This is a genomic window from Roseofilum halophilum BLCC-M91, from assembly GCF_030068445.1.
In the GTDB taxonomy this organism is placed as follows: domain Bacteria; phylum Cyanobacteriota; class Cyanobacteriia; order Cyanobacteriales; family Desertifilaceae; genus Roseofilum; species Roseofilum halophilum.
On sequence record NZ_JAQPOK010000164.1, the window covers coordinates 1 to 56,636 of the forward strand.

Genomic DNA, 56,636 nt, shown 5'->3' on the forward strand with positions numbered 1-56,636 from the left:
TCTACCCTCTTAGGTGAGGATGAAGTCCAGACGCTCCCACCGCTTGGGAACAATCTCTTAGTTGTCAAGGGCTTGTGACCCTTGCCAGCCTTACGCTTCAGGTGTTATTCCTATGCTTTTAGGCTGAACGAATCGCACCCATGCTACTATTATGCATGTTAGCCAATGGTGAAAGGAAACGACCAGATAAAGACCGACATCTGGAACAAAACTTAAGCCAAAAATTTATGCCGTCCTCCCGTCAAACCGTCAAAAGACAGGATAAGCTAAAAAACTAGAGCTACGGTGATGGGTGAAGAGTCAGACCCTTGACCGGAGTGAGATGATTGTAGATGTAGCGAATCAGATTAGGTGACCCTCAATGATGGATGAGTCCAAGCCAGTAGAAAATCCTCAGAGTCCTACCCCCGAAGACCCCTTGCATCAGGCAGAACAGGAAGCCAATGTTTCTGTCTCCGATCAAGAAACTCCCAGCGATCTAATGGGGAAGGAAGAAGACCCGGTTGAAGTAATGGAAGAGGGAGCTGCCCAAGCCACCCAAGAGGCAACATCGGCCCCCTCACCAACTCCCGATCCGGTGGCCCATGAAGCTGACGTTGCCCAAGCTGCTTTACTAGCAGAAGTGTTAGCCAGTAAAGAAGCTGAATTGGCGACCTTGAAACAGGGTTACGATGAAGTAAAAGCTCAATACCAACGTTTAGGTGCAGATTTTGATAACTTCCGCAAACGGACGCAAAAAGAAAAAGGGGACTTAGAAGATCAGACCAAGTGTAAGACCCTACAAGAATTACTGCCAGTCGTGGATAACTTTGAACGAGCGCGATCGCACATCAAACCCCAAAACGAAGGGGAAATGACCATCCACAAAAGTTATCAAAGTGTCTACAAACAATTAGTAGACTGTCTCAAACGCATCGGCGTTGCCCCCATGCGAGCAGAAGGGAAAGAATTCGATCCCAATCTCCATGAAGCCGTCATGAGAGAGGCAACCTCAGAATACCCAGAAGGGACAGTAGCAGAAGAACTCATGCGAGGCTATATGCTCAACGATCGCGTCCTACGCCATGCCATGGTAAAAGTCGCATCGGCTCCAGAAGAAGAGGCCGAACCAGAACCCCCTGTGGAGGAAGAAGCCAGCGAACCCAGCAGTGAACCGGAAGCGGAAAACACTGAGAGCTAAAACCGCGATCTAAACTCAACGGTCATCGGTAAAGTAAAGGGTAATTCTACCAACTTCAGGTCAATATCCAACTTGAACCCTTACCCCTTACTGCTCACCCATCACCCGTTATTAACCTCAACATCTGGCAGCTTAACATGGGAAAAGTTATTGGGATTGATTTAGGCACAACCAATAGTTGTGTATCGGTATTAGAGGGAGGTCAACCCGTCGTCATCTCCAATGCAGAAGGCGGCAGAACTACCCCCAGTATGGTCGGCTTTGGCAAAGCAGGCGATCGCCTCATCGGCCAACTCGCCAAACGGCAAGCCGTCACCAACGCCGAAAACACCATCTATAGCATCAAACGGTTCATCGGTAGACGCTGGGAAGACACCGAAATGGAACGCTCCCGCGTCCCCTACAAATGTATCCAGGGTCGCGATAACACCGTCGATGTGCAAGTGCGGGGGCGCAACTACACCCCCCAAGAAATTTCCGCCATGATCCTACAAAAACTCAAGCAAGACGCGGAAAACTACCTGGGAGAACCCGTCACCGAAGCCGTAATCACCGTTCCCGCCTACTTTACCGACGCTCAACGGCAAGCCACCAAAGATGCAGGCAACATCGCCGGTTTAGAAGTCAAACGCATTATCAACGAACCCACGGCTGCCGCCCTCTCCTACGGTCTCGACAAACAAGACCAAGAACAACTGATCCTCGTTTTCGACCTCGGTGGCGGAACCTTCGATGTCTCCATCCTCCAACTCGGCGATGGCATCTTTGAAGTCGTTGCCACCTCCGGCAACAACCATCTCGGCGGTGATGACTTCGATAACTGCATCGTTACCTGGATGATCGAAGAATTCAAAGACCAAGAAGGTATCGATCTATCTGTAGACAAAATGGCCCTGCAACGGCTGCGAGAAGCGGCGGAAAAAGCCAAAATCGAACTCTCAAACATGACGGCTACCTCCATCAACCTCCCCTTTATCACCGCCGATGAAACCGGGCCCAAACATCTAGAAATGGAGTTAAGTCGCTCTCAATTTGAAGAATTAGCCCAAGATATGGTTCGAGGAACCTTAGAACCGGTTCAGCAAGCCCTCAAAGATGGGGATAAAACCAAAGAAGATATCGATCGCATCATCTTAGTCGGCGGTTCCACTCGCATCCCCGCCGTTCAAGAAGCCCTGTACCAATACTTTGACGGCAAAAAACCCGATCGCTCCGTCAACCCAGACGAAGCCGTAGCCCTCGGTGCTGCCATCCAAGGCGGGGTAATGGGCGGCGAAATTAAAGACCTACTTCTGCTCGATGTCACCCCCCTATCCCTGGGTATCGAAACCCTGGGTGAAGTGTTCACCAAAATCATTGAACGCAATACCACCATTCCCACCAGCAAAACCCAAATCTTTTCCACCGCCACCGACGGCCAAACCTCCGTAGAAATCCATGTCCTACAAGGGGAGCGGGCTATGGTCGCTGACAATAAAAGCCTGGGAAAATTCCAACTCACCGGCATTCCCCCCGCCCCCAGAGGTGTACCTCAAATTGAAGTCTCCTTTGAAATTGATGCCAATGGTATCCTCAAGGTATCGGCACGGGACAAAGGTACGGGACGCGAACAAAGCATCGAAATTACCAATACTGGCGGCTTAAGTCAGTCAGAAGTCGAAAAAATGCGGCAGGAAGCAGAAGTTTATTCTGAATCTGACCGAGCGCGTCGTCAATTAGCGGAACTGAAAAACCAATCTGAAGGGCTATTCCAAAGCTACTATTCCACGTTAGAGCAAAATCAAGAGGTCATCCCAGAAGACCTGAAAGTGGAAGCCCAAAGCCGCATTGAGCAACTTCGGGCCAGTTTAGGCGCTTCAGACACCACGGTGGAAGCGGTCAAAGAACAAATGCATGGGCTGCAACAAATCCTATTTACCATTGGCTCATCGGTATATGCCGATTCAGGTTCGACTGATGACTTTAGCCAAGGGGAAACAGTGATTGATTCCGGAGCAGCCACCGTTCAAAGTCCGGTAGAATCAGCTCAAGAGGAAGAGGATTTTAGCTTTGATGAGGAGGACGAAACTGTTTCGGCTGACTATGAAGAAATTGAGTAAATCCTTCAACGTTTTACCCCCCTAATCAAACTTCTAGTCAAACTAAGCTGTCTCCCCCCCCAAGAGACCGCTATAATAATGTGCAGTTCTATATGCCCACTTGTTGAGAGATCCCTGAAAGACAGAGCGCCCTATGGCCGACTACTATGAAATTCTCGGTGTTTCCCGCGAAGCAGACAAAGAAGAAATCAAGCGCGCCTACCGCAGGTTGGCGCGAAAATATCACCCGGATGTTAATAAAGAACCGGGAGCAGAAGACAAGTTCAAAGAAATTAACCGAGCTTATGAAGTCCTATCAGAGCCAGAGATGAAAGCTCGATATGACCGCTTCGGTGAAGCGGGAGTCAGTGGCGGAGCTGGAGGCCCTGGTTTTGGGGACTTTGGCGATATGGGTGGTTTTGCAGATATTTTTGAGAGCTTCTTCAGTGGCTTTGCTGGCGGCGGAATGGGAACCCAAGGTGCAAGACGACGGGGCCCAGTCCGAGGTGATGATTTACGATTGGATTTGAAGTTGGACTTCAAAGAAGCCATTTTTGGTGGTGAAAAAGAGATTCGGATTAATCATCTAGAAACTTGTAAAACCTGTAATGGTTCGGGAGCTAAACCCGGAACGAAACCGGTAACTTGTCAAACCTGTGGCGGTTCTGGGCAAATCCGCCGCGCCACCCGCACGCCTTTTGGTAGTTTCACTCAGGTGTCCGTTTGTCCAGCTTGTAATGGTCAAGGACAGGTGATTCAGGATAAGTGTAATGATTGTGGAGGCAGTGGGAATAAGCAGGTTACTAAGAAATTGAAGATTAATATCCCAGCAGGGGTGGATAATGGTACTCGGCTGCGGGTCTCTAATGAGGGAGATTCGGGACAGCAGGGTGGCCCTCCGGGGGATTTGTATGTGTATTTGTTTGTGAATGAGGATGCGGATTTCCGGCGGGATGGTATTAATGTGCTGTCGGAAATTAAGGTGAGTTATTTACAGGCAATTCTTGGATCTCGCGTGCAGGTGAAAACGGTGGATGGTACGGAAGAGTTGACGATTCCGGCAGGAACGCAACCGAATACGGTGTTAACTCTGGAAAATCGAGGGGTTCCTCGGTTGGGAAATCCGGTTAGCCGGGGCGATCATTTGATTACGGTGGGGGTGGAAATTCCTAATCCGAAACAGTTGAGCGCGGATGAGAAGGAGCATTTGAAGGAGTTGGAGCGCTTACGTGGCGATCGCCAAGATAAGGGAGGTGGACTTTTTGGAGGCATTTTTAATAAATGAGTCCCCAGACGAATTTAGGTACTCCTGATACTCAACTGGATTTACGGGGTACACCTTGCCCCCTCAATTTTGTTCGCACCAAGCTACAACTGGAAAAAATGGCTCCGGGTTCCTTATTGGAAGTCTGGTTAGATGCGGGCGAACCCATTGAGCAGGTTCCGGATAGTCTGAAAATGGCAGGCTATCCTATTGAGGGACTAGAAGAGTCGAGCAAGGGCGAGGATGAGCCGTTTTTTCGGCTGCAAGTTCGGCGACCTAAAACTGAGAATTTGCCTTCACCATGAATGAGGTTTGGGTGGGTACGGTGTTGGCGGTGCAAGCGAATTTTTATCAAGTGCAACTTGATGAACAAGAAGACACTCCTTTGCTCTGTACCCGACGATCTCGCCTGAAGAAGATTGGTCAACGGGTGATGGTGGGCGATCGCGTGCGGGTGGAAGATCCAGATTGGGCCGGTTTGCGAGGGGCGATCGCCGAAGTCTATCCCCGCACCACAGAGTTATCTCGGCCTCCTGTGGCTAATGCGGATCAAATATTACTGGTATTTTCCGTCGAGCAACCGACCCTTGACCCCTACCAACTGAGCCGATTTCTGGTCAAAGGGGAATCGACTCAACTTGGTTTATGTCTCTGTTTGAACAAAAGCGACCTGGTTTCTACTCAGTGGCAAGAGCAATGGCATCACCGGTTAGGACAATGGGGTTATGTGCCTGTGTTTATTAGTGTGGTCACTGGGCAAGGATTAACTGAACTAGCAGAGCAGTTGGCCCAACGAGTTACCGTCGTTGCCGGGCCCTCTGGGGTGGGAAAATCGAGTTTAATTAATGCTCTGATTCCCGATGCCCATCTGCGAGTGGGCAAAGTGTCCGGGAAGCTGCAAAAGGGACGACATACCACCCGTCATGTGGAGTTATTTAAGTTACCGGGTGGCGGGCTGTTGGCGGATACACCAGGATTTAATCAGCCGGATGTAGACTATCCCCCGGAACAGTTAGCTGATTATTTTCCTGAAGTGCGGAGTCTGATGAACGTGGAGACTTGTCAGTTTAGTGACTGTTTGCATCGGGAAGAACCGGATTGTGGGATTCGGGGAGTGTGGGAACGCTACGACCATTATCTGATGTTTTTGGAAGAGGCGATCGCCCGTCAGGAACAGCGCGATCGCCTTGGCGATCCGGAATCTACCCTGAAGCGCAAAGGTGATAATACTTATGAACCGAAACTGAATAGCAAAAAATATCGCCGTCCCTCTCGTCGCACCCAACAACAACAACTGGAAGAATGGTACAAAGATGCCGAATTTGAAGGCTTATAGGTTGATTCTTCTCTAATGGCGATGCTGTAAGGATTTTTGTAGCTCACGCAAACCCAACCAGCCAAGATAACAGCCGATCGCATAATGAGGAAAGTCCCACCACACAAATGTCGTCCCTAGAATCAGTTGACCTAAAAGGGTCGATCGCATGGCTTGCAGTAGGGGAGGATGCCACAGTTGTAGCACTTCCAGAAAGGAGGTGAAGAGAAAAACAGCGATCGCTACTTTCCAAAGCCGTAATCTTGGCCAAGCTAAGGTGACCAAAATCATCCACAGAATCTCATAGAGAATACCGCCAGCATAATCAATGATCCACCCTTCTGCCCAACCGCGATAAAACTTGGTCGCCATTCCCAAAGGAATAATCGCTATCAAACTTACCAAGAGCCAACGCCGATAGGCTTTGAGCTGGAATTGCATCCTTGAATTCAACGCAAGAACCACACACTTGAGAAAAAAGATCTGTAGCCGGTCAATCAAGATGATAAACTATTATATGGGAAATTTGCGCCTTGTACTTCAGTCATCCTAAAGACAAGACTCGCAACATCACAATCCTGAGCAAGACCTCATCTTGAAAGGTCAGTCGAGGTATGGGTGGTAACAACTCAGACCGAGAACTGTATGGTTGTTTGTACTTGCCATCAGTCTCAGGTCAATGATGCCCACCTAACACTTGTGAACCATTTATCTTCAGTAGATCTTATGACTGCAATAGCCGAAAAGCTCAATTACGACATCAAAGACATTTCCTTAGCCCCCCTAGGCAAACAGCGCATTGAATGGGCAGGACGGGAAATGCCAGTTCTCAAACAAATTCGGGAACGCTTTGCTAAAGAAAAACCCTTAGACGGAATTCGGCTAGTTGCCTGCTGTCACGTGACCACAGAAACGGCTAATTTGGCGATCGCCCTTCAAGCAGCCGGCGCTGACGCGATTTTAATTGCAAGTAACCCCCTCTCTACCCAAGATGATGTTGCCGCTTGCTTAGTTAAAGACTATGGCATTCGCGTTTATGCCCTCAAAGGGGAAGATACCCCAACCTACAAACGTCACGTACAAGTCGCCCTAGACCACCATCCCCAAATTATCATCGATGATGGTAGTGACGTAGTTGCTGAACTGGTCAAGGAACGTCAAGAACAAGTTCCCGAAATCATCGGCACAACCGAAGAAACCACCACCGGTATCGTGCGCTTAAAAGCCATGTTCAAAGATGGGGTTCTCACCTTCCCCGCAATGAATGTCAATGATGCGGACACCAAGCACTTCTTCGATAACCGCTACGGAACCGGTCAATCTACCCTCGATGGTATCATTCGCGCCACCAACGTCCTGTTAGCCGGTAAAAACGTAGTGGTCGTTGGTTATGGCTGGTGCGGTAAAGGTGCAGCGCTGCGGGCACGGGGTCTCGGTGCAAATGTAATTGTTACTGAAGTAGACTCTGTACGTGGTATCGAAGCTATCATGGATGGGTTCCGGGTAATGCCCATGGCAGAAGCGGCTCCCCAAGCCGACCTGTTTATTACCGTAACCGGGAATAAGCATGTGATCCGCAAAGAGCATTTTGAAGTGATGAAAGACGGAGCCATGGTTTGTAACTCCGGTCACTTCGATATCGAAATTGACCTGGACAGCTTGGGTAAAATGGCCACCGAAGTTAAGGATGTACGCCCCTTTACCCAACAATATGTTCTGCCTAGCGGTAAGTCCGTTGTCGTTCTGGGCGAAGGTCGTTTAATTAACTTGGCTGCGGCGGAAGGACACCCCAGCGCCGTAATGGATATGAGTTTTGCGAACCAGGCTATGGCTTGTGAATATCTGGTGAAAAACCACGGTAAACTTGAACCGGGTATGCATTCGATTCCCCAAGAAGTTGACCATGAAATTGCTCGCCTGAAGTTGGCAGCCATGGGCATCAAGATTGATACCCTCACCGCAGAGCAAGTGGAATACATGAATAGCTGGACGGTCGGAACTTAAGATCGTTAGGGGGACAGGGAGAGGGAGGATTTTATTAAACCCCCCATTACCCCATTCCCCCATTCCCCTACTCTTTTTGCCATTTATGCCTAAACTTTCGGTAGAATTCAAACGTTATTTTTGGCAAGAAAACCGCTCTTCTGAGGTGACTTTAGCAGAAATGCTGGAACTGGCAGGAGAGCGGGTTTTTGGTTTTTTGTTTGTGCTGTTGTCCTTGCCGTCTGCCCTGCCTATCCCTGCTCCTGGGTATTCGGTTCCGTTTGGGATTGTGATGTTGTTACTGGCAGTGCAGCTTATTTGGGGCGCGAAACAGCCTTGGGTTCCGAAACGGATTTTAAATGGAAAAATGCCTCTGGATAAGGTTCAGGGTCTACTGGATGCGGGGATTCCCTGGCTTCAGAGGATTGAGGGGTTGACAAAACCTCGTATGAGTGGGGTATGTACGAGTTTACCGGGTCGGGTGGTGTTGGGGGTGGCGATCGCCCTGATGTCGATGTCGATGATGATTCCGATTCCGGGAACGAATACTTTGCCGGCGATCGCCATTTTCGTCATTGGCTTTGGCTTATCGGAAGATGACGGCTTCATTAGTTTAGCCGGACTCGGACTGTCTCTAGTGGGAGCAACGGTTTCCCTGGGGATTATTTTCTTTGGTGTGAGTATTTTAACTTGGCTGAAAGATCTGATTTTGTAGGAAAGTGGCGATCGCCATCTGTACAGATTTCCAACAGTTACCAACACTGCGATCGCGCTAGCGATACCCAGCATTATCGCACCGCATCCTCAAATTCTCGCATCGCCACACTCGACCCCATCTCCCAGCCTCGCTCAATATACCGGGGAATGAGATCGTTTAAATCGCACTCAGGAAACCAGCGACTGTTTGCGACTTCTTGATAACCTTCAGGACTAAAATGATAAATATGCAACTTATTTTCTCTATAAATCCACAGTTCTGAGGGGGCGATCGCCTGATAATTCTCCGGTTCAGTCATGGATGTTAAATCCACTTCAATCACTAAATCGGGAGCCGGATCGGTTTCTAAATCAATCCGCTCTTTGCCTAAAACCGCTAACCGATTATCAATATAAAAACAGTGGTCTGGTTCAATACCCTGTTGATTAATCCGTTTTAAGGTGATGGGTTGAAATGAATCCCAGTCTTTACCTTGCTGTCTTAATAAAATTTTCACAAAATCTGCAAGTAAATCAACATCTTTACCATGTCTGGGCAAGGGTGACATAATTCTAATTTCTTGAGTATTACTGTTATAGCGGATTCTTAATCCAGCCTTATCTTGCCGACGAGTGAGTAACTCCTCATAATCTTGCCAAGTCCGAAAGCGCAGAATTAATTCATCTCCCGGTTCAAGAGCAATGATATCTTCAGTAATCGTGGGTAATGGCATAGGTTTTGGGTTGATGAAGAGGTAGAACGAACGAGCAAGTACCCCGATTTTAGCAGGCGATCGCTAGGGCAATGTATAGGTTACGCCTCAGTGTAGCATAGGCTGGGGCGATCGCGACACTACTATTATATCGTCATTCTGAGCGATCGGCGAACGTGCTATAAATATAGAAAATTGATGACTTCCCAGAGCTGGAAGAGAAAGATATCAGAAGTTCTGCCTAGAGTTTACTGGCGATCGCTCCTTGTGTTGAGTTGCTTTGGCAATCGAGGCTCTCGAAGAGGTTTAGAAATCATTTTTCGACCACTGGTTGCTTGCCGTTTTCTCAAGTCATCACACATCGCTTTCAAATCATAATTGAATGCCTTAGCATGTTCCTCACGAATCTTATAGATTTCTTCTAAAATTTCATCTCTCCACATTTTTAAATTCCCATTAACTCGTAGGGTGTACAAATGGTAGGTAGCTCGTACCCAGCATCACCTTTCATTCTCTCCACTTTCGGTTTCATTAGAGTCTTGAACAGAACCTTCGATAGAGTCAGGTAGCTGAGGTAAGGGAACATCACCTTCGACTGGAGTCAGAGTTACCGTTTGCTGAGATGCAGCTTTATTTGCCTCAATAATTTCGCCGATCGCTTCCCTAAAATGACTCTGATTTACCCGCTTTTCCTCCTTGGGTTTGTCTTCTCTAGCGGCAGCGACGACAGCTTGAAACACAGCATTTTTAATATCCCGACCTGAAATTTCTTCAAATTCCTTTGCTAATGCTGAAAAATCAACGGAATCATCTAAAGGCAGTTTCTCAGGAATTTGAGCTTGCCAAATTTGTTCTCTTGCTTCTTCTGTAGGTAAATCGAACTGGACTTTCCAACGAATTCTACTCATAAACGCTGGATCGTAGTTGCGAATTAAATTAGTCGCAAAAATAACTATGCCTTCATAAGCTGACAATTGCTTAATCATAACACTGCGAGTTAAATTCACGGCGGTGTCTGTTGCTTGAGTTACATTTTCTAGGCGTTTACCTAAAAATGAGTCAGCTTCATCAAAAAACAAAACCGCATTGTTTTCTGTCGCAAACTCAAAAGTACCGCGAATATTCTTGGGGGTTTCACCCACATATTTAGATTCTATTTGTTCGTAGGGAACATCGAGGAGCTTGAGATTTAAAGCATGGGCAACTGCTTCAGCCGTCAAAGTTTTTCCAGTCCCTGGCGGCCCAGAAAAGTTAACAGAAAGCGCTTTATCTAACTTGTGCTTTTCTGCCATTCCCCATTCTTGAAAAATTAAATCTTGATATTCCAGTTCAGCCAAGATTAAATCTACTTGCTTCTTAGTTCTTTCTGGTAAAATGACATCAGATAACGTATATTTAGCCTCTCTTAAATAGAGACTAAAATCTATCTTTGATTGTCCATAATCATCTTTTTCTTCCTGCTCTTCTGACTGGGTAGTAGTGGGTCGAGAATTAGGCTTTCTGCGATCAACATCCACAGGTTCACCAGCAGCTTTAAGAAACTTATCTAATCTTGGCATCGCCATTACTCCATATTAGTCTGTGTCATGAGTTAATCCCAATCTTGCAGAATACCAATTTCCGCATCTTCTCGATTTTTGGGAAAATGTCGAGTGGTAGATGGTGGCACTCCTTCAATATTAAACACTTGAGATTCTTTTTGATTGACATACTTAGGGTCCCAAAGTTCCATGATTATTTCATCGCGGTGTTTACCTTGATAAAATATGATATAGAGAGTGCTACGACGACCAAACTCTGTAATGAGTACGGGTTCAATGGCAGTTTCCCAAATGGGTGCTAATTTTTCTAGAATTACCTCTGGAGAACCTTGTGATTTTTTTGGCTGTTTATTAAACATCTTAGTCAAGGCAATTAAGCCTCTCTGGTTCTCCCTAGAGACATTAACCTCTTCAGCACTATCTATGAATTCAGAAGCTTTGTTGCGTTTTGGAGGGTTTGGGTTTCTGGGATCGAATCTGGGCATATTTTTGAATCCTTTGCTAATTGAATAAAAACCACCCAATTTGGGATTAGTCAATCTGGATGATTAAAGCATTAAAAAAAAGCTTTTGCTTCATTTGTGCATATGGATCTAAAGTTTCATTGACCTTTTCAAAGGCTTTCCCAACAGGACTAGCCTCAATCAATTTAAAAACTAGATTATTAGCAATTTCTGATGGAGGCTCTGGTGGAGCAATAAACTTGAGAAATAAGGGGGTAAACAATGAACGACTGATGTTCACCCATGATTCATATTCTTGTCCCTCTAGCTGATTATCTAAAACATAGATAAACTCTAATTTAGAATAAGGGACATCAGATGTAATCTCTAAATCACGCTCATCGATTTGAGGAATTTGATAGCCTCTTTCAGAATCAGGTGTGTCTGTGGCATAAAGCCAAATCTTCAGATACTCCAAGTCACATTCGGGCATCATCCGAGATTGACGGAAAATGACTCTGGCAATTAAATCATCAAAAAAAGTTCTGATTTGTTTACTGATGACCGCTTGACCTGTGGAGTCAGTTTCTCCAGGAACACCAATAATTTCGATGCTATTCAAACTTCCTTGCTGTTCAGCAGAACGAAATCCAATTGTGAGAAATATATTATTATTGTTGGCAGAATATGACATAGTAAATTACTAGAAATTTTACTTCCAATCCTCAAGTTCTAATATTTTCGCTTCTGAGCGATTAGTCGGTAGTGGACTATTTTGAGGTGCTTCTTTAACCTTAAATACTTCAGATGGTTTACTGGTGTAATATCTTGGGTCCCAAATCTCCATGATGGTTTCGCCAAGAACTGAACCAGCATAGAAAATGATATACAAAGTAGCAACTGCACCAAACGCTGCAATTAAGGCAGCAACAACCACTGTTTCCCAGAGCTTTTTGACTGCCGAGACTAAAGCATTGATAAAGGCTTTGACAGCTTCGCCTAACCACTCTGATAACTGATCTACTAAGCTTCCTGCCCAGGCAAAAAATCCCATATAACTCTCCTTGATTAGCTAACGAAAAACAACTTATGCCAATGATAGTATGTTTACCACTGGATTTTGCTTAGTTGGTAATTGAGATTGATTGGTAGCAACTTTCAGTGAAAACAGCATGGATTTACCTTGAATTTTTTGGGGATGAAAAATTTGAACAAACGTTTTTTGGGCTTCATAAAATATCGCAATCAACCAATCAGAAGAATATCCTAATTCGTTGCGTAGTTGTTTCTCAATTGTGTCCCAGTTTTTATCTAAATACTGTGCAATCAAAGCTAAGTAATATTCTGTTGCCTCTTTGATATAGCCAAAAACTTGTTTTGCTGATGAGACTAAGTTTCTATATAACCTAGCAAAAGCTTGAGATAAAGCATCAATGATTGCAGCCACTCCATACCCTACGCCATATCCAATGAAAAATCCTATAACGGCACTAATTAAACCAATAACAAGTTGCGCTAAAAACTCAAAAATAGCGTCCATTGTATAATCTTGATTTTCCTCCTGAATTTATTATTGATCTCTTTAAAGTAGACTATTTGTCTGCCGATGCAAACGCTCCCTAGTGTAAACCGAATATTTACAGCACTGCCACCAGAAAAAAACGGGTTTTCTAGGAAGTTAGGTAACAAAAGATGAAGCAAAAACCAGAAAGAACCTGATTATGTGGGCTGAGACTAAGCTATAATGGCTAAAAATACTACCTTTACTTAAGTTTATGGATATTACAGAGGTGTTACAATTCGTTGATCGCTTAGTCGAGAAGCAAACAGGGGAACACTTAAATAATCTGCAAAAAGAGATTATCCAAGGACTTTGGCAAGGAAAAACTTATCAGGAGATTTCTGAATCTGGTGCTAATGGTTACAATGAAAACTATATTGGTGATACCAGTCGTCAGTTATTTAAGGTTTTATCTGAACAGTTAGATGAAGACATAAAGAAGTCTAATTTTTGTTGGACTATTGAAAGAATTATCAATTCTCCTCAGTCACTTGTTGGTGTAGTTAATCAAAATATTACCTGGTGTCCTTATCATGATCGAGCCGTTACAAATGATAAGATTACATCTCCAGAACTTGCCAAATCAGCTACCAAATATCACGATTTAAGCCTTGCTCCAAAAATCAGGAAATTCTGCGATCGCACCACCGAACTCAGCATACTCTCTAATTGGCTCTGTAACCAAAACATGCCCCTAATCTCCGTAGTCGGCAGAGCAGGGATCGGCAAAACAAGCCTCGTGAAGCGCTGGATTGACTTAAACTTAGAACAATTTGATACAGTCATCTGGAAAAGTATCCGCTTCTCACCTACCTTAAATACCATTATTGAGGACATCCTAACCACCGTTAACCCAGATACCATCCTCACCCATCCTCTGCTGACGCAACTCTTCCATTTTTTACGCGATCGCCGATGCTTGCTTGTCCTCGATGACTTTCAGGACATTTTTATACCTGGTCAACTGGCTGGACACTATCAACCGGAAGCCCAAGATTACCACACCTTACTCACCAAAATTACCGAAATTGACCATCAATCCACCCTTCTCATCATCAGTCAAGAAAAAAATCAACAGATGATCGCTTTAGATGCAGAACTTTATCCCATCAAATGTTTAGAATTGCGCGGATTTGAAACTACAGAAATCTTGAAAAATGTCGGCTTAGGAGACAGTGACAGCGCCCTGCAAATCCTGAAGAGCTATGAAGGACATCCCATTTATCTCAAAGAAATCTCTAGCTTAATTCAAACCCTTTTTTCTAGCAATATCGCTGAATTTCTGACCGAAGAAGACCTGATTCTCACTCAGAATATGCAGACTCAGATGAAAACGTATTTTAACCGTTTATCTCCTGCCGAACAACAAATTGCTATCCACTTCAGTCAAAGCAATCTGCCCATTTCGCGGGAACAGTTAAAAGCCGACTTATCCTTATCCTCAACCGACTTAATTAACGGATTGGACTCTTTGAAGCGGCGCTATGTACTAACTGCCATAGAATCAGAAGGAATTGCCTTTCGTTTATCTCCCGTTTTTCGAGCATATATCAGATCCTTCACCTGACATTCGCGAATTGCCACAGTTCTGAAGGGGCGATCGCCTGATAATTCTCCAGTTCAGTCATCGAGGTTAAATCCACTTCAATAGAAACCCGATCTCTTAAACTTAAAGAGAACGTGAGAATGGGTCGTTTATAATGGATGCACAACCTACCGAGGTCGCTTTAGCTGTTCTTTACCGCGAAAATCGCTATCTGATGCAACTGCGCGATCGCATCCCAGGCATCCTCTATCCAGGATTTTGGGGTTTATTTGGCGGTCATTTAGAGCCGGATGAATCCCCAGATGAAGGGATGCGACGGGAATTACTCGAAGAAATTGGCTATTGTCCGCCAGAATTGCATAAGTTCGGCTGTGATACCGATCCAGGAATTGTCCGCCATATTTATCATGGCCCGTTAACGGTAGGATTGGAGGGACTAATTCTGGGTGAAGGGTGGGACATGGGTTTAATTCCCCCTGAACAGGTGCAAGAAGGAGAAGCCTTTTCAGTCAAAGCCAATGAAGTCCGACCTTTAGGAACACCCCATCAACGCATTGTGTTGAGTGTGCTTAACGCCGGTTTGGGGTAAGGTGTTGAACTTGGCGAGCATCCACCAGGATAGCCGAAAAGCCGCGATCGCTCAAAGACATTAAAGTAGCCGTGGCTTCTTCTTGGTTTTCACTCTCGAGCGCCAGTAAATAAGAATTTCCCTGGAAATTTACCCAAGAAATAGCAGTTCTCAGAAGGATTTGCAGTTGCCGAGCCGTATCCGGTTGATTATTGGGATTAACTAACACGGCAAACCCTGAACCCAGGCTTACCCTCCCTGGGTTGGGGTTAGATGGAACTGCCCTTTGACCTGAATATGGGTCAATCATCAGCGCTGGTAAGCCTGTATTCTCATAAATATATTGGCTCCAACGCCGACTGACTTGGGCATTAGCGAGATGACGAATTTGGGTAACAATTTTGTTATTGTATTGACAGACTTGGGCCGTTTGATTATTGGGTAAAAGATAGTCAAGCACCAATTGCTGGCTAGAGCGGGTAGGAGTTTCCACCAAAACCATATATTCCCCTGGGTTCGGTGGAGGACAGGGGAATCGGCTGGTTTGACTCCAGGCAGGGGGAGACCATAGGAAAACAGTAGACAATCCGGCGATCGCCCGGAAAAATCGAGTCAGACTAGAGCAGTTCGGGTGAAAAGGCATAGGAGTAGAATCAGTGGTTTAAGTGTATACATTTCCCCTGTTTCTCTCCTTGCCTATACCGGTTTAGTCTGACCCGGTTATGCGTCTGAATAGACTTTAAGACGAGGCAACAAGGGAAGCTAAGGGGTCAGGGATAGCGTCTGATGGGGCTTCAAATTCACCCGTCAGCACATATTCTAAACGAAGTTTGAGCCAGGTAATCAATTGAGGGTCTGTAGAAATAATCGCGGCTGCGGGTTGAGGACATTTGGCTTTAGCTGCCGAGAGTTCTGGCGCGTCCAGAAACGCAGGTTCGGGAACTAACCAAAAGTCGATTTCTTTTTCTTTTTCTTGGTAATTACGGGTTCTTTCCCGCAAGACTTCTTCTAGGGGTTCCTCTTCCATGAGGAATTTTTTGCTGGCGAGGACGTAGTGATAAGTGGTCATAGGGTTTGGTTTTCGTGAACACAGAGAGTTATTTTACCGGTAAATGGTCACCATGTGGGTAATGGGTAATGGGTAATTGGTAAACCCGGTTTTCCCTATTGGCTATTCCCTATTCTCAGGGTGTTGTTCCCAGAATGGCGTGTTTCATCTCCCGCACGGCTCGTTCTAGGCCGACTAGGGCAGCGCGACTAATAATGGTATGGCCGATGTTCAGCTCTTCCATGCCAGGAATACAGGCAACCGGGTAAACATTCCAGTAGGTGAGACCATGACCTGCATTGACTCGTAAGCCAAGGGTACGGGCTTGTTCGCACCCTTGGGTGAGGAGGTGTAGTTGGTCTCGTTGTTCGTTTTCTTGGTGAGCTTCGGCGTAGGTTCCGGTATGGAGTTCGATAAATTTGGCTTTGATGTCCGCCGAGGCTTGGATTTGGCCAGGGTTGGGGTCAATAAACAGGCTGACGGGAATACCGGCATTTTGCAAGGTTTGGACAACATTGGCCAGGCGATCGCCCCCAGCTATAATGTCTAAACCGCCTTCTGTGGTCACTTCCTCTCGACGTTCCGGAACCAGCGTGATATAGTCGGGTTGGATCTCTAAGGCGATCGCCACCATTTCCTCCGTCGCCGCCATTTCCAAGTTCAGATGGGTTCGCACCGTCTGACGCAACAATCGCACATCTCGGTCTTGAATATGGCGACGGTCTTCCCGCAGATGCACCGTAATCCCATCTGCTCCACCCAGTTCAGCGAGGACAGCAGCAGCCACCGGATCGGGTTCTACCGTTTTCCGAGCCTGGCGAATCGTAGCAATATGGTCAATATTTACACCTAATGTAGGCAATCATCTACCTCCTATGGGTTGATATCGTGGATTTTCTATGGGTTATTATACTGTAGATTGTTAGGACTAAGAAATATGGTTGATTTTACCGTAGCTATTCGAGCCTATAATGCAGGCGATCGTTTACCGGAAATTCTCGATCAATTGAAGAAACAGAAAGAAACCGAGGGGATCAACTGGGAAATTCTAGTCGTAGACAACAATAGTCAGGATAATACCGCTCAAATCATCAAAGATTACCAAGCTAACTGGGCAGAAAAATTTCCCCTCCGATACTTTCTTGAAACCCGGCAAGGTGCATCAATGGCCAGAAGAACAGCGATGGAAAAAGCAGAAGGCACTATAGTCGGCTTTCTCGATGATGACAACTTACCTGCTCCTGACTGGGTATCCCAAGCTTATACGTTTAGTCAATCCCATCCCCAAGCCGGTGCTTATGGTGGACAAATTCATGCTAGTTTTGAAGTCCCTCCCCCAGATAACTTTAAGAAAATCGCTGTATATTTAGCCATTATTGAACGAGGAAGAAAACCCTTTTGCTATAACACCCATAAGCAGAAAGTCTTGCCCCCAGGTGCAGGAATTGTCATTTCCAAACAAGCCTGGCTCAAAAGCGTTCCGGAAAAATTATTACTGACTGGCCCCAGTGGCAAAGCATTAAATCTCAAAGGAGAAGACTTAGAACTTTTAGCTTGTTTACAAAATGCAGGATGGGAAATTTGGTACAATCCAGATATGCACCTGAATCATAAAATTCCCGCTTGGAGGTTAGAACGGGATTACTTAATCTCCCTGGCTAAGGGTTCCGGTTTACAAAGAAATCACATTAGAATGATGAGGTTAAAACCCTGGCAGCGACCTCTAGCATTATTAGCGTATTTACTTAATGATGCAAGGAAAGCTTTATCTTATTTGATCAAGAACTACAACGCGATCAAAACGGATACAGTAGCCGCTTGTGAAATGGCTATTCTTTCCAGTATTTTAATTAGTCCATTTTATCTATGGCAAATGCGGTTGTTAGGAAAACTATAAATTTACAGTGAAGAGTTCTTTAATGAAAGAAGCGATTAAAGCATTAATCCCTAATTCAGGGGTGAATTTTCTAAAATCCACCGTAGATTCAATTAGTCAAGTAACTTGGAGTTTAGTGGTTAAATCCAGGTTTCTTAGTGCTATATACTATGTGTTAGTATCTAATAACTTTAGTCGAGAAAATCAGGCAGTTATATATGGAAAATTGCAATACTACAAGGATCTAAAAAATGCTTTAGATAGTCAATATTTATTGAGACGTAATATTCATCGCCTCGAAAAAGGAATAATCATGAAAAACAGGCGTGATACTTTTGCTCTTGACTACATTGAAGAAACTGTGAATTGCTATAAGTATGCTGTAGAAAATCGAAAAAGTGATATAGGAGATTCAGGGGAATTAAAATGGGCAAATGATGTTTTAGAAAAATACTTTGATCTGGTTTCAACTCACCCTGTAATCGATAAAGCTAAAAGCGTTTTTTTATCTGTTATATATAAATCCCATGAAAATCAAAAAGATGACAAAAAATTTATCCCCTACAAACGAGAAATTCAATGTAATCCTCCAGTTTGCTATGAAAGTTTTTTAAAGCTTTCATATCAACGAAGATCCGTCAGATGGTATTTACCAGAAAAAGTCCCTAGGGATTTAATTGATAAAGCGATTTTGCTCGCATCTCAATCCCCTAGTGCATGTAATCGTCAGCCTTTTGAGTTCCGAATATTTGATGAACCAGGAAGAGTCAAAAAAGTTTCATCAATTCCAATGGGAACTAGAGGATTTAGCCATAATTTCCCTGCTATTGTAGTAGTAGTTGGCAAGCTAAGAGCATACTTCAATGAAAGAGACCGTCATGTAATATATATCGATGCGGCCTTAGCATCTATGTCATTTATGTATGCTTTAGAAACTCTTGGTCTTAGTTCTTGCCCTATTAATTGGCCGGATATAGAAGAATCTGAGAAGAAAATGAGTTCGTTCCTGAACTTAGAACCTGACGAGCGCGTTATTATGCTTATCTCTGTCGGATATGCCGATCCGGATGGACTGGTTCCTTATTCCCAGAAAAAAACACTTGATTTACTTCGGAGATATAACTAATGATATTTGAAATTCAAGGTGTGGATTTTATCAATAAAGGTGGTGAATTAATGACCCATGCAGTTGTACAGCATTTTGCCGATCTGGAACCCGGAAGTAGGGTTGCTGCTCACCTGAGAATGGGAACATTTGATCAAAGAGAAAAAACAGGGTTGTATCATTTAAGTTGGGCTTATACTGAAAAAGCTCCTCAACTAGGTCATTTGATCAATGCTTGTGCCACGTTGATCCCGCAACAACTATGTCATTCTCTTAAGCTGATTAGAATACAGGAAGTAGATGCAGTTTTAGATGCTTCAGGGTTTACATACAGCGATCAACAGGGAGCAGCAATGATAGAAATAATGGCTAAAAGACTGAAACTTCGTAAACAAGAAGGAAAAAAAGTTATCTTACTGCCCCAAGCTTTTGGGCCATTCAAAAACCAGCGTGTTAAAAAGGCATTTTTAGAGATTTTAGAAAACTCTGACTTGGTATTTGCGAGAGATCGAGTTTCCTATGAATATTTACAAAATATCAAGGATTTGCTGTCTAAGTGTCCATCAATTAAAAAAGCACCTGATTTTACTAATTTAGTTAAGGGTAAAGTCCCTGAATACTTTAAGCCTGAATCATCTAAGAGGAAGGGTTGCATTGTGCCTAACTATAGAATGGTGCAAAGAACAAGTTCAGAAGTTAAGGAAAAATATCTAGATTTTTTACAAATTTGTGCTAAATATTTAATTGAAAAAGATATAGAGCCATTTATTTTAATTCACGAAACCAGAACCGACTATGACCTGGCTTTGAAATTGCAAGCTGAAATCGGTCAATCTTTGCAAATCATCCAAGAAGCTTCACCCTTATACATTAAAGGCATCTTGGGGAATTCGTTCTTGGTTATTGGGTCTCGCTTCCATAGTTTAGTGAGTACCCTTTCTCAATGTGTTCCTTGTTTAGGGACAGGATGGAGTCATAAATATGAAATGCTTTTTGATGATTATGATTGTCCAGAATGTTTGATATCTCCGGTTGAATCAGAGGAAAAAGTACATAAGACACTAGATAGGCTTATAGAAGAACCAGATCGATCTAATTTAATGAATCGATTACATATAGCTAGTCAAGAACAAAAACGATTAACTACTCAAATGTGGGAAGAAGTAGATCAATTTCTTCAAGTCTAATTATTCAAATTGGTTTTATGATAAAACTCATGCATAATGGTCTTAAAGACCTACTTTCAATTGGAGACTATGCTCCAGGACGAAAAATTGGGTTTGTTTCTCTGGAAACTCCTTTACCCCAGGGATTGAAGAAGTTTACCCAATCGATGAATTATCAGGTGGGACTCCAGTTGCGTCGGGAGTATCGCCATGTTGCGATGGGGACTCGCGCTCTGCAATTTCCGCAAGAGGTGAATACGATCTTTGTGTTTGAACTCTATAATCAACATCTGTCGATTTTGCTTCCTTTGCTCGCACTGCAAGCTCTACAGGGGAAAGAGGTGTTGATTAGTTTGCATGGGAATCAGCAGTTTGCGATGTCGAGTGGGATCAAAAATCTGGGGTTGATGTATCTGAGGATGTATCTAAAACTGTTCAAAAATCTGAAGGTGGTGACGCTGGAGGTGGACGATAGGGTGATTCCGGAAAGGTATCGATTGCCTCCAGAGTCGATGTTTGTGATTCCTCATCCGATTATTAGTGGGGTGGAACCGAAGCTGAAACCAGGGGAGAGGTTACCGGCAGATCGACGGGTTAAGATTGGGGTGGTGGGGATGATTCGTCCGGATAAACCGATCGCCAAACTCATCAAACAGCTTACCAGCTATACGGCTACCCATCCCCACTGTGAACTGGTGATTGGCACTCCCTTGAGCAAGAAACCGAAGGAGCTGGAGAATATAGAGGCAACTCTGCGAGATACGACGAAGGAGGAAGATTATCTCAAGGTGTTGCAGGAAATCGATATCCTGGTGATTCATTACGATCGCGATCGCTACTATTATCGCACCAGTGGCGTAATTAGCGATGCGGGTTCCTGTGGATGCTATATCATTGCCTCTAATTATCCCGCGATCGAGCATCAAGTCAAGTGGCCAACCCCCATCGGTGCAACCTTTGAGGACTTTGAACAAATCCCCAAACTTATTGATGAGGCAATTCTCCATCTGCGCGAGCAGGGGCAAGATAACCACTGGGAATGGCGCAAACAACGCAATGCTGAGGCGATCGCCAAAATCCTCTTTCCAGAAGTGTGACGACATGGGATTTTTCTAGAGAATTCAGACCGTTTAATTCAGGCAGAGGGGAAAGAAATGCCCCACCGGGCCAGTTCCTTGACCAATTTCTAAGCTCCATTTCAGGGCTTCAGTGACATAGTTTTTCCCTTGATGCACTGCATCTCGTATAGAATGGCCAGTGGCCAGATTCGCAGCGATCGCCGCCGAAAGAGTACATCCGGTTCCATGGGTATTGCCAGTGTCGATACATTCCGTTTTCAGCACCACCATTCCCTGGTCATCAAGCAGAACATCAACCCCCCGTAATTCTCCAGTCATTCCACCTCCTTTAATCAAAACCGCCTGCACTCCAGATTGCCATTTCAAGGTTTCAGCCGCTTCTTCCATTTTCTCTAACGAGTTAATTTCTACACCCGTGAGCAACTGAGCTTCATAGCGGTTTGGGGTGACTACCGTAGCTTGGGGAATTAACGCCTGTTGTAGAGTCTCCACCGCTTGCCGATCGATCAGTTGGGCCCCACTACGGGAGACCATCACCGGATCGACGACCAGGGGACGCAATTGCAGAGTTTGCAGGCGATCGCTCACCGCCTGAATAATCTCAGCATTGAGCAACATTCCCGTCTTCACAGCCTGAACCCCCAGATCGTCAACCACTGCATCGAGTTGAGCCACAACTGCTTGTGGAGGTAACCCATCAACTCGATTAACGGCCACAGTATTCTGGGCCGTAACACAAGTGAGAGCGGACGCACCATGGACACAATGAAACGCAAACGTGCGTAAATCTGCCTGAATGCCTGCCCCTCCCCCACTATCCGATCCGGCGATCGTCAAGACAACGGGAATTTTAGACTTCATCAACTCCTCCTTCTAGTTTCTAGGGGGACGACGACGTTGGAGGAAATCAGGAATATCCAACCCTTTAGGTTGAGGACTCATGGGAGAAGGACTCGGAGAAGGAGCCGGAGCCGGAGCAGGGGTAAAGGGCGCTTGATAGGTATTCGTATTCGATCGCTGCTGTTGTACAGTTGCCGATGAGGAGCTTTCCCCCGTAAAGCCCGTCGCAATCACCGTAATCCTGATTTCCCCTTGCAGTTTCTCATCAATCACCGCACCAAAGATAATATTGGCATTGGGATCGACCGCCTCGTAAATCACCTCAGCCGCCGCATTCACCTCAAAGAGGGTCAGATCGCTACCGCCCGTAATATTCAGCACCACCCCTTTAGCGCCATCAATGGAAGACTCCAGCAACGGCGACGAAATAGCGGCGATCGCCGCCTCCCGCGCTCTCGACTTCCCAGAACCGCCACCAATACCCATCAGCGCCGATCCCGCATCCGCCATCACCGCCCGCACATCAGCAAAATCCACATTCACCAATCCCGGAACCGTAATAATATCCGCAATACCTTGTACCCCTTGACGCAGAATATCATCAGCCACCGTAAACGCTTCCTGCATCGGCGTTTGTTCAGAAATCACCGACAACAACTTATCATTGGGGATAATAATCAACGTATCCACCCGACTTTTCAGGGCTTCGATCCCCTGTTCCGCCTGACTCATGCGCCGCCGACCTTCAAACATAAACGGCCGAGTCACCACGCCCACAGTCAGCGCCCCCACCTCTTTGGCCACTTCTGCCACCACTGCCGAGGCTCCTGTACCCGTACCGCCTCCCATTCCAGACGTAATAAACACCAAATCCGAGCCTTCCAGAGCCGCCGCCAGTTCATCGCGGGACTCTTCTGCGGCCTTTTGTCCGATCGCCGGATTTCCCCCAGCTCCCAAGCCACGGGTGAGCTTCTGCCCAATTTGCAGTCGATTCATGGCGGCTGAACTGACCAAGGCCTGGGCATCCGTATTGATTGACCAAAACTCAACCCCTGACACTTCATTAATCACCATGCGGTTGACCGCATTACCACCGCCACCCCCGACACCAATCACCTTAATTTTGGCCACACTACTGGGTGTAATATTTTGTAGTTGATCCTCATCACTTACCATCTGTTGATGCCCTTTGAAATTAGAAGAAGAAACTCCAGCATTTTTGAACGGATTACCTGAATCCACAGCCGTCGAAGCATTGGATTGACTATCGCGATTCGAGTTGAGGGGGACATTCCCCAGCTTCTGATTGGGAGGTGTCATGGGCAGTTGCTTTACACAATAAATATCAATGAATGTATAGTATCAAGATGGTTAAGGATTGACATCGCGACTCAGGTCGGCACAAATGGGCCCTAGCGCTCAATCCTTATACCCACAAACTTGGCCCAGCCAGGGACTTGGCCGATTCACCATACCACCGATGAAGCTTATCATAGCTTTTACTCATTGGTTTAGATATTCAGCTTCAGGTTCTCTAATCGAGTCAAGGGGGAATCGTTACCAGAAGTTTATCAGACTTCCCCTGAAAAAACGTTAAGTCTTACCTAAATTTACCGATTATTCTCCTCATCAGTCAGAGTTGTCTCAATTTTGAGAAGGGTTGAATGGGGTTGATGAAGACTTCATCTCAATCGATGGCGCATCTGGATTGCTCAAATCAATATAATTCATGTCCCTAGGATCGAGCTGCTGAGGAAGTTGTCGCAATTGATCGAGGACTTGTACTTGTTGAGCAAAGTTGGGAGTATACGTGCCCAGATGCACTTGGCCTAATTCTGTGGTGAGGATCAAGTTTTTAGGGTCTTCCCAGTTGAGTTTGGTGATTTCAACGGGAGATTCCTTGAGAACCCTATAGATTTCGGGCCAATAGGATTGATAATGGGTGAGTTGGCCAATAATTTTCAGGCTGGGAAGGGGAAAATCGGTCAACTGGGTGTAGTTTTCCAAGGGCATCCAAATTCCTTGTTCATCAATTAAACCCACCGTTTTACTCTGTCGAGAGGTCATGGCGATCGCCACCGGAAACCGCTCACTCACTTCAATATTTAATCGCAGGGGAAACAACTGACGAGTGACTCGCGCTTGGGCCACGGGGCCATTTTCTTCTAAGGTTTGGGCAATTTCATGGGGTTCGAGTCGAAAGACCAATTGAGGATAATGGATCGGTAAAATCTCCCGCAAGGCTTGGGTAGTGACCAATTTATTGCCCGTAATCACCACTTGTTCAGGATCGCGGATCGCCCAGTTAGGTTGGACAAGTAGCCATCCTCCCCCATAGGCGATCGCCCCAACAGCGACGGTTTGCCACAGGGTTTGCACTACCTTCAACCGTTGTCTTTGGCGGAGTTGTTTGCGTCGTTCGATTAATTCCTGTTTAGAAATCGGTTGAATAAGGGTCATTGGGGGAATGGGGGAGTGGGGGAGTGGGGAGTGGGGAGTAAGGGGTTTAGATATAGTTTATAAACTTCTAGAGCATGGAGATAAGGGGCTTTTACCCTCTACCCAGAAGACTCTTCAACCTCCTGGTGCTGCTGCAACCACTCCTGAGTTAAATAGTTCCCCCATTCCCTGGCCAATCGTGCATCTGTGAAAGGAATTGTCACAGGTTCCTTTTCTCCTTTCAACTGTAAGGCTAACGTTACCATTTTTCCTTGGGGTGGCTCATCCCTGACCTGTTCTCCATCGACCCACAGTTGCAAGCTTTCGAGGTCGCTTAGAGCTAAGGTTTGAGCATTAATCACCCCAGAAACCGTGGGTTGACCCCAAGTTAGGCGATCGCCTTTTTGTCCCAAAGCCGCATAAATATCATATTTATAGCGCTCAAAGTCTTTGGCCCAATCTTCATACACCTGTAATTTGCGGTATTCTCTCCACCCGGCCCAGGTTAATCCAATAAATACGGCCAGTAAGGGCAACCAGAGTAAACCTCGTTCCATAATCTTTCTCGTTAGTGATTTCTGGAGATGGAAACCATTTTCCCGCCATTGCCGATCTGAAAAGAATCGTTAAAGATTCGGCCACATTGCCCCCAAATCCCCAAGGGGATGAGTTATGGTTGTAAGAGCTATCACTTAACTTCTACTCCTAAGTATCTTTGACCACCGAATCTCGATTCTGTCAGCAATGAAAAAATTTCTCCTCCTGTGCTTATTTATTTTTACATTAGGGTTTGCCCTTTTCAACTCTGAAGGATTGGCGACTCAAGGAACCTATCAATCGATTATCCTGGATTTTCGCGAAGAGCGGGCTAATCAAATTCCTGAATGGGTGCAAACTCTCAATCAAGAGTATGGCATAAGTCCCCAGCTCAACAGCGAATTTTCTCTCGACGATCATGTTTATGTGGTTGAGGGCGATCGCCTCTTGTTAGAGCAACTGCAAGCTACAGATCTAAAAAATTATACCGAAACTATTGAACCCAATTATATTTATCAAGCCACTGAGATCCCCAACGATCCCGATTATGCCAAGCAGTGGAACCTCCGCAGCATCAATATGGAATCCGCTTGGGATGACACCAAAGGCCAGGGGGTGACGGTGGCCGTGATTGATACGGGAATCACGCAAGTCCCGGATCTCAAAGACACGAAGTTTGCCCAGGGCTATGATTTCGTCAACGATCGCATCGAAGCCAAGGATGATGCCGGTCATGGAACCCATGTAGCGGGAACCATTGCCCAATCGACCAATAATGACTATGGGGTAGCCGGGATCGCCTACGAAGCTAAATTAATGCCCCTGAAAGTCCTAGGCGCAAGTGGGGGCGGCACGGTGGCCGATATTGCCGAAGCGATTAAATTTGCTGCCGATCATGAAGCAGATGTGATTAACCTCAGTTTGGGGGGAGCAGGGGAAAGTAGTCTACTCAAAGAGGCGATCGATTATGCCTATAACAAAGGTGTTGTCGTTGTGGCAGCAGCCGGAAATTCTAATCAGAATGCTGCAAGCTATCCCGCTCGTTATCCCCATGCGATCGGGATTTCTGCCCTCGATCCCTCTGGCGCGAAGGCTCCCTATTCTAACTTTGGCGCTGGGGTAGACCTGTCAGCCCCCGGAGGTTCAGAAGCCGGTAAAATTCTGCAAAACACCATCGATCCCCAAACTGGAAAAGCCGTCTTTGAAGGCTATCAGGGAACTAGCATGGCTGCGCCCCATGTGGCCGGCGTTGCGGCTTTAATTAAATCAGTAGGCGTAGAAGACCCCGAAGATGTACTAAAAATCCTCAAAGAATCGTCTCGCAGTGTGGAAGAAGACCCCCTGAATCATTTTGGTGCGGGTCAATTGGATGCCGGAGCAGCCGTTAAACTGGCCCTGAAAGGTCAAATTACATTCAAAGACTTTTTCCGGTGGTTGCGCGATAATGGCTATCTGAATCCTCGCTTCTGGATCGATGGTGGGGCGATCGCCTTAATGCCCAAAATTGCCATGGTACTCGGTTCCTATCTCCTCGCTTGGTTGCTGCGGAACTATTTCCCCTTTGCCTGGAGTGGTTCGTTAAATATGGGTTTAGTCGCTGGAAGTACGGGTTTATTCTTCCTGCGAGGCTTATACTTCTTTGATGTCCCCCAATGGCCCTTCCGGATGATGGGCAGCTCGATCGCCGAATGGGGTAATATCATTAGCGGCAGTCCCCTACTCAACCCCATTTTCGCCAGTGTTTTGATTCCCCTAATCTTAGCGATCGCTCTGTTGGGACATCCCTCTGGAAAATGGTTGGCGATCGGCACAAGCTTAGGATTTGCCAGTTTCCTCGGCATCAGCGCCGTTACTGACCCAGAAATGCTCTGGTTAGGTTCAGGTTGGCCCGCTCAACTGTTCCTAGTCGTTAACGCCCTCTTGTGTTTCGCCCTTGCTCGTTTAGCCGTCACTGGAGAAGGAAAAACCGCATGAGTTTAACTGTCAATGGGGTAATTGAACATAAACCCCTAGGCCCAGGAACTTGGGCCTTAGTCGCTGAGGATGTAACCTATGAACTCAAAGACGCTCCGGATGAAATCAAACAATCGGGACTTCAGGTTCAGGTTGAAGGAACCATTCGCGAAGATGTGATGACCCTAGCGATGATTGGCCCCGTTTTAGAAGTGCATTCGTTTGAAGTCCTATAAATCTAAGTAGGGTGGGCAATGCCCACCTGACTGGTTTTTAACTCTAGCGAGCGTCTCGCTCGCTAGAGTTAAAATTCCAAAACTTACTCCATCAGTTTGATGGAAAAATCAGCAAACGTAATCGTATAGCTATCCTGTTTTTGCTCGGTAATAAACCTCAAAATCGCTTCCGAGGCTACCGCAACCGTGAGTAAGACCAAATTGCGGGCGAGGGGATAATCACAGATATCATCATTAACAGGAGAAGGGACGCGATAGCGATCGTTCCAAATAATTTCCCCATAGTCTGAGGCTAATCCAATATGTAGACAGGGGATTTGGTGGGTTGTGCAATAGTCTTTGACGCTTTGGCGACTGGGACTGTTGTCAAAGGTATCAATGACTAATGAGGAACCTTTGAGGAATTTATGAACGGTGTCGTCAGTTAACCGTTGATTGATACTCTGCAAACTGATGCCCAGAGCGCGATAGAGGGTATTGGTGAGGATTTTAACTTTATAAGCGCCCACATCCGATTGATAATAGGGTTGGGTGGAGAGATTACGCTCTTCAATGCGATCGCCGTCAATCACCTTGATCTGAGTCAGTCCCGTTCTGGCCAAATTTTCCGTCAGGTTTCCCCCCAAAGCACCCGCACCACAAATGGCGATCGGAAAGTCTTTCAGGCGTTTCATAACGACTGCTGTACGATGTAATTCTTCATGAAAAAACATAGACATAGTAATGCCTGCCAGACCTGAGAAGGGTAATTTCCATTGTATAATGTTGAAGGTTAAGCCTTATGGTAGACGCAAAATGGATCTATTCCATGATATTGAGGATTAGACCATCAACGGGAAAGTCCTTTGCTAGGAGTAGAGGCCTTTCGTGGCGTGCAGCGAAAGCAAAAACGAAACGGCCCTCGGTTTCTATTGCTCACCTTGGGGCGATCGCCGATCCCCCTGCTTTATGAATCTGACTGATATTCTTTGGGTTTTGGTCTGTTCCGGGCTTGTCTTTTTGATGCAACCCGGATTCATGTGTCTAGAATCCGGCCTCACCCGTTCCAAAAATAGCATCAACGTTGCGGTTAAAAATATAGCTGACTTTGGAATCTCGGTGAGCCTGTTTTGGGCGATCGGATATGCCCTGATGTTTGGAGAAAATCCGAGCGGATGGTTGGGAACCAGTAACTTTTTTATTAATATTAGCACCCCCTCCCTCGCCACCTTCTTTCTCTTTCAAACCATGTTTTGCAGCACCTCCACCACCATCGTCTCTGGTGCAGTCGCAGAACGGATGAAATTTCTTTCCTATTTGGTGGTTGCCGGTCTCGTTTCTGGCCTCATTTATCCCCTCTTTGGCTGTTGGGCCTGGAATGGTCTCAACCTAGGAGAAGCATACGGTTGGTTAGGGAATCTGGGCTTTGTCGATTTTGCTGGCTCCACCGTGGTTCATAGTATTGGCGCTTGGGTATCTTTGGCAACCCTGTTAGTCGTGGGGCCCCGTGCAGGACGCTTTCGATATTCCGGACACCCCCGCAAAATTCATGGCTCTAATATGCAACTGGCTGTCCTGGGAACTCTACTGTTATGGTTCGGATGGTTAGGATTTAATGGGGGCAGCACCTTAAGCCTCAATGACCAAGTACCGGGAATTATGGTCAATACCCTGATGGCCGGATCGTCGGGAATGCTCACCGGTGCAGCCATTGGTTGGTATCGGCGCAAAATTCCCCAGGTTGAAGCCCTAATGAATGGCTCTTTGGCTGGATTGGTTGCTGTGACGGCCTCTTGTCATGCAGTCACCACCTTAGAAGCAGTGATGATTGGCATGGTTGGAGCAGCAATCATGATGATTGTTGCTCAAATGTTGGAAGATTTAAAAATTGATGATGCCGTTGATGCCATAGCGGTTCACGGAGGAGCAGGCGTTTGGGGAACCTTGGCCGTTGCCTGGTTTGGCGATCCCGAAATTCTGGGAACGGGGTTAACAGTTCGGGAACAATTTGGCGTACAACTGTTAGGAATTATTGTTGCTGGAGTTTGGGCATTTTGTCTGACCTATGGAATTTTGTGGAGCCTCAATCGGTTGATTTCTTTACGGGTTTCTTTGGCTGATGAAAAAGTGGGTCTGAATATTTCTGAGCATCAGGCGAAAACGGAAATCCACGATCTATTTCAAGTCATGCAAGATCAGGCGAATAATCAAGATCTATCTCTGCGCGTACCGGTGGAACCGTTTACGGAAGTGGGACAAATTGCCCACCGTTATAATCAAGTGATGGCGGCTCTAGAGGAAGCGGTGAGTAAAACTCAGGCGGTGTTTAATACTGCCAGCGATGGGATCTTAACGTTTACTCTAGATAATTTAGAAATCACTAAAGCTAATCCCAGTGCAGAAAAGATTTTCGGTTATCCCTTCTCGGAATTAATGGGATTATCCATACATCAGTTAATTGTTATTCCTGATTCTCCCCTAGCTGACCAGTTAACGATAATTCGAGAGCTGGTTAAACCGGGAAGACATGAGGTGTTAGGGTTGCGCTCTAATGGGGAGGAGTTTCCGGTAGAAGCAACTGTAACTAAGGCGAATTTAGGGGAACATCGAACTTTTTATGTGGGCACGTTTCGAGATATTACGCAACGGAAGAAAACGGAAGCCGACTTAGCGCAAGCGAATGCGGAGATTTTGGCCCTTAATCAGAAACTGCAAGAAGACAATGTACGCATGAGTTCTGAGTTGGAAGTGACTCGAAAGTTGCAGAAAATTTTGCTGCCCAAAATTGAAGAGTTGGCTGCTATTCCAGAATTAGAAATAGCGGGATTTATGGAACCTGCTACGGAGGTAGGTGGGGATTATTATGATGTGTTACTTCACGATCGGGGGGTAAAAATTGCCATTGGTGATGTGACGGGTCATGGGTTGGAAAGTGGGGTGTTGTCGATTATGGTGCAAACGGCAGTCCGGACGTTATTAGAAACTCAAGAAACCGATCCTGAGCGCTTTTTAGATATTTTGAATCGCACGATTTATCATAATGTACAACGGATGGAATCGGAGAAAAATTTAACTTTAGGTATTTTAGATTATGCGGACGGCAAGCTGAGGTTAAGCGGTCAACATGAGGAGTTTTTGATTGTGCGTGCGAATGGAATAATAGAGCGCATTGATACAATTGATTTGGGGATTCCTTTAGGGTTACAAGAGGATGTATCGGCGTTTTTTGATTCGATTTTGGTGCAGTTAAATCCAGGAGATGGCGGTATTTTATATACGGATGGGATTACGGAAGCGGAAAATGAAGAGGGTAAGCATTATGGATTGGATCGATTTTGCGATCGCATTACTCAGGTGTGGCAGGGGTCAGCCGAAGAGGTTCGCGATCGCCTGATTGAAGATGTGCTATCTTATATCGGCTCCCGCACGATGTATGATGATATTACATTGGTGGTGTTTAAGCGCAAGCCGATCGCCTAGCTATCAAGCCAAAACCAGTTTGAACTCTAAAGAGAGGCAAAATTACCATCTTTAGCCCCATCATTTACAGATCTGATCGAACCTCTCCAGCCCTATTACCTTTCTATCTCTCCTACCCCAAATATCCAAATTATCGGTCACCCCAGTGGCCATATTAAAAATGACCTTGATTGAGAACATTCTCGATAGAGGGTTTAGTTTGATCGATCAGAGCTTGAATTTTATCGATCATTCTTTGAAACACATCAGCATAGTATTGAGATGCATCCAAAAAGTCCACATATTCCTGTCTATGAATTTGCCGTTCTGCTGGAGTTCGGTATTCTTGACGAATCGCTGAAGACATACGCTTGGTCTTACGGACAATCAAAACATCATCAATCTGAGTGGAAAGAATAGAAACTGGAGTCATGTCTAAAAACTCGCAAACTAGAAAATATAGCGAGCCAGGAACTGCGATTTTTAAGTCTCGACTGGTAGCTACGGCCTCCTGAAACATCGTTTTATCGAGATTGGTTTTACATTCTGCACAAACATATCCGAGATAGGACTCCAGTAATTTATAATCTTCAAAATTTGAATTAAATGATGATTTCAAGTATAACTTCTTTCCCAAAATAAAATCTTGATCTTTAGTCCTCATACTCGGTTCACCTCCTTGGCCCTAACTCAAAAGAATCATCAATTTCCCGCAAACTTCGGAAAATAACTTGTGGCAAAAACTCTTCTAGAATGGTGTTATCGAGTTTTAGCTGTCCTTTTTGTCGATATAAAAAATTTTCTGAGCTATCAAAGATTAAATCTAGCTCGATAAAGCGCTTATATCGATTCGTCACTTCCACTAATCTTTCTACTACATCCGATTGACCCCTTTCAATAGATTCCATTGCCGATATCCATTGATAATACTGTCTGATGGCTTCTTCTAACCGTTCTCGATCTGACTCAGGTAAGCGACGGTTATACAGACAAGCAGTTAACTTAGTATAATGAGGTCGAGAAAATTCAGGCATAGATTGAAGGTGAGTGATTGGGTCTCAAATCTTTTGATCGGGCGAGTAAACATAATTTTTGGGGATCTAAAGTTGGTGTTCTGCCAATCTGATTGACTTGATCGATAGCCTCTTCAAGTAATCTTGTGTTTTCGCAGGACACCAAAGGGAGACTATTCTTTAATATTTCATAGGCAACTTCTCTAGCAACTCCTTCAAGAGTTTTCTGACTAATTTTAGAATTGAAATTGTAAAAATTCATAATATCTTCTCTGATGAGTTTTCCAAATTTATTTTTAAACTCTCTTTTTTGCCTTAAAACTTGGTGAAATAGTTTTGATCTTACGGCAATTTCTTCAATGATGTCAGCATTGTAAAAAGGTACACCAAGAACATTGGATTGATATCCGACAATAAACACAATTCGAGCCTGAATTTTGGTAACTCTAGAAACCTCTCTTAGGGTATCAGCAATATCGAGACAATATTGAACCACGGTGTAGAATCTGTTCCTTCTGTTCGCTCTATTTGAACCAATTTCTGACTTAGCGATATTTAATAAATTCCATCCTAAAATTTCAGTTGACTTTCGGTAGTTTTGATGATAATTAAAGACGTTTATATATGGTGGAGAAGTGATGACAAAATCAATAGATTTATCGGCGATCGGAAGAGAGCGAGCATCGGATAAACCCATATGGATTTCTCGATCGGAGTAAGGTAGTTTTTCGATTACATGGGCTAAATAATTACATTTGGATTGGATAAAATCATGAGTTACTTTATGGTTAGCAATATCTAACAAAATGATTAGGGCATCAAATATTTTCAGTGTTTCTTTGTCTAGTTCACTTCTAATCCCTGTTAACCTCACCTCTAAATTATCAATTTCATGATGCGCGAATATTCTAAATGGAAATTCTAGATCGATTATCTTTCTGATATTTTTTATTAACTCCGTTCTGTTCTCTATATTAATAAATTCATACGTTTTACTCAGAAGGTAAGCGGCTGGATTAATTTCAAACCCGTAAGCTTCACAGTGAAACATAGCGGTTTCTAGTAGAACTGTTCCGCTACCGGCAAAAGGATCGAGAATAATCGAATTCGGTAAGCAATAGGCATTTAGTATCGCTTCAATAAGCTGAGGGGAAAACTGGCCGCGCCAAGCAAAGGGATTAGAGCGGGTTTTAGCTAGGATATTTAGTTTTTCTTGAGAGATAGGTTGGTCAAATTCTTTCAACTTTTAATGTTCCTGAACTGGTAAAAACTTCTTTGGACAAACTAATCAAAAAAGAAATCGTCTTCTAAAACCTCTTCTAACGATGCAGGAGGAAGTTCTGGGAAAGAAGAGATAGATATATCCATTAAACGGGATATTACACTTTTAGCATCTTGGTAGGTTTCTGGAAAAATTTCAGGCAAGTATGATTTGAGACTGGGACTATCGAGTAATTCATCTCGAATCTGTTGCCGAAATGTAGTGATTTCAGCTTTCCATTTATTGGCGTTATACTCTCGTTCTGATTCCCAGTAACGGAGCTTGAGTAGGTGTTCCCAAAGTCGGGTTAACAGACTTTTAACAGCTCTCCTATTCCTTTTAGCCATGCTTTCGAGTTCATCCAATACATTTTGCCAATCAACCTGAGCAAAATTTCCGGAGCGCAGTTGTTGTAGGGTTGTTTCTAGCCAAAGTTGATAATCTCGATCGTATAGTGTTGCTAGATTCGAGAGCGTTTGTGTTTTCATAATCTTATTGAATTAGCTTTATGTAACTAGACTAATGCTAACTGCTATAAAAGCTTCCATTACCTATTAACCCGTTTCTAATATACTGGTTCGATCGCTATCTGACAAGCGTCCATCTTCCATGTGAATAATGCGATCGGCTACATCTAAAATGCGGTTATCGTGAGTGACCATCAAAATGGTACAGTGTTGTTCCTGGGCTAAACTCTGCATGATCTCCACTACAGCACGTCCAGACTGGCTATCTAGAGCGGCAGTGGGTTCATCGGCAAGCACTAGGGGAGGATGGCTAACTAGAGCGCGGGCGATCGCCACCCGTTGCTTTTGTCCCCCAGATAAATTATCGGTATAATAGTTTAAATGCTCCCCTAATCCTACCCGCTCTAACATCGCAGCCGATCGCTTTCGCATTTCTCGACTAGACCATTTTCCATGCACTTCTAACCCCATTTGCACATTTTGCAGCGCCGTTAAACTTTTATGCAAATTATGAGCTTGGAAAATATAGCCATGTTTGCGTCTTGCTCTCGTCAGTTTACGGGCAGAAGCGCCACAAAATTCTTCGCCCAGCACTTCCACACTACCCGACTGCACCGATCGCAATCCTCCCACTAAAGTTAATAGGGTGGTTTTTCCCGATCCAGAAGGCCCGGTCATAATGATAATTTCACCGGCATTAATGTCTAGCTGAATATCAAATAAGATTTGTTTTCGTAGATGACCTTTACCAAAATAATGGTCAAGATGGTTAATGGTAATTACAGAAGATTTAGACATAATATTTTTAATGGGTAATGGGTAATGGGTAATGGGTAATGGGTAATGGGTAATGGGTAATGGGGAATTGGTAATGGGTAATGGGGGATTGGGAATTGGTAATGGGTAATTGGGTAATGGGTAATGGGGAATTGGTAATGGGTAATGGGGGATTGGGAATTTGTAATGGGTAATTGGGTAATTTGTAATGGGTAATGGGGGATTGGGAATTGGGAATTGGGTAATTTGTAATGGGTAATTTGTAATGGGTAATGGGTAATGGGTAATTAGTAATTGGGTAATTAGTAATTGGGTAATTGGTAATTGGGTAATTAGTAATTGGGTAATTGGTAATTGGGTAATTGGTAATTGGGTAATTGGTAATTGGGTAATTGGTAACAAGCGAGCAAGATGCTCGCACTCCTCCCCATTCTCCCCATTCTCCCTATTCCCCCATTCCCCCATTCCATCGTCACACTAAAACAAATCCGCCGGATCGGCTGCTTGTAGTCTCCGGGTGGCGATCGCTCCCGATAAATTGCACATGACAATCGTTAAAATCAGGACTAATAATGCTCTCGAAAGGGTCATATACATGGGTAAATTGGTCGCCTGACGGGTGAGGCGGTACAAGCCCATGGAAACGGCTAAACCGGGGAAAAAGCCCACTACAGCTAAAATTATCGCCTCTTCAAAGACGATGCCTAATAAGTAGGTTTGTTGATACCCCATGGCCTTAAATGTAGCATATTCTCCCAAGTGATCGGCCACATCTGTAGATAACACTTGATAGACAATAATTAAGCCCACTAAAAAGCCCATTACTGCTCCTACGCGAAACACAAAGCCAATGGCGGTATTGGTTGACCAATACTCTTTTTCAAAGGCGATAAATTCCTCATGGGTTAACACCTGTACATCTTCCGGTAAGCGGCTTTTCAGGAGATTGGCAACCGTTTGCGGATCGGCTCCAGGTTCTAAATAAACTAAACCGGCATTGACTCCTCCCGCATCCCGACGATTGGAAAAGATGCGGAGAAAATTGCGATCGCTGGTCATAATCGTACCATCAGCCGCAAAGGATGCACCAATTTCATACAGTCCAGCAATCTGAATTTTATGATTTTCTACCTCTGTTTTAGCTGTTTCACCGGCTAAAACCCGGTCAATGGCATAGCCATAGTTGCCTCGCGCCGCTTGGTCAAAAACAACGGTATCCGGTAATTTAATGAGGGAGTTGTATCGATCTAAACCGGTAATCTTGAAGGGGGGGCGATCGGGATTAAATCCTAACACTAAAATTTTGGTTGCCCGTCCACTTCCGGGAATTTTCCAGTCGGCAATATTGACATAAAGGGGTTGGGCATCTGCTACCCCAGGAACATCCATTGCCTGATATAATCTGCGACGGGTAATTGTCCTTAAATCAATTAAATTTTTGGCTTGGGGACTAATCAGGACAATATCTGCATCTAAGGCATTATGTAGCCGGGTATTACTGTTATAAAGTGCTGCCTGAAATCCCAATTGCATGAAAATCAAGAGATCGGCAAAGGCAATACCTGAAATGGCGATTAACAGGCGCGTTTTATCATGGCTGAGTTGGAGAAATCCGAGGGGAGTTCGGCGAGTTAGGTTTTTGAGGAAACGGAGCATTTTGGTTTGAATTAATTGGTAAATTGTTCAGATCTTGCCCTCTCCCTAAATCCCTCTCCCACGGGAGAGGGACTTTCCCCTTCTCCCTTCGACTTCGCTCAGGGCAGCGCCTGTGGGAGAAGGGGGTAGGGGAATGAGGGACAACCGAGGAAACGGAGCATTTTGGTTTGAATTGATTGGTTAATTGTCCAGATCTTGCCCTCTCCCTAAATCCCTCTCCCACGGGAGAGGGACTTTCCCCCTTCTCCCACGGGAGAAGGGGGTAGGGGGATGAGGGCACACGGTTGAAACTCATTTAAAAACGCTATATTACAGTTCAATTTCAACGAGAACTTGTAAATTGCTTAATCCTGCGGCTAACTCACTAGACGCGGGATCTAAAGCAATTTCTACTTCAACAACTCTGGCATCGACATTTTTAGTGGGGTCGATTTCTAGGGCGCTTTGTTGCTTTACTTTTAAGCCGATTTTTTCTACTCTTCCTTGTAGAGTTTGAGGCAGTGCGTCACTGGTGACGTTAACGGTTTGTCCGGGGCGAATTTTTACTACGTCGCTATCGTAAACTTCGGCAATGACTCTCATTTCTTGGGTATGTCCGAGTTCGACGATGCCTTGGGGATCGATCGCCTCGCCAGGATGGGTGTGAATTTCAATGACTCGCCCTGCTTGAGGCGCGTTGACATAGGCGAGTTCTAAGTCGGCTTGGGCTTGGCGAACGGCGGCTTGGGCGCTGCTGAGTTCGGCTTGGGCGAGTTGGATGTCTACGGGACGGACTTCGGAAATGGCTTGGAGACTGGCTTGGGATTCTTCGATTTGCCGTTCTACGGTGTTGATGGTGCGGTTGAGGTTGGCTTGCGCTTCGTTGATTTGTTCTGTGCGACTGGTGATGATGCGGTTGAGGTTGGCTTGTGCTTCTTGGAGTCGTTGTTGGGTGGTGTCGGCTTGGAGGCAGACACTATCGCGATCTTGGGCGGATACGGCTCCATCGGCGTGTAGGCTTTGGTAGCGCTGGCAGTTGGTTTGAGCGTCTTTGAGTTCGGCGCTGATGCGGTTGAGGGTGGCTTGTTGGGCTTGTTTTTCGCCTTGGAGTTGGGCTTCTAAGGTGGCGATCGCCGCCCGTTGGGTACTGATTTGTCCTTCGAGTTCCGCTTGGGTGCGGCTAAACCGGGCAGATGCGGCGCTAATATCGCCGGTTTTGGCTCCGGCTTTGACTTGAGCAAGCCCTGCTTCGGCGACTGCTACTTGGGCTTTGGCTCTGTCTAGGGCGGCTTGCAGGCGATCGCGACTATCTAAAATGGCGATCGCATCCCCAACATTCACCCAGTCTCCTTCTTCTACCAGCAGTTCGGCAACTCGGCTGTTTTGGGCGGCTTCAGATGCCCAAAGTTGGATTACTTCACCCTTGGGTTCGAGCCAACCGACAGCCGTTACGGTTTTGATTTCTGGCACTTGCACCACGGGAGGCGGTTCGGGTTGGGATAGAAACGATTTTTGCGAGACTAAGGCATACCCAGCGATGCTCCCAACTGCCAGAAGGGTAGTTGTCAACAGAGCGAATTTCCGAGATTTTGTCCATTCTGTTCCCATTTCTGCTCGTACCACGATCCTAACTCCTAGATTAAACGGTTTAGTTTAATTGGTCTTGAATTTAGTATAGACTAAACGGAGTAGTATAATCAAGTCTTAGACCCCCAATTTGGAGTAAATTGCCATCATGTCCACCGACTCCACCCAAGCCCAACCCTTATCAGACAAAGCCGAGCAGATTCTCAACGGAGCCATGCAAGAATTTTTAACCCATGGCTATGCAGGCACGAGCATGGATCGGGTAGCAGCAACGGCGGGAGTCTCGAAAGCCACGGTATACAGTCATTTCGGGGACAAACAGGGATTATTTTCAGCCCTGGTGCAACAGTTAGCGCAACAGAAATTTGCTCGTTTATTTATCTCTCCTGAGCAGCTCCCCACCCATAACTTACGGGAAGTCCTAGAAAACATGGCGAATACGATGCTCGATAATTTGATCCACGACAGCGACTATCAAGCTTTTATCCGGCTGATGATTGCCGAGTCTGGGCGCTTTCCGGAGTTAGCCCAAACCTTTGCCCTGCATTTAGCCAAACCGGGAATCGAAACCCTAACGCGCCAATTATCCAGTTTTGAGGAGCTGAATTTACCCGATCCCGAAGCCACTGCCCGCATTTGGATCGGGGCATTGGTACACTATGTGATTGTGCAGGAGATGCTTCAAGGTAAGGACATTATGCCCATGGAGCGCGATCGCCTAGTTGATGCCATGTTACACCTGCTATCAACTAATTCAAAGTTAAATAACTGAAAATGGTTTGTGGAGAACTCTGGAAATCGGGCAAAATTTCTAGACAGGGAAGCACCGTATCACTTCGATAAATTCGGGGTTGTTGTCCTGGAGAAAAAGACATCACTAACCGCTCTTGAGGATCGATTAACCAACCCAGTTCTGTGCCCTCATCTAAACAAAAGAGAATTTTATCGATTACCCGTGTGGACGGTTGTTCTGGCGAGAGAATTTCAATCGTCCAATCCGGCGCTAAGGTAAACAAATCCTCAATTTCCCCTTGAGGATTTAAGGGAATTCTTGGCCACGCAAAGACACTAATATCCGGAACCAGGGAACGTCTAGCAAACGTACAGCGTAATTCCGTAAAGGCGCGGGCGATTTGTCCAGGAGTTCCCACTTGATTAATGGCAGTGACTAAACTGGTTTGAATGGCACTGTGTCTTCCTTTTGGCATCGGTTTGGTGTAAATCTGTCCATCAATATATTCACTGCTCGGTTTAGTTTCAGGCAGTTGCAGAAATTCTTCTAGAGACAGTTGGGTTGGAGTAATGATCATGAGATTACAGAAATTGTTACGCCTATTTTAGGCTAGAAGTCCTCATGATTGCGAAACCTGGGCATTATCCAGAGTTAGCAGATTGACGACTTTTTTTTCCACAATTACCGTCAACCCGCCCCTAGAAAAGCGATCGCCAATTAAGCCTCTTTGAGGAAGTTTACCAACTCTTGCAATTTATCCCAGGCTGCACCACTATTGAGGATTTCCAAGGCTTTCTCAATTCCTTCACGATGCCGTCCCCAAGGAGTCGCTTCACCCACTTGTAGGGCAAAGGAAGCATTGAGCGCTACCACTTCTTGCTGGGCGCGGGTTCCCTTTCCTTGGAGAACATTACGCAAGATAGTTGTATTTTCCTCAATTTCACCGCCCCGTAATTCCGAGATCGGCGCAGGAGAAAGTCCTAAGTTTCCAGGATTAACTTCGATGGATGCTGTCCTATCTTTCTCAACAATTCCCAAGTCAGTTATATCGCCTAATCCTGCTTCATCTAACCCTTCTCTTCCATGTAAAACGATCGCTCGCTGAACACCGAGTTGCTGCATCGCTTGAGCCACAATAGGCACTAACTCACCCTCATAAACCCCCATCACTTGCCCGGTGGGTTTAAGGGGATTCACCAACGGCCCCAATAAATTAAATACTGTCCGCATTTTCAAGGTTTTGCGAATCGGCACAACCGCCTTCATTGCCGGATGCCAACCGGGAGCAAACAAGAACGTAATCCCCACCTCACCCAAGGCGGCAGAAATGGCATCAGGGGGCGCTTTCAGGTTCACGCCCAGGGACTCCAAAACATCCGCCGAACCCACTTTACTCGACGCTGACCGATTTCCGTGTTTTGCCACTTTTACCCCGGCTGCGGCGGCAACAAACGCCACTGCGGTGGAGATATTGAAGGTAGATGCACCATCGCCTCCTGTGCCACAGGTATCGATTACCGGCTCCGTGTGTAGGAGCGCTTGCGAAGGACTTGCCGCTTGCGCTTGCAGCACTTGCGCCATCCCGGCTAGTTCTGTGGAGGCGACTCCCTTGGCTTGAATGGCGGTTAAAATGGCTCCAGAGAGGACGGGGGGAATTTCTTCATTGAGCCATCCCTGCATCAGCTTCACTGCTTGAAACCGAGAGAGGGACTGTTTATCCATCAGTTGTTGCAGTAAATCGGGCCAACTGGGAAAATCGGATGGGGTTGTTTGGGCAGAATCTACCATGAATCCAAGGGTATCGGGAAATAGAGGACACTCACGTATTGTGGAGTTTTAGGGGAGGCTCCACCTTGAGTTTTGGCAGAAAATACCCGCCCCTAAATCTGTTGTCATTTTATCACTAGAGGGAAACTTGGAATGAGTATGCGCCGGTCTTTACGTCCTTTACGCCTGTGGTACGAACGAGCGATCGCCCTAATTATTTTGCTCAATGTGGGCTTAGTTTTGTTTGATGTCACCTATGTGCGATCTCGCAATCAGCATTTATGGATTAATTGGAAGGTTTTCCAATGGAAAGACATCCCTCAAGAAGAGTATGTCACCTTAGTGGAGCGATTAAATCGGGCGATCGGCAGTCAGGGTTTAGAGTCTTCCGGGGTTCAGTCTTTACTCTCCCAGGTACAAGCCCAAAGTCTAGATCTGTTAGTCGAGAATCCCCCGTTTCGGCTATTGGGCAAAGATAGTCACTTAAATCAGATTCAGCAAAGGATTATCGAGAGTACCGGCTTAACGGATTTAAATGCGGCGATCGCCCAATATTGGAGTCGTGATTTTATTGCCAGTCGGGGTTGGGAAAGCCATTGGACAGAGTTTAATATCGAAATTCGCCCCTTAATGGTGCTTTATGAACCCGTTCTCGATTATGACATTATTAAAGGCATTGAGCCAGATCGAGGCGGTCAAGAGTATGTACGAGAAGTGGCTCAATTAAAAGCTATTTTAGAATTTGAAGGCCCAGGCTCACCCTTGGTTGAGCCACAGTTAGAGGTCTTAAGAGATTTAACGTATCAAATGATTGATGAACAATATGCGATTAATTCGATTAACAAATCGGGAAAAGTTAATCAAATTAAATCCGTCATGAAAAATTATATCTACAGCGAAGACACGCAAGCCAACCGGGAAACAATTCAATCTCGGCTCAATTGGTTTCGCGATCCTAGGGTTGTCCAGTTTATTGCGCCAGAGTTGCTATGGGCAGATTTATCCTCTAAGGAAGCTTTTGATCAATTTTGGTCTCTGGAGAATTTCCAGGAAGATACTTGGCGTGAGTCCTTTGAGTTTATGAATAATGAACTCTTTTTTCCGGTTGAGTCCATGTACTATCGTCACTTGGATGTAACGGGAGCATTTGCCAATCGGTTTATCCTGCTCGATTTTCCCTTTTTATTGATTTACTGGATCGATTTTATTGTTAAGGTTTTGTGCCGAATTTATCGGGAAAAAGACATCAGTTTGGGAATTGCGATCGGTAGCCGTTCCTATGATTTGCTTTTGCTGCAACCCTGGGTTCCTGGCTTGCGCGTAATTCCCTTAATTATTCGCTTTAACGAATCCGATTTAATTGACTTGGAGCCGGTACAAAAATATTTAGGATTAAATTTTATTGCCAGCTTTGGTCAAGAATTAGCTCAGGTAGTGGTCAATCGAGGGATTGGACAACTGCAAGGTAAAATTAGTGATGGGTTAATTCAGAAAGCTTTTATTAAAAGCCCTCGTGATGCTAGTGTTGATGGGAGTAGCGATGAAGAAATTACGGTAGACAATGGGGCACAAAAACAGCGCAGTTTTGGCAGTATTACGGGACGAGTTTGGGAGGTAACGGCTTGTAATGTGCTGCCGGAAATTTCACCCGATCTAGAAGCATTCTTACGCTACGAAGTGGATAAAACCCTACAAAAGTCAGGTTTATATCAGCGAGTACAAAAAATTCCGGGTGTGCGCCGATTTCCCGATCAAATTGCGGAAAAATTGGTACAACAAATTATTCAATCACTAACCGTTAATCCCCGCAAATCTTATCTGAAGGGACAAACTCAAGCACCCGATATGCTCGAACAGCAATTGAAAGAGCGTTTGGGGGAAAATTTCCGCCTGAAGTTACAAGCGGAACTCCAGAAAAATTATACGTTTGAGGAGATGGATTTATTGCTGATTGAACTCTTGGAAGGCGCAAAAATCGGGGATAAGAAAACCTCTTCTCAACCCCAATTAAATCCTGCCGATAATGGGTAATGGGTAATGGGTAATGGGTAATGGGTAATGGGTAATGGGTAATGGGTAATGGGTAATGGGTAATGGGTAATGGGAAGACCAGATTTTGAAGAAGTGGAGGTTTATCGGTTAGCCGAAAAGTTAGCTAATGAGATTTGGGAAATGGTAATTTCATGGGATGGTTTTGCGAAAGATACTGTTGGTAAACAATTAGTGAGAGCAGCAGATAGTATCTGTGCGAATATTGCTGAGGGTCGAGGACGGTGGCATTTTAAGGATAATCAACGGTTTATTCGCATTGCGAGGGGATCGCTATATGAAACAACGAGCTTTTTACGATTGGCTTATACTCGCCGTTTGATAGATCGGGATACATCCGATCGCCTAAAATTACTTTTAGATGAACTAAACCCCAAACTTAATGCATATCTCAAATCTTTAAATCGGTAATTAGGTAACTGGAGATTGGTTTACCAATCACCAATTACCAATTACCCATTACCCATTACAGGGCATAACGACATGCTAACCAAGCGATGAATACGCCTAGGAGTAATCCCATGATCACTTGGAATGGGGTATGGCCGAGGAGTTCTTTGAGTCGGTCTTCGTTAAATTCCGGGTTTTCCTGGAATAATTCATCAATAATTTGATTAAGGATACGGGCTTGTTTTCCGGCGGCTTGGCGAACGCCTGCGGCATCATACATGACGATGATGGCAAAGATGGTGGCGATCGCAAATTCTGGACTCGACCATCCCGTGGTCATGCCGATGCCGGTGGCTAGGGCAGACACCAGGGCAGAATGGGAGCTGGGCATTCCGCCCGTGGTGACTAAAGCGCGAATATTGAGCTTTTGATGCTGAATCACATCCACGACTAATTTAATCACCTGGGCACTTAAACAAGCAATCAAAGCGACGATTAATATCCGGTTCCCCAGAATCTCATTCACAACCTGCATACCTCATTCTCTAGTAACTTCGGGCGGTAATAAAGTCGGCGATCGCCAGTAGGGGGTTCGCCGCTTCTCCATACCCCTCTAACTGGGCTTTTGCTTGTTCAATCAAGGCCTTACTTTCTTGTTTAGATTTCTCAATTCCCCAAAGACTCGGATAAGTCACTTTTTGGGCTTGAGCATCTTTACCACTGGTTTTTCCCAGTTCCTCAGAGGTGGCCGTAATATCGAGGATATCATCGACAATCTGAAAGGCGAGGCCGATATTTTGGGCATATTGTCTCAGACGCTCTAATAATTCTGAGGATGCACCGGCTAGGATGGCTCCAGAAACGACACAAGCTTCGAGTAATGCACCGGTTTTGTGGGTATGGATATAGTTTAAGGTGGAGACATCCACATCAGATTTGCCTTCCGATTCGAGATCCACCACTTGTCCACCGACTAACCCGGTTGCACCTACGGCGCTGGTGATTTCGATGATGACCTGTAAAATGCGATCGCTCTTAACGCCTTGAGTCTGACGGGCAATATGTTCAAAGGCGTAGGTTAAGAGGCCATCCCCGGCTAAAATGGCGATGTCGTCGCCATAGACTTTGTGGTTGGTGAGTTTACCGCGACGATAGTCATCGTTGTCCATGGCGGGTAAATCATCATGGATCAAAGACATGGTATGGAGCATCTCTAAAGCGCAAGCGGTAGGCATAGCCATGTCGATTGTGCCCCCAGAGAGTTCGCAACTGGCGAGAGAGAGAATCGGACGCAGACGTTTACCTCCGGCTAGGAGGGAGTAGCGCATGGATTCATAGAGCGTTTCTGGGTAGAGGAGGGGAACGGCTTGCTCTAGGGCGGCTTCTACTTGGCGCTTGCGATCGCCTAAATAAGCGTTTAAATCAAAGGCGATCGCTGATTGAGGGGATTCCATGTCGTTTGTTAGTACCATTCTCAATGGGGGTTAAATCAGGTTAGATCTTTAAATTTACGCGATCTTTTGACGGTAACTCCATACTGTATTTTGCAATAATATGGCCACCGTCATCGGGCCAATGCCACCGGGAACGGGGGTAATGGCGCTACAGATGGGTTTGACGGCGGTCATATCCACATCTCCGACTAATTTTCCTTTGCCCTCATTGCCGGGAATGCGATTAATTCCCACATCAATCACCACCGCACCGGGTTTAACCCATTCGGAAGTAATCATTTGAGGTCGGCCCACCGCAGAAACTAGGATATCAGCAGAGCGGGTAATTTCCGAGAGATTTTGCGATCGCGAATGGGCAACCGTTACGGTGGCGTTGGCTTCGAGCAACATTAAGGCCATGGGTTTACCCACTAAAATACTGCGCCCTACCACCACAGCATTTTTCCCAGAGATCTCAATGCCATATTCTTTGAGCAGGTACATCACACCTTCGGGGGTGCAACTGCGAAGTCCAATTTCCGATCGCACCAGTTTTCCTAAGTTGGTCGCGTGTAGTCCATCCACATCCTTCTGGGGGTCGATCCGATGCAAGAGGGCAACTGCATCTAAATGATTGGGTAGGGGCAGTTGGACTAAAATCCCATCCACTCGCGGGTCTTCATTCAGCGCTGTAATCGTCTCTTCCAGTTCACTTTGGGAGGTAGAAGCGGGGAAGGTGCGCCCAAAAGAACTGATGCCAATGCGATCGCACGCTTTTTGTTTATTTCTGACATAGATGGTACTGGCAGGGTCATCGCCCACCAGTAGTACCGCTAACCCCGGAGGACGACCCATTTGGGGTTGTAAGGACTCAATTTCGGCTTTTAAGCGAGCTTTGATGGTGCGAGCCGTTGTCTTACCATCGAGAATTTGTGGGGTGTCGTTTGCCATGCTCAGAATCAATCGCGCTACGCGCGGGTAATCGGTAATCGGTAATGGGTAATTGATCATTAATCCCTTTCTTCACTTACCATTTCTTCCTGCTCCTGGCAACTTTCGCTAGAATCAAGGCGTAATTTTGAGTAGATTCCACAATGCGTTTATGCTCAAGCCAAGGGTTGGGAGGATCGAGAGTGATTAGCCTAGTGTTGGCGGCCAGTTTGTGGGGATGTAATCTAGAGTCTCCTTTGCCGTTTGGGTTCGGTTTACCCTCTAATCTGATTACCCCGATTGAGAGTCTATCCCCCACTGCTTCAGAGACGGTCTATCTTCAGGGTAGAGTGGTGAAACTGATTCCCCTACTGAATCGCTATGCCTATCAGTTAGAGGATGATACGGGGGTTGTGGTCGTGCTGACGACCGGAGAAGTACAGGAACCGGCCATCGGCGATTCCGTGAAAGTACGTGGACAATTGCGCCATCAAAGTATTCCCATTCAAGGACAGGAGTTAGGGGAGGTGTATGTGCTGGAATTGGAGCGACTGTGAGTCCATTGAGGATGATGTCGCCATTCGTCAGGCTTATGAAACCTGGGGAGTAGAGGCATTTTACCAACACCACGGTTCGACCTATCGTAATCCCCATGAGGATAGAATTGGCCGAGTTTTGACTCAAGGGTTGGCGGCTATCCCTAGGGAGGGTTTACCGGTTTTAGATTTGGCTTGTGGCAGTGGTGAAGTCACTTTGGCTTTGCGTGAGTTGGGATGGCGGGAGATACACGGCATCGATCCCTATACTCAGCAGGCTTATCTGGAGCGCACGGGACAGGTCGCTGAGGGTTACCGGTTTGAGGAAATTGGACAGGGGGCGTTATGGGGACGCGACTATGGGTTGATTGTGTGTAGTTTTGCCCTACATTTGCTGGAGCGATCGCGCCTACCCGCTTTAGTCTATCAGCTCAGTTGCATTGGCGATCGCCTGATGGTCATCACCCCCCATAAACGCCCGGAAATCCGCCCCCAATGGGGCTGGACATTAGTTGATGAGTTCTGTTTAGAACGGGTGCGATCGCGCCTTTATCTTTCTACAAATAGAAACCTATAAACCCTGAGATTAAGTTTAGGTTAAATAAGTAAAATAAGGTTTAAGACAATGATAAAAATTGACTTAGATCGACAATTCTTATAGTCTATTATAATTCGAGTTTCCTATAATAGAAGAGGAGTTTTTGCAAGATTAAAAATATGGTGGCACAAGTGTCAGAAATAGCAACACAGGTCGTGGCTCGATCCGGTCTAAACGCCACTGAAGTTAATATCGATTCAACTTTAGGAGACTTATCCTTGTGGGAATGCTCTGTAGATGTGAGTCAACCGGGGCGTATCGTAGCTCAAATTTTCAAAGAGCATTCCCTATTACCCGGTGTGATTTTAACCGATAAAGGGCAATTGGCCGGCATGATTTCCCGAAGACGGTTTTTAGAGCAACTGAGTCGTCCCTATGGTTTAGAGGTTTTTATTCGCCGAGAAATTAGGGTTTTAAATCGGCTCGCCAATCAAAAAGTGGGCGACCACCTTTCCCCTGGTCACTTGATTTTCTCCGGAGAAACGCCGATTGTCGAAGCAGCCGTACAATCCCTAGAACGCCCTCCAGAAAAACTCTATGAACCGGTAGTGATTGAATGTTCCACCCATCGGTATTGCTTGCTCGATATTCATCAATTACTCCTAGCCCAATCTAAAATTCATGAGTTAACCACCCAATTGTTACGCGAAAATACCCAAGCCCATCTGATTCAAACAGAGAAATTAGCCAGTTTAGGACAAATGGTGGCTGGATTAGCCCATGAAATTAGAAATCCGGTGAATACCCTATGGGGAAATGTGAAATTTTTAAAAACCTATAGTCAGGATTTACTCGATTTGGTCGATGCTTATAAGAAAGAATCGGGTGAAGATCCCGAAGCCATTGAAGATTTAAAAGAAGATATTGATTTTGAGTATTTAGAGAATGATTTGCCGGAACTCATTGACAGTATGCAGGAGAGTGCCGAGCGCTTAAATCAGTTAGTCGGGGGAATGCGGAACTTTTCCCATATGGGTGAAAACCACGCCCAGCTTGCCAATCTTCATGAATGTTTAGATAGCACCTTGTTGATTTTACGCAATAAGCTCAAATATGGGATTAACTTGGTGAAAAATTACGGAGAGTTGCCCTTAGTTGAGTGCTATTCTGGGCAACTGAGTCAAGTTTTCATGAATTTACTCACCAATGCTATTGATGCTTTGAATGAGCGGGAACAATCGGAGCAATGGCAACCGGAAATTACAATTACCACCGAATGGTTGGCGGAAGCGGATGAGTCAGAATGGGTTAAAATCCAAATTGCGGATAATGGAGTGGGTATACCTGCGGAGATTCAAGAGCGAATTTTTGAAACCTTTTTTACGACTAAACCGGTGGGGAAAGGTACGGGATTGGGGTTGGCAATTTCCCACCAGATTGTAACAGAGAAACATAAAGGAGAGCTGAAGTTGCGATCGCAACCGGGAAGCGGTACAACCTTTGAAATTTGGTTACCCATCTCTCAATCCTCATCCCCAGATTAATTACTCTCGAGAGTAGAGAGAGCAACACCTCGCATGGAATAATCGAGTAGCTCCATAGGATGGAAAATCGAAACTGTCTTACCCTGCTGCTGTAAATGTTTTTTGATCTGCAAACTACAGCCTGGATTGGCAGAGGCAATTAAATCGGCTCCCGTATTGAGCAAATTCGTCACTTTTTGATCGCCTAAGCTTTCAGCCACCTCTGGCTGCAACATATTATAAACACCGGCACTGCCACAACACAAAGCAGCATCAAGGGGTTCTTTCAACTGTACGCCTGGAATTTGTTTTAAGAGTTGCCGGGGTTGAACGCTGATTTTTTGTCCATGTAAGAGATGACAAGCATCCTGATAGACAATCTTCAAGTTGTCTTCAGCTAGGGGAGATAAGGGCGCTGTTAATCCCACCATGGCTAAAAATTCTTGAATATCTTTGACTTGACTGACAAACTGTTTCGCTTTGTCTCGATAATTGGGATCGTCGGCTAAAATATGGCCGTATTCTTTCAAGGTATGGCCACATCCTGCCGCATTGATAATCACATAATCAAGATCTAAATTGGCAAAAGAATCAATCATTTGCCGGGCTAAATCTTGGGCGGCTTGGGTTTGCCCTTGATGTTCTGGGAGTGCGCCGCAACAGCCTTGGGTTTTGGGAATGACGACTTCACAACCATTCCCGGTTAAAACGCGAATGGTTGCCGCATTCACGGGATTAAAAAACAGCCGTTGCACGCAGCCAATAATCACCCCGACTCGATAGCGTTTTTTGCCTTGGGCAGGAATGACATCAGCAAAGGAATGGCCCAGGGAAGCGAGGGAAATCTGGGGTAAAATGGATTCCATGGCTGCCAAGCGAGGGGATACTTTTTTCAGCAGGTTGGTGCGACGAATCAGGGATTGTAAGCCGGATTTTTGATAGAGATAGAGGGGATAGAGCAGGGGAACTAAGCGATTGGGATAGGGAAAAAGATTGAAGATTAAGGAGCGAATGAGGCGATCGCCAACATTGCGATCGATATTGCGTTCGACTTGGTGGCGAGTGGCAGAAATGAGTTTATCGTACTGCACGCCAGAGGGACAGGTACTCACACAGGCTAAACAGCCTAAACAGGTGTCAAAATGTTGGGAAGTTGCGGGGGCTAAGGGGGCTTCACCTTGGTTAATGGCATCCATCAGATAAATGCGTCCTCTGGGGGAGTCCATTTCTTTTCCTAGCACTCGATAACTGGGGCAGGTGGAGAGGCAAAATCCGCAATGAACACAGGCATCAATTAATTCTGGTTTGGGGGGATTTTGGGGATCGAATCCAGAGGGAAGATGGGGATTTTGAGCTAAGAAATTACTGTTTCTGGCGGGGATGGAGTCTGAGGTGGTCATAAAAATAGCGCTTCGCCCTGGTAATGGGTAATGGGTAATGGGTGATAGTTTTAATTATGCAAAAAAGGGTTACTTTTGTGCAAGGTAACAAACATGGTTTATGCTAATCGATACTATAGAATCGAGTGGGTTTATTGAATAAAGCGATCGCAACTGAGCAAGGAATCGGGATCGAATTGATGTTTGATGTTTTGCATTATTTTCCGGGCATTGCCCGTATAGCCCCATACGTCTAGGGATTGTTTGAGGGAGCGGGGCGCTTCTAGAAGAGTGAGAAAGCCGCCATGGGAGGTGAGATAGGATCGCAACTCTAGCAGTTGCGTCGAGCGTATTTGATGACACCCCAATAATCCTAACCCGGTTCGGGCATGAATGACACATGCGCTTTGCACTTGGGGGAGTTGTTGAATTTTTAGTAATAGATTCACGGCTTCTGTGGGGCGAATGCCGAGTTTACAAATCCCCTTTTGGGGGTGGGGTTCCCAGATCTGATGTTGCCAGGTTTGCCAGTGTTGAGTTTCGTCTTGCTGCTCGTAAATTTGGGCGCTCAATTCTAAGGTTTGACCGATGTCGAGTACCCGTTGAACTTGTTCTTGGACGCTTAAGGGTATGCTTTGGAACCGAGCAATGAGTAAAATTTGGTCGTTTTGGGGTCTAAGATCGAGGGCGGTGGGGGTTAAACTGGAACTCAGTAGGGTTTGGGTGGCTTGGGCGATCGCCTCTGGATTTCCTGAAAGTACGACGGTGGCTGAACTTTGGGGAATGGGATAGAGGCGGAAGGTGGCTTGGGAGATGATGCCTAAACTGCCATAACTGCCAATGAGCAGTTTCATGAGATCATAACCAGCTACATTTTTGACCACTCTACCCCCCGCTTTGGCTAACTCGCCATCACTGCGAATAAAGGAGATCCCAATCAGGCGATCGCGCACCCCCCCATACCGATGTCGCCAACTGCCGGTATCTGCTGTGGCAATGATACCGCCGATAGTGGCTTGGTTGGGGTAGGCGGGATCGAAGGCTAAAAACTGGTTATGGGGCGCTAAAAATTGATTCACCTGTGCCAAGGTGATCCCGGCTTCTACGGTAATTGTGAGGTCTCCGGATGCATGTTCAACAACTTGATTTATGCGTTGGGTACTGATGAGGAGATCGACGGCTTTACCGATGCCTCCCCAATGAATTTTACTGCCTGCTCCCCAGGGTAAAACCCGCCATTGGTTGGCTTTGGCGAGTTTCATCACTTCGCCGAGTTGTTCTTGAGTTTCGGGATATGCCACGGAGGGAGGGGGCGATCCGGGTTGCCAAGCTTGTTGAAAATGCTGTTGTAGGGAGGGTTCGAGCTGCTCAAAGGGCAACAGTTGGGAGGGTTTGAGGAGGGAGTTTAGGGTAGGGGCGATCGCAGTCACAGGACAGATGGATAAGATGAGGGCTATATTCTATGATACTGTGCGATCGCCCCTCAATAATCGATTATGGGTCTAGGCGATCGGGATCGATGCCTAATTCTCTCAGTTTTTGGGCGAGCTTCTCGGCTTTCTGTTCTGCGGATAATGCCCGTTGTTGAGCCGAGATCATTTGTTCCTCTGGTGTTAAATAGCGCTCTCCCTGCTCATCATACCAATAGAGCCATTCTCTCTCTATTCCCTGATAGCTTCCCTCCGCTCTACCGATGCCTAAATTTAACTCAGATAGCCACACCGGTTCCCCGGATAATAATTGATATTCACCGGCTTGGAGTTCATAAACTTCCAACTTCTGTTTTCTTTTCCTTAAAGGGTTATAGATCGCATAATATAAAATTCCCATTTCGGCATATTCTTCTTTTTTCTGAGTATATTCTTTCCGCCGTTTATGGGAAACAACTTCTAACACCAGGGTGGGAAATTTTTGCTCTTCCCACAGCACATAGGATAAACGTAAATCCGAGTCAATAATTCTTGGTACACCGACACTCAAAAAGCCATCGGGGACAATTGCAGGTTGGCTCGGATCGTAATAGATTCCCATATCTATCCCAAAAAACCAATCCATCCGTTCTGCCCAAATTAAAGCCAGCATCGCTTTGAGCAAACTGGGAATTAAATCTTGTAGTTCGTTATCCACAGGAGTATAATCTGAATCGGGTAAATCTTCAGCAGAGGGTAAGCAAGCTCTGGGATTATAGTTGAGTAACATAGGCTTCTCAAGCGTTTTCCTTTCATTTTAGGGTAACACCAAGCCCGCTTGTTCATGTCCACGAAGCGGAAAAACCCTTTCAGATCATACCATTTCTATTTGATGAAAGCAACGATTGTAAGCCATTGACAACTGGTCTGATTTTCTTGCAAAAAGTAGGCGGTGGCTATATTTTCATCCACCGCCTGTTGCTGGAACATTTTGCCCAACTTCCGCTAGAGTAAATAGCTCAGATTACCGATCTATTTGGCTCCCACTAATTCGCTAGAAGCATCTTGTTTGTCCCAGTTAGCCCAATCTTGAGGTTTTAGGAACGTGGTGTAGAGTTCCTCTTCTCGGCTACCCGGTTCTGGACTATAGCAATATTCCCAGCGCACCAGGGGAGGTAAGGACATTAAAATAGACTCAGTACGGCCATTGGTTTGTAAGCCAAAGATGGTTCCCCGGTCATAGACGAGGTTAAATTCAACGTAGCGTCCGCGACGATACAGTTGGAAGTTGCGCTCGCGATCGCCATATTCTATATCTTGTCGGCGCTCAATAATCGGAAGATAGGCATCAAGAAAGGAATTGCCACAACTTTGCACAAAGCCAAAGATGTCTTCCCAATTATGGGAAGTTTCGCCCACTTGTTGACTATATTGTGCCGCTCCTCCTTCCGCATTGGGGCCTCGATATAACTGTCCCCGACCATCTTGGTAATCAAAGAAAATACCGCCAACTCCTCTGGTTTCTTGACGATGCTTGAGATAGAAATATTCATCACACCAGCGCTTGAAGGTGGGATAATATTGCGGATCGTGCTTATCGCAAGCATCTTTAATGGTTTGATGGAAGCGAATCGCATCTTCAGCAAACGGATAGTAGGGGGTTAGATCGACTCCACCCCCAAACCACCAAACCGGCCCGGCTTCAAAGTAACGGTAATTGAGGTGAACCGTGGGAATATAAGGGTTACGGGGATGCAACACCATCGATGTTCCTGTGGCAAAGAAGGGATGACCGGCTGCTTCTGGACGTTGGGTCAGGATAGAAGGGGGTAGGCCTTCTCCCCAAACTTCAGAAAAGTTAACTCCACCTTGTTCAAAAACTCGACCGTCTCGGATCACTCTGGAACGACCCCCACCTCCTTCGGCCCTGTCCCATTGGTCTTGTTTAAATTTAGCTTGACCATCGATCTCTTCTAGTCCTTGACAGATTTGCTCTTGTAAGCCCATAACCCAGGTTTTAAACCGTTCGCGAGAATCTGTCGGAGGCAGGTTGGAGGCTTCGGAATGACTCATAGTAACTTCTAGTAATGTCGTAGACTTGATGTTTTAGAATTTGAACTCTAATCACTTTATAGTGATTAAGCTCAAATGGTGGATTTTTTTTCAAAACTTAATACTTTTGCCAGTAAACCCGATCGCCACACCCCAGGTCTAACTTCGGCATCATGGGGGAAGCGATCGCCTAACCTGGCTCTCTTTTTACCAGCCTTGTATTTGTAGCGTTTTGCATACAACCAACAAGAACCGTAAAGCAATGTAAATATTTTATGAGAATTGACGACCAATTCTTATCTTCGTTATAGACTGATGTATCGATAAATTGATTTTGTATCCGATTATGGTAAAAACGCTCTCACAACCCACGATCGCAGAACTCAAGCCGGGTGTAAAAGCTCCAGTCCAGGAAACCCTCCTGACTCCTCGGTTTTATACCACGGATTTTGAGGCGATCGCCTCGATGGATATTTCTAGCCAAGAAGCCGAACTGCGGGCCATGGTCGCTGAAATGAAAGCAGACTACAACCGCCATCACTTTGTCCGGGATGAGAGCTTTGACCAGTCTTGGGAACATCTCGATGAAAAAACCCGCGCTACGTTTGTAGACTTCCTAGAGCGCTCGTGTACATCTGAATTCTCCGGCTTTTTGCTCTTTAAGGAACTCTCGCGCAAGCTCAAAGAAACTCAGCCCCTATTATCAGAAGTATTTAACCTAATGGCGCGGGATGAAGCCCGTCATGCTGGGTTTTTGAATAAAGCCATGAGCGATTTTAAGATCTCTCTGGATCTGGGCTATCTGACCAAAAACCGCACCTATACCTTTTTTAAGCCAGAGTGGATCATCTATGCAGTCTATCTGTCAGAAAAAATTGGCTATTGGCGCTACATCACCGTTTACCGTCATTTAGAGAAACATCCCGAATATCAGTTTTATCCCCTGTTCCGGTTCTTTGAAAGCTGGTGTCAAGATGAAAACCGTCATGGAGATATTTTTACCGCCTTGTTGCGATCGCAGCGTCATATGTGGGATAGCTGGACAGGACGACTCTGGGCCCGCTTTTTCCTCCTCACCGTCTTTGTCACCCACTCCCTCACCGTAGACGAGCGCACTGACTTTTATGAAATGATTGGTTTAGATGCCAGAGAATATGACCAAACCGTGGTTTGCAACACCAATGCTACAGCAGGTCGCGCCTTCCCAGTCATTTTAAATGTGGATCACCCCGAATTTTTCCCACGGGTTTATCGCTGTTCAGAGCGCAATATGGAAATGGCAGCCATCGATCGCAGCAGTGCCCCTAAAATCGTCAAATTCTTCCGCAAACTGCCCTTAATGGCTGGAATTGGCTGGGATATGCTACGTTTATATCTGATCAAACCCATTGACGCAGAAGCCATCCGCGAGACCGTGCGTTAACCTAGAAACCGGGTTTCTACGAATATTTTTGACAACGAAACCCGGTTTGTGTGCCCCTAATCGAGACTGAAGAAAGATGAAAATGAACACTAAACCATTCCTAGGCCTGACTTTAGTCGGATTAGCCAGTATGCTTTCATTAGGGGCGATCGCCACTCATCTGGCTATAGCCCAAACATCTATGGACTTGAACACCTTGCGTAGCATTGCCCTATCGCAACACAACAGCTATCGAAACACTCATCATAGCCCCAATATGAGCCTCAATAGTTCCCTCAATAGTACAGCGCAAAATTGGGCACAATACTTGGCAGCCAATGCCATATTTGAACATAGTTCCCGCAGTCAACGAAACAATGCGGGAGAAAACTTATATGTTTACTACACCACCGGATCGGCTCCGGCTGCGGATACCTTAGCAGAAGAAGCCGTTACCAGTTGGTACAACGAGGTCTCAGACTACAACTATTCCAATCCAGGTTTTGCTTCTGCTACTGGACATTTCACCCAAGTAGTTTGGAAAAACAGTACCGAATTAGGTTGTGGTGCAGCAGAAGGGACGGCAACTCTTCAGGGAAGAAATTTTAATGCCTTTTATGTGGTCTGCCATTATAATCCTGCGGGTAATGTTACGGGAGATTTTCCGAATAATGTATTGCAACCTTAGATATAGCAAACCTAAATGAGTTATGTAATGGCTGCCCCTCATCCCCCAGCCCCTTCTCCCGCAGGAGAAGGGGAGCAGAAGTCCCTCTCGGAGTGGGAGAGGGATTAGGGAGAGGGCATTTCCTGTTGCACAACTCATTTAGACTAGCTATATAACTCAATTCATGAATCTAAATCCGCCAGAGTAAGTCATTGCGAATGGAACGCAGTGGAATGAAGCAATCTCAACAATCAAGGATTTGATATAATCAAGGAGTGCCCATCAATCTCATCATGTATATTCTTGACACTGACCATCTGAGCTTGATCCAACGTAATGGAGAAGAAGGAAAGCGTATTTTAGAAAAACTGGCTGGCATGAAAGATGTTGAAATCGCCGACATGAAAATCGTTAATTGTTAATTGTTAATTGTTAATTGTTAATTGTTAATTGTTAATTGTTAATTGATATTAGGCAGACATGACAATCAGCTTCAGTGGATCGAGATAAACATACCAAGGAAAGGGACGCTCTTGAATTTCGTGCCATTTTTCCTTAAAAATTTCTGCTTGTAAATGATAATCGTCTTCGTGCTGTCCCACAGAATGGAGCTTGAGATAAAGGGTAATACGGTGGGGGGTTTCACTGACTTTAACTAACCAACAGGGAAAGCTATTGATGGGTTTTGGTTCTAGGAGAAATTGTACATGATGAGCGCGGAGTCCAACATAAGCCGAAGAAGGATAAATCACTGGTTTTACGGTAAGTTGACAGTCCCAGTCTATGGCTTTAATTTGATGACGATCGCCGATTCTTTGCAGCCGCGAGAAGTTTTTGCATTCGGTTAGTTGAGCGACTCTAAAATTGGGCGGCTGTTGAAAAATGTCCTGCTTAGAGCCAGAGGCAATGACTTCACCGCGATCGAGAATGGTTAAGGGTTCGCAAACCCGATAGGCTTCTTCGAGTTTGTGCGTGACAAATAAAATTACGCCTTTATAGTTAGTAAAGACCTTGGCTAAAAGTTGTTCAATTTGGCTGCGTAAATAGCTGTCTAAAGCAGATAGGGGTTCATCAAGCAGCAAAGCGTCAGGTTCGATCGCCAAGGCTCTAGCGAGGGCGACTCTTTGTTGTTGTCCTCCAGAGAGCTGATGGGGATAGTGTTGAGCGACTTCTTGCAGTTGTAGCAGTTCTAAGTATTTGTCCACTTGTTTGCGTTGCTCGGTTTTCTCTAGATGTTGCAAACCAAAGCCAATGTTACGAGCGACTCTCATGTGGGGAAAGAGGGCATAATTTTGGAAAACGAACCCAATGCGGCGATCGCGACAAGGAAGGTTAATGCCTTGTGCTGAATCAAACAAAATCCGACTATTGAGAAGAATGGTTCCTTCAGAAGGGGTTTCTAAACCGGCAATACAGCGCAACGTCATACTTTTTCCCGAACCTGATGCGCCTAAAATTCCCAAGGGGCGATCGCCAGCTTTGAGCTGAACTCTGAGGGAAAAATGGGGTAAACGCTTCTGTACATCAACAATGAGTTCTTGTCTAGAGAACTGGAGTGGAGTGACTGAGGTAAAGCCCACAGAGCGGTTGAGCGAGATCCAGGGACTGATAATGACGAACCACCGACTTAACGTAGAAGCACCCCATCGATCGCAGAGCCGATCGAACCACCCTTGAGTTTTTGAGCCATAATTAATCGATGCAATGACAGCGAGGGCGATCGCCACCAGAATAACCACCCAAAGGAGAGCTTCTGGCATCTTTCCCGCTTCAGCCGCAAAATAAATGGCGATCGGCATCGTTTGCGTCTTTCCAGGAATGCTACCGGCTAACATTAAAGTTGCCCCAAATTCGCCCAACGCTCTAGCAAACGTTAAGATCGCTCCAGAAACAATGCCTCGCCAACTTAAAGGAAGAATAATTTGCCAAAAGATCCGCAGTTCTGTTGCTCCTAATGTGCGAGCGCAGTTCACCCAATCTACATTAACTTGTTCAAAAGCAGCTAAAGTCGTTTTGTACATCAAAGGCAAGGCAACAACAGTGGATGCAATAACCGCACCTTTCCAAGAAAAGATAATACTGATTCCCCAATGCTGTAAGACTTTTCCCAGGGGACTATAGCGACCAAATAATAATAAGAGTAAAAACCCGACGACAATCGGAGGAAGGACGAGAGGTAGCGTTAAAATCCCATCGATAATATTCTGGCCTTTTCCCTGATAATTGAACATTATCCCAGCTAGGATAATTCCAGCAAAAAATGCAAGAAGTGTGGCAACTGAAGCCGTTTTAAGAGAAATCCAGAGCGGAGAAAAATCTAAGAGCAATTAACAATTAAAAATTAACAGTTAAAAATTTTCATGTCGGCGATAGCCGAAACAATCAACAATTATACCCTATTCCCTATTCATAAACCCATATTTTTGGAAGATATCTTGTGCAGGTTGGCTAAAGAGAAATTGAACAAACTCTTGGGCAGCTTC

59 protein-coding genes and 1 pseudogene (1 of these 60 running past the window's edge) are annotated in these 56,636 nt (G+C 45.6%); 27 read left to right on the forward strand and 33 right to left on the reverse strand.

The genetic code is table 11. From position 1 onward, the window contains the following. Window positions 1–140 precede the first annotated feature (140 nt). The 6 genes from PJF56_RS21070 (at window position 141) to rsgA (ending at window position 5,858) form a co-directional block, all read left to right on the forward strand. Window positions 141–278, forward strand: a complete 138-nt coding sequence (locus PJF56_RS21070) for a hypothetical protein (protein ID WP_283764688.1) — start codon at window positions 141–143, stop codon at window positions 276–278. Window positions 279–361: 83 nt separating this feature from the next. Then, window positions 362–1,180: a nucleotide exchange factor GrpE gene (gene grpE / locus PJF56_RS21075; protein WP_347179605.1), complete on the forward strand. Its 819-nt coding sequence runs from the start codon at window positions 362–364 to the stop codon at window positions 1,178–1,180. 137 nt (window positions 1,181–1,317) lie between these two features. Further along, on the forward strand, window positions 1,318–3,279 hold the full coding sequence (dnaK, locus tag PJF56_RS21080; protein ID WP_283764690.1) for a molecular chaperone DnaK: 1,962 nt from the start codon (window positions 1,318–1,320) through the stop codon (window positions 3,277–3,279). A gap of 133 nt (window positions 3,280–3,412) precedes the next feature. Beyond that, window positions 3,413–4,543 (forward strand): molecular chaperone DnaJ, encoded by a 1,131-nt coding sequence (dnaJ, locus tag PJF56_RS21085; RefSeq protein WP_283764691.1) that lies wholly within the window; start codon window positions 3,413–3,415, stop codon window positions 4,541–4,543. Further along, complete coding sequence (locus tag PJF56_RS21090) at window positions 4,540–4,827, forward strand: sulfurtransferase TusA family protein (protein WP_283764692.1); 288 nt, start codon at window positions 4,540–4,542, stop codon at window positions 4,825–4,827. The genes dnaJ and PJF56_RS21090 overlap by 4 nt, the downstream gene beginning before the upstream one ends. After that, window positions 4,824–5,858 carry a small ribosomal subunit biogenesis GTPase RsgA gene (gene rsgA, locus PJF56_RS21095; protein WP_283764693.1) on the forward strand — a complete coding sequence of 345 codons (1,035 nt, stop codon included), beginning with the start codon at window positions 4,824–4,826 and terminating at the stop codon, window positions 5,856–5,858. The genes PJF56_RS21090 and rsgA overlap by 4 nt, the downstream gene beginning before the upstream one ends. Window positions 5,859–5,870: 12 nt before the next feature. Here rsgA and PJF56_RS21100 read toward each other — a convergent pair whose 3' ends face one another. Beyond that, the gene (locus PJF56_RS21100) at window positions 5,871–6,278 is read right to left on the reverse strand and encodes a ribosomal maturation YjgA family protein (RefSeq protein ID WP_283764694.1); all 408 of its coding nucleotides are present in this window, start codon (window positions 6,276–6,278) and stop codon (window positions 5,871–5,873) included. A 285-nt stretch (window positions 6,279–6,563) separates the two neighbouring features. Here PJF56_RS21100 and ahcY point away from each other — a divergent pair, with 285 nt between their 5' ends. Both ahcY and PJF56_RS21110 read left to right on the forward strand, forming a co-directional pair. Further along, entirely contained in the window at window positions 6,564–7,841 is a 1,278-nt protein-coding gene (ahcY, locus tag PJF56_RS21105; RefSeq protein ID WP_283764695.1) for an adenosylhomocysteinase, read from the forward strand. Between the two features lie 85 nt (window positions 7,842–7,926). Further along, a complete protein-coding gene (locus tag PJF56_RS21110; RefSeq protein WP_283764696.1) occupies window positions 7,927–8,535 on the forward strand; it encodes an exopolysaccharide biosynthesis protein in 609 nt (202 codons plus the stop codon). Window positions 8,536–8,608: 73 nt separating this feature from the next. On the opposite strand, the gene PJF56_RS21115 is transcribed toward PJF56_RS21110, so the two are convergent. From PJF56_RS21115 to PJF56_RS21145, 7 genes are all read right to left on the reverse strand, one after another. Continuing rightward, window positions 8,609–9,250 (reverse strand): Uma2 family endonuclease, encoded by a 642-nt coding sequence (locus PJF56_RS21115; RefSeq protein ID WP_283764697.1) that lies wholly within the window; start codon window positions 9,248–9,250, stop codon window positions 8,609–8,611. Window positions 9,251–9,477: 227 nt separating this feature from the next. Continuing rightward, a complete protein-coding gene (locus PJF56_RS21120; RefSeq protein ID WP_283764698.1) occupies window positions 9,478–9,672 on the reverse strand; it encodes a hypothetical protein in 195 nt (64 codons plus the stop codon). 57 nt (window positions 9,673–9,729) lie between these two features. Beyond that, entirely contained in the window at window positions 9,730–10,788 is a 1,059-nt protein-coding gene (locus PJF56_RS21125; RefSeq protein WP_283764699.1) for an ATP-binding protein, read from the reverse strand. Between the two features lie 32 nt (window positions 10,789–10,820). After that, the gene (locus PJF56_RS21130; RefSeq protein WP_283764700.1) at window positions 10,821–11,255 is read right to left on the reverse strand and encodes a hypothetical protein; all 435 of its coding nucleotides are present in this window, start codon (window positions 11,253–11,255) and stop codon (window positions 10,821–10,823) included. A 46-nt stretch (window positions 11,256–11,301) separates the two neighbouring features. Then, complete coding sequence (locus PJF56_RS21135) at window positions 11,302–11,907, reverse strand: hypothetical protein (RefSeq protein ID WP_283764701.1); 606 nt, start codon at window positions 11,905–11,907, stop codon at window positions 11,302–11,304. A gap of 18 nt (window positions 11,908–11,925) precedes the next feature. After that, entirely contained in the window at window positions 11,926–12,267 is a 342-nt protein-coding gene (locus tag PJF56_RS21140) for a hypothetical protein (protein WP_283764702.1), read from the reverse strand. Window positions 12,268–12,300: 33 nt separating this feature from the next. Further along, window positions 12,301–12,753, reverse strand: coding sequence for a hypothetical protein (locus PJF56_RS21145; protein ID WP_283764703.1), 453 nt, complete (start codon window positions 12,751–12,753; stop codon window positions 12,301–12,303). Between the two features lie 235 nt (window positions 12,754–12,988). Here PJF56_RS21145 and PJF56_RS21150 point away from each other — a divergent pair, with 235 nt between their 5' ends. Further along, window positions 12,989–14,341 carry a helix-turn-helix domain-containing protein gene (locus PJF56_RS21150; protein WP_488199628.1) on the forward strand — a complete coding sequence of 451 codons (1,353 nt, stop codon included), beginning with the start codon at window positions 12,989–12,991 and terminating at the stop codon, window positions 14,339–14,341. A gap of 133 nt (window positions 14,342–14,474) precedes the next feature. Continuing rightward, window positions 14,475–14,909 carry an NUDIX hydrolase gene (locus PJF56_RS21155; RefSeq protein ID WP_283764705.1) on the forward strand — a complete coding sequence of 145 codons (435 nt, stop codon included), beginning with the start codon at window positions 14,475–14,477 and terminating at the stop codon, window positions 14,907–14,909. Here PJF56_RS21155 and PJF56_RS21160 read toward each other — a convergent pair. The 3 genes from PJF56_RS21160 to PJF56_RS21170 all read right to left on the reverse strand — a co-directional run bounded on the left by PJF56_RS21160 (window position 14,890) and on the right by PJF56_RS21170 (window position 16,798). Further along, a complete protein-coding gene (locus PJF56_RS21160; protein WP_283764706.1) occupies window positions 14,890–15,531 on the reverse strand; it encodes a hypothetical protein in 642 nt (213 codons plus the stop codon). The genes PJF56_RS21155 and PJF56_RS21160 overlap by 20 nt on opposite strands. 96 nt (window positions 15,532–15,627) lie before the next feature. Continuing rightward, window positions 15,628–15,957, reverse strand: coding sequence for an MgPME-cyclase complex family protein (locus tag PJF56_RS21165; protein WP_283764707.1), 330 nt, complete (start codon window positions 15,955–15,957; stop codon window positions 15,628–15,630). 115 nt (window positions 15,958–16,072) lie between these two features. Next, window positions 16,073–16,798 (reverse strand): pyridoxine 5'-phosphate synthase, encoded by a 726-nt coding sequence (locus PJF56_RS21170; RefSeq protein WP_283764708.1) that lies wholly within the window; start codon window positions 16,796–16,798, stop codon window positions 16,073–16,075. 75 nt (window positions 16,799–16,873) lie between these two features. Between PJF56_RS21170 and hpsE the strand changes: the two genes are divergently transcribed. From hpsE to PJF56_RS21190, 4 genes are read left to right on the forward strand one after another with little or no spacing between them, the layout of a single operon-like run. After that, entirely contained in the window at window positions 16,874–17,833 is a 960-nt protein-coding gene (gene hpsE, locus PJF56_RS21175) for a hormogonium polysaccharide biosynthesis glycosyltransferase HpsE (RefSeq protein WP_283764709.1), read from the forward strand. A 22-nt stretch (window positions 17,834–17,855) separates the two neighbouring features. Continuing rightward, complete coding sequence (locus PJF56_RS21180) at window positions 17,856–18,938, forward strand: nitroreductase family protein (RefSeq protein WP_283764710.1); 1,083 nt, start codon at window positions 17,856–17,858, stop codon at window positions 18,936–18,938. Further along, a complete protein-coding gene (locus PJF56_RS21185; protein WP_283764711.1) occupies window positions 18,938–20,104 on the forward strand; it encodes a polysaccharide pyruvyl transferase family protein in 1,167 nt (388 codons plus the stop codon). The genes PJF56_RS21180 and PJF56_RS21185 overlap by 1 nt, the downstream gene beginning before the upstream one ends. Window positions 20,105–20,121: 17 nt before the next feature. Beyond that, entirely contained in the window at window positions 20,122–21,180 is a 1,059-nt protein-coding gene (locus PJF56_RS21190) for a glycosyltransferase family protein (protein WP_283764712.1), read from the forward strand. 33 nt (window positions 21,181–21,213) lie between these two features. Here the strand turns inward: PJF56_RS21190 and thiD are convergent, their stop codons facing one another. The 4 genes from thiD to PJF56_RS21210 all read right to left on the reverse strand — a co-directional run bounded on the left by thiD (window position 21,214) and on the right by PJF56_RS21210 (window position 24,998). Further along, a complete protein-coding gene (gene thiD, locus PJF56_RS21195) occupies window positions 21,214–22,023 on the reverse strand; it encodes a bifunctional hydroxymethylpyrimidine kinase/phosphomethylpyrimidine kinase (RefSeq protein ID WP_283764713.1) in 810 nt (269 codons plus the stop codon). Window positions 22,024–22,035: 12 nt separating this feature from the next. Beyond that, window positions 22,036–23,322 carry a cell division protein FtsZ gene (ftsZ, locus tag PJF56_RS21200; protein WP_283764714.1) on the reverse strand — a complete coding sequence of 429 codons (1,287 nt, stop codon included), beginning with the start codon at window positions 23,320–23,322 and terminating at the stop codon, window positions 22,036–22,038. 324 nt (window positions 23,323–23,646) lie between these two features. Beyond that, on the reverse strand, window positions 23,647–24,462 hold the full coding sequence (locus tag PJF56_RS21205; RefSeq protein WP_283764715.1) for a cell division protein FtsQ/DivIB: 816 nt from the start codon (window positions 24,460–24,462) through the stop codon (window positions 23,647–23,649). Window positions 24,463–24,560: 98 nt separating this feature from the next. Beyond that, on the reverse strand, window positions 24,561–24,998 hold the full coding sequence (locus PJF56_RS21210; RefSeq protein WP_283764716.1) for a hypothetical protein: 438 nt from the start codon (window positions 24,996–24,998) through the stop codon (window positions 24,561–24,563). A gap of 187 nt (window positions 24,999–25,185) precedes the next feature. Here PJF56_RS21210 and PJF56_RS21215 point away from each other — a divergent pair, with 187 nt between their 5' ends. Continuing rightward, window positions 25,186–26,952 carry a S8 family peptidase gene (locus tag PJF56_RS21215; RefSeq protein WP_283764717.1) on the forward strand — a complete coding sequence of 589 codons (1,767 nt, stop codon included), beginning with the start codon at window positions 25,186–25,188 and terminating at the stop codon, window positions 26,950–26,952. Further along, entirely contained in the window at window positions 26,949–27,167 is a 219-nt protein-coding gene (locus PJF56_RS21220; RefSeq protein WP_283764718.1) for a hypothetical protein, read from the forward strand. The genes PJF56_RS21215 and PJF56_RS21220 overlap by 4 nt, the downstream gene beginning before the upstream one ends. An 83-nt stretch (window positions 27,168–27,250) precedes the next feature. Here the strand turns inward: PJF56_RS21220 and PJF56_RS21225 are convergent, their stop codons facing one another. Further along, window positions 27,251–27,886, reverse strand: a complete 636-nt coding sequence (locus PJF56_RS21225; protein ID WP_283764719.1) for a ThiF family adenylyltransferase — start codon at window positions 27,884–27,886, stop codon at window positions 27,251–27,253. 229 nt (window positions 27,887–28,115) lie between these two features. Between PJF56_RS21225 and amt the strand changes: the two genes are divergently transcribed. Beyond that, window positions 28,116–30,626: an ammonium transporter gene (gene amt, locus PJF56_RS21230; protein ID WP_430540902.1), complete on the forward strand. Its 2,511-nt coding sequence runs from the start codon at window positions 28,116–28,118 to the stop codon at window positions 30,624–30,626. 154 nt (window positions 30,627–30,780) lie between these two features. On the opposite strand, the pseudogene PJF56_RS21235 reads toward amt, so the two are convergent. From PJF56_RS21235 to PJF56_RS21260, 6 genes and pseudogenes are all read right to left on the reverse strand, one after another. After that, a pseudogene (locus PJF56_RS21235) lies at window positions 30,781–31,639 on the reverse strand (Bpu10I family restriction endonuclease). Continuing rightward, complete coding sequence (locus PJF56_RS21240; protein WP_283764721.1) at window positions 31,632–32,861, reverse strand: DNA methyltransferase; 1,230 nt, start codon at window positions 32,859–32,861, stop codon at window positions 31,632–31,634. The pseudogene PJF56_RS21235 and the gene PJF56_RS21240 overlap by 8 nt, the downstream one beginning before the upstream one ends. A gap of 41 nt (window positions 32,862–32,902) precedes the next feature. Further along, entirely contained in the window at window positions 32,903–33,367 is a 465-nt protein-coding gene (locus tag PJF56_RS21245) for a DUF29 domain-containing protein (protein ID WP_283764722.1), read from the reverse strand. A gap of 66 nt (window positions 33,368–33,433) precedes the next feature. Then, window positions 33,434–34,144, reverse strand: a complete 711-nt coding sequence (locus PJF56_RS21250; protein ID WP_283764723.1) for a DevA family ABC transporter ATP-binding protein — start codon at window positions 34,142–34,144, stop codon at window positions 33,434–33,436. A gap of 456 nt (window positions 34,145–34,600) precedes the next feature. Then, window positions 34,601–35,779: an ABC transporter permease DevC gene (gene devC / locus PJF56_RS21255; protein ID WP_283764724.1), complete on the reverse strand. Its 1,179-nt coding sequence runs from the start codon at window positions 35,777–35,779 to the stop codon at window positions 34,601–34,603. Between the two features lie 309 nt (window positions 35,780–36,088). Next, window positions 36,089–37,381, reverse strand: a complete 1,293-nt coding sequence (locus PJF56_RS21260; protein ID WP_283764725.1) for an HlyD family efflux transporter periplasmic adaptor subunit — start codon at window positions 37,379–37,381, stop codon at window positions 36,089–36,091. 112 nt (window positions 37,382–37,493) lie between these two features. Here PJF56_RS21260 and PJF56_RS21265 point away from each other — a divergent pair, with 112 nt between their 5' ends. Then, window positions 37,494–38,117, forward strand: a complete 624-nt coding sequence (locus tag PJF56_RS21265; protein WP_283764726.1) for a TetR/AcrR family transcriptional regulator — start codon at window positions 37,494–37,496, stop codon at window positions 38,115–38,117. On the opposite strand, the gene PJF56_RS21270 is transcribed toward PJF56_RS21265, so the two are convergent. Continuing rightward, window positions 38,095–38,655 carry a Uma2 family endonuclease gene (locus tag PJF56_RS21270; protein WP_283764727.1) on the reverse strand — a complete coding sequence of 187 codons (561 nt, stop codon included), beginning with the start codon at window positions 38,653–38,655 and terminating at the stop codon, window positions 38,095–38,097. The genes PJF56_RS21265 and PJF56_RS21270 overlap by 23 nt on opposite strands. Before the next feature lie 140 nt (window positions 38,656–38,795). Further along, entirely contained in the window at window positions 38,796–39,866 is a 1,071-nt protein-coding gene (gene trpD, locus PJF56_RS21275; protein ID WP_283764728.1) for an anthranilate phosphoribosyltransferase, read from the reverse strand. A 132-nt stretch (window positions 39,867–39,998) separates the two neighbouring features. Between trpD and PJF56_RS21280 the strand changes: the two genes are divergently transcribed. Together PJF56_RS21280 and PJF56_RS21285 are read left to right on the forward strand one after the other, a co-directional pair. Next, complete coding sequence (locus PJF56_RS21280) at window positions 39,999–41,876, forward strand: hypothetical protein (protein ID WP_283764729.1); 1,878 nt, start codon at window positions 39,999–40,001, stop codon at window positions 41,874–41,876. 69 nt (window positions 41,877–41,945) lie between these two features. Beyond that, window positions 41,946–42,305 (forward strand): four helix bundle protein, encoded by a 360-nt coding sequence (locus tag PJF56_RS21285; RefSeq protein WP_283764730.1) that lies wholly within the window; start codon window positions 41,946–41,948, stop codon window positions 42,303–42,305. A 55-nt stretch (window positions 42,306–42,360) separates the two neighbouring features. Here PJF56_RS21285 and PJF56_RS21290 read toward each other — a convergent pair whose 3' ends face one another. Genes PJF56_RS21290 through folD form a run of 3 tightly spaced genes read right to left on the reverse strand, consistent with a single transcriptional unit; the run spans window position 42,361 to window position 44,668 of the window. Continuing rightward, entirely contained in the window at window positions 42,361–42,819 is a 459-nt protein-coding gene (locus tag PJF56_RS21290) for a divergent PAP2 family protein (RefSeq protein ID WP_283764731.1), read from the reverse strand. Between the two features lie 10 nt (window positions 42,820–42,829). Next, window positions 42,830–43,756, reverse strand: a complete 927-nt coding sequence (gene crtE / locus PJF56_RS21295; RefSeq protein WP_283764732.1) for a geranylgeranyl diphosphate synthase CrtE — start codon at window positions 43,754–43,756, stop codon at window positions 42,830–42,832. 36 nt (window positions 43,757–43,792) lie between these two features. Then, entirely contained in the window at window positions 43,793–44,668 is an 876-nt protein-coding gene (gene folD / locus PJF56_RS21300; RefSeq protein ID WP_283764733.1) for a bifunctional methylenetetrahydrofolate dehydrogenase/methenyltetrahydrofolate cyclohydrolase FolD, read from the reverse strand. 143 nt (window positions 44,669–44,811) lie between these two features. On the opposite strand from folD, the gene PJF56_RS21305 reads away from it, so the two are divergent. The 3 genes from PJF56_RS21305 to PJF56_RS21315 all read left to right on the forward strand — a co-directional run bounded on the left by PJF56_RS21305 (window position 44,812) and on the right by PJF56_RS21315 (window position 47,265). After that, entirely contained in the window at window positions 44,812–45,204 is a 393-nt protein-coding gene (locus PJF56_RS21305) for a hypothetical protein (protein WP_283764734.1), read from the forward strand. Beyond that, window positions 45,179–45,760 (forward strand): class I SAM-dependent methyltransferase, encoded by a 582-nt coding sequence (locus PJF56_RS21310; protein WP_283764735.1) that lies wholly within the window; start codon window positions 45,179–45,181, stop codon window positions 45,758–45,760. The genes PJF56_RS21305 and PJF56_RS21310 overlap by 26 nt, the downstream gene beginning before the upstream one ends. A gap of 140 nt (window positions 45,761–45,900) precedes the next feature. Next, window positions 45,901–47,265, forward strand: coding sequence for a sensor histidine kinase (locus tag PJF56_RS21315; RefSeq protein ID WP_283764736.1), 1,365 nt, complete (start codon window positions 45,901–45,903; stop codon window positions 47,263–47,265). Here the strand turns inward: PJF56_RS21315 and PJF56_RS21320 are convergent. From PJF56_RS21320 to hemF, 4 genes are all read right to left on the reverse strand, one after another. Further along, window positions 47,262–48,644, reverse strand: coding sequence for a (Fe-S)-binding protein (locus PJF56_RS21320; protein ID WP_283764737.1), 1,383 nt, complete (start codon window positions 48,642–48,644; stop codon window positions 47,262–47,264). The two genes, PJF56_RS21315 and PJF56_RS21320, sit on opposite strands and share 4 nt — an antisense overlap. Before the next feature lie 131 nt (window positions 48,645–48,775). Further along, complete coding sequence (locus PJF56_RS21325) at window positions 48,776–50,053, reverse strand: FAD-binding oxidoreductase (protein ID WP_283764738.1); 1,278 nt, start codon at window positions 50,051–50,053, stop codon at window positions 48,776–48,778. A 64-nt stretch (window positions 50,054–50,117) separates the two neighbouring features. Next, the gene (locus tag PJF56_RS21330) at window positions 50,118–50,822 is read right to left on the reverse strand and encodes a Uma2 family endonuclease (RefSeq protein WP_283764739.1); all 705 of its coding nucleotides are present in this window, start codon (window positions 50,820–50,822) and stop codon (window positions 50,118–50,120) included. Window positions 50,823–51,064: 242 nt separating this feature from the next. Further along, window positions 51,065–52,105, reverse strand: coding sequence for an oxygen-dependent coproporphyrinogen oxidase (hemF, locus tag PJF56_RS21335; RefSeq protein ID WP_283764740.1), 1,041 nt, complete (start codon window positions 52,103–52,105; stop codon window positions 51,065–51,067). A 75-nt stretch (window positions 52,106–52,180) separates the two neighbouring features. On the opposite strand from hemF, the gene PJF56_RS21340 reads away from it, so the two are divergent. The 4 genes from PJF56_RS21340 to PJF56_RS21355 all read left to right on the forward strand — a co-directional run bounded on the left by PJF56_RS21340 (window position 52,181) and on the right by PJF56_RS21355 (window position 54,575). Further along, a complete protein-coding gene (locus PJF56_RS21340) occupies window positions 52,181–52,312 on the forward strand; it encodes a hypothetical protein (protein WP_283764741.1) in 132 nt (43 codons plus the stop codon). Between the two features lie 118 nt (window positions 52,313–52,430). Beyond that, entirely contained in the window at window positions 52,431–53,507 is a 1,077-nt protein-coding gene (acsF, locus tag PJF56_RS21345) for a magnesium-protoporphyrin IX monomethyl ester (oxidative) cyclase (protein WP_283764742.1), read from the forward strand. Window positions 53,508–53,589: 82 nt separating this feature from the next. Further along, window positions 53,590–54,174 (forward strand): CAP family protein, encoded by a 585-nt coding sequence (locus PJF56_RS21350; RefSeq protein ID WP_283764743.1) that lies wholly within the window; start codon window positions 53,590–53,592, stop codon window positions 54,172–54,174. Between the two features lie 272 nt (window positions 54,175–54,446). Beyond that, window positions 54,447–54,575: a hypothetical protein gene (locus PJF56_RS21355; RefSeq protein ID WP_283764744.1), complete on the forward strand. Its 129-nt coding sequence runs from the start codon at window positions 54,447–54,449 to the stop codon at window positions 54,573–54,575. Between the two features lie 48 nt (window positions 54,576–54,623). On the opposite strand, the gene modB is transcribed toward PJF56_RS21355, so the two are convergent. Both modB and modA read right to left on the reverse strand, forming a co-directional pair. After that, window positions 54,624–56,480, reverse strand: coding sequence for a molybdate ABC transporter permease subunit (gene modB, locus PJF56_RS21360; RefSeq protein WP_283764745.1), 1,857 nt, complete (start codon window positions 56,478–56,480; stop codon window positions 54,624–54,626). Between the two features lie 69 nt (window positions 56,481–56,549). Further along, window positions 56,550–56,636 carry the end of a molybdate ABC transporter substrate-binding protein gene (gene modA, locus PJF56_RS21365; protein WP_283764746.1) on the reverse strand. Its footprint extends 699 nt past the window's final position, so the window shows 87 of its 786 coding nt (coding positions 700–786); its start codon lies beyond the right edge, outside the window; the stop codon is at window positions 56,550–56,552.

Excerpts from the sequence above, each read along its gene's own strand:
- PJF56_RS21070 (WP_283764688.1), top strand. The coding sequence starts at position 141 with ATGCTACTATTATGCATGTTAGCCAATGGTGAAAGGAAACGACCAGAT.
- grpE (WP_347179605.1), top strand. The coding sequence starts at position 362 with ATGATGGATGAGTCCAAGCCAGTAGAAAATCCTCAGAGTCCTACCCCC.
- dnaK (WP_283764690.1), top strand. The coding sequence starts at position 1,318 with ATGGGAAAAGTTATTGGGATTGATTTAGGCACAACCAATAGTTGTGTA.
- dnaJ (WP_283764691.1), top strand. The coding sequence starts at position 3,413 with ATGGCCGACTACTATGAAATTCTCGGTGTTTCCCGCGAAGCAGACAAA.
- PJF56_RS21090 (WP_283764692.1), top strand. The coding sequence starts at position 4,540 with ATGAGTCCCCAGACGAATTTAGGTACTCCTGATACTCAACTGGATTTA.
- rsgA (WP_283764693.1), top strand. The coding sequence starts at position 4,824 with ATGAATGAGGTTTGGGTGGGTACGGTGTTGGCGGTGCAAGCGAATTTT.
- PJF56_RS21100 (WP_283764694.1), bottom strand. The coding sequence starts at position 6,278 with ATGCAATTCCAGCTCAAAGCCTATCGGCGTTGGCTCTTGGTAAGTTTG.
- ahcY (WP_283764695.1), top strand. The coding sequence starts at position 6,564 with ATGACTGCAATAGCCGAAAAGCTCAATTACGACATCAAAGACATTTCC.
- PJF56_RS21110 (WP_283764696.1), top strand. The coding sequence starts at position 7,927 with ATGCCTAAACTTTCGGTAGAATTCAAACGTTATTTTTGGCAAGAAAAC.
- PJF56_RS21115 (WP_283764697.1), bottom strand. The coding sequence starts at position 9,250 with ATGCCATTACCCACGATTACTGAAGATATCATTGCTCTTGAACCGGGA.
- PJF56_RS21120 (WP_283764698.1), bottom strand. The coding sequence starts at position 9,672 with ATGTGGAGAGATGAAATTTTAGAAGAAATCTATAAGATTCGTGAGGAA.
- PJF56_RS21125 (WP_283764699.1), bottom strand. The coding sequence starts at position 10,788 with ATGCCAAGATTAGATAAGTTTCTTAAAGCTGCTGGTGAACCTGTGGAT.
- PJF56_RS21130 (WP_283764700.1), bottom strand. The coding sequence starts at position 11,255 with ATGCCCAGATTCGATCCCAGAAACCCAAACCCTCCAAAACGCAACAAA.
- PJF56_RS21135 (WP_283764701.1), bottom strand. The coding sequence starts at position 11,907 with ATGTCATATTCTGCCAACAATAATAATATATTTCTCACAATTGGATTT.
- PJF56_RS21140 (WP_283764702.1), bottom strand. The coding sequence starts at position 12,267 with ATGGGATTTTTTGCCTGGGCAGGAAGCTTAGTAGATCAGTTATCAGAG.
- PJF56_RS21145 (WP_283764703.1), bottom strand. The coding sequence starts at position 12,753 with ATGGACGCTATTTTTGAGTTTTTAGCGCAACTTGTTATTGGTTTAATT.
- PJF56_RS21150 (WP_488199628.1), top strand. The coding sequence starts at position 12,989 with ATGGATATTACAGAGGTGTTACAATTCGTTGATCGCTTAGTCGAGAAG.
- PJF56_RS21155 (WP_283764705.1), top strand. The coding sequence starts at position 14,475 with ATGGATGCACAACCTACCGAGGTCGCTTTAGCTGTTCTTTACCGCGAA.
- PJF56_RS21160 (WP_283764706.1), bottom strand. The coding sequence starts at position 15,531 with ATGCCTTTTCACCCGAACTGCTCTAGTCTGACTCGATTTTTCCGGGCG.
- PJF56_RS21165 (WP_283764707.1), bottom strand. The coding sequence starts at position 15,957 with ATGACCACTTATCACTACGTCCTCGCCAGCAAAAAATTCCTCATGGAA.
- hpsE (WP_283764709.1), top strand. The coding sequence starts at position 16,874 with ATGGTTGATTTTACCGTAGCTATTCGAGCCTATAATGCAGGCGATCGT.
- PJF56_RS21180 (WP_283764710.1), top strand. The coding sequence starts at position 17,856 with ATGAAAGAAGCGATTAAAGCATTAATCCCTAATTCAGGGGTGAATTTT.
- PJF56_RS21185 (WP_283764711.1), top strand. The coding sequence starts at position 18,938 with ATGATATTTGAAATTCAAGGTGTGGATTTTATCAATAAAGGTGGTGAA.
- PJF56_RS21190 (WP_283764712.1), top strand. The coding sequence starts at position 20,122 with ATGATAAAACTCATGCATAATGGTCTTAAAGACCTACTTTCAATTGGA.
- thiD (WP_283764713.1), bottom strand. The coding sequence starts at position 22,023 with ATGAAGTCTAAAATTCCCGTTGTCTTGACGATCGCCGGATCGGATAGT.
- ftsZ (WP_283764714.1), bottom strand. The coding sequence starts at position 23,322 with ATGACACCTCCCAATCAGAAGCTGGGGAATGTCCCCCTCAACTCGAAT.
- PJF56_RS21205 (WP_283764715.1), bottom strand. The coding sequence starts at position 24,462 with ATGACCCTTATTCAACCGATTTCTAAACAGGAATTAATCGAACGACGC.
- PJF56_RS21210 (WP_283764716.1), bottom strand. The coding sequence starts at position 24,998 with ATGGAACGAGGTTTACTCTGGTTGCCCTTACTGGCCGTATTTATTGGA.
- PJF56_RS21215 (WP_283764717.1), top strand. The coding sequence starts at position 25,186 with ATGAAAAAATTTCTCCTCCTGTGCTTATTTATTTTTACATTAGGGTTT.
- PJF56_RS21220 (WP_283764718.1), top strand. The coding sequence starts at position 26,949 with ATGAGTTTAACTGTCAATGGGGTAATTGAACATAAACCCCTAGGCCCA.
- PJF56_RS21225 (WP_283764719.1), bottom strand. The coding sequence starts at position 27,886 with ATGTCTATGTTTTTTCATGAAGAATTACATCGTACAGCAGTCGTTATG.
- amt (WP_430540902.1), top strand. The coding sequence starts at position 28,116 with ATGAATCTGACTGATATTCTTTGGGTTTTGGTCTGTTCCGGGCTTGTC.
- PJF56_RS21245 (WP_283764722.1), bottom strand. The coding sequence starts at position 33,367 with ATGAAAACACAAACGCTCTCGAATCTAGCAACACTATACGATCGAGAT.
- PJF56_RS21250 (WP_283764723.1), bottom strand. The coding sequence starts at position 34,144 with ATGTCTAAATCTTCTGTAATTACCATTAACCATCTTGACCATTATTTT.
- devC (WP_283764724.1), bottom strand. The coding sequence starts at position 35,779 with ATGCTCCGTTTCCTCAAAAACCTAACTCGCCGAACTCCCCTCGGATTT.
- PJF56_RS21265 (WP_283764726.1), top strand. The coding sequence starts at position 37,494 with ATGTCCACCGACTCCACCCAAGCCCAACCCTTATCAGACAAAGCCGAG.
- PJF56_RS21270 (WP_283764727.1), bottom strand. The coding sequence starts at position 38,655 with ATGATCATTACTCCAACCCAACTGTCTCTAGAAGAATTTCTGCAACTG.
- trpD (WP_283764728.1), bottom strand. The coding sequence starts at position 39,866 with ATGGTAGATTCTGCCCAAACAACCCCATCCGATTTTCCCAGTTGGCCC.
- PJF56_RS21280 (WP_283764729.1), top strand. The coding sequence starts at position 39,999 with ATGAGTATGCGCCGGTCTTTACGTCCTTTACGCCTGTGGTACGAACGA.
- PJF56_RS21285 (WP_283764730.1), top strand. The coding sequence starts at position 41,946 with ATGGGAAGACCAGATTTTGAAGAAGTGGAGGTTTATCGGTTAGCCGAA.
- PJF56_RS21290 (WP_283764731.1), bottom strand. The coding sequence starts at position 42,819 with ATGCAGGTTGTGAATGAGATTCTGGGGAACCGGATATTAATCGTCGCT.
- crtE (WP_283764732.1), bottom strand. The coding sequence starts at position 43,756 with ATGGTACTAACAAACGACATGGAATCCCCTCAATCAGCGATCGCCTTT.
- folD (WP_283764733.1), bottom strand. The coding sequence starts at position 44,668 with ATGGCAAACGACACCCCACAAATTCTCGATGGTAAGACAACGGCTCGC.
- PJF56_RS21305 (WP_283764734.1), top strand. The coding sequence starts at position 44,812 with ATGCGTTTATGCTCAAGCCAAGGGTTGGGAGGATCGAGAGTGATTAGC.
- PJF56_RS21310 (WP_283764735.1), top strand. The coding sequence starts at position 45,179 with ATGTGCTGGAATTGGAGCGACTGTGAGTCCATTGAGGATGATGTCGCC.
- PJF56_RS21315 (WP_283764736.1), top strand. The coding sequence starts at position 45,901 with ATGGTGGCACAAGTGTCAGAAATAGCAACACAGGTCGTGGCTCGATCC.
- PJF56_RS21320 (WP_283764737.1), bottom strand. The coding sequence starts at position 48,644 with ATGACCACCTCAGACTCCATCCCCGCCAGAAACAGTAATTTCTTAGCT.
- PJF56_RS21330 (WP_283764739.1), bottom strand. The coding sequence starts at position 50,822 with ATGTTACTCAACTATAATCCCAGAGCTTGCTTACCCTCTGCTGAAGAT.
- hemF (WP_283764740.1), bottom strand. The coding sequence starts at position 52,105 with ATGAGTCATTCCGAAGCCTCCAACCTGCCTCCGACAGATTCTCGCGAA.
- PJF56_RS21340 (WP_283764741.1), top strand. The coding sequence starts at position 52,181 with ATGGTGGATTTTTTTTCAAAACTTAATACTTTTGCCAGTAAACCCGAT.
- acsF (WP_283764742.1), top strand. The coding sequence starts at position 52,431 with ATGGTAAAAACGCTCTCACAACCCACGATCGCAGAACTCAAGCCGGGT.
- PJF56_RS21350 (WP_283764743.1), top strand. The coding sequence starts at position 53,590 with ATGAACACTAAACCATTCCTAGGCCTGACTTTAGTCGGATTAGCCAGT.
- PJF56_RS21355 (WP_283764744.1), top strand. The coding sequence starts at position 54,447 with ATGTATATTCTTGACACTGACCATCTGAGCTTGATCCAACGTAATGGA.